This window comes from Synergistaceae bacterium DZ-S4, assembly GCA_025943965.1.
GTDB lineage: Bacteria > Synergistota > Synergistia > Synergistales > Synergistaceae > Caenicola > Caenicola nitritireducens.
In genome coordinates this window covers 115343-173013 of sequence record JAPCWD010000001.1, presented here as the reverse complement: position 1 = coordinate 173013, position 57671 = coordinate 115343, and the positions used below count along the sequence as shown (strand labels likewise).

Here is a 57671-nt window from a genome sequence, read left to right as displayed (position 1 = left end):
GTGCCTCCCTTGGGGCTTTTGATTATGAATGCAGGGCTCGTGGGATCCCATGCGCTGTAACCCCTGGCTTCAAACGTGCTCCTGGTCCCGCCGGAGGGGAAGGACGACGCGTCAGGCTCGCTCTGCATCAGGTCTTCGCCCCTGAATGACTCAAGCGGGAAACCATTCTCATCTGCCGTCACGAAAGCAGTGTGTTTTTCGGCGGTCAGTTCAGTCAGCGGATGGAACCAGTGCGCCCAGTGGCTTGCTCCCTTGCTCACTGCCCAGTCCTTCATTGCGAGGGCCACAGTATCTGCTATGCCCGAATCGAGCTTCTGGCGGCCTTCGATGGCACCGACCAGGTTTTCGTATACATCCCTGGGAAGGCGCTGCTTCATGGCCTTCTGATCGAAGACAAGCGATCCGTAGATCTCTCTCATTTTGGGAAATTCTTTAGCCTCCTGCATCCGACACACCTCCAAAATATTGAATATATAAAAAATCACTGCCGTTTTATATCACTTTTTAAACAACACTACAAGCGTATTTTTGTGCTTAAATTTAATTGGTAGGCTGCAAAAATAAAAAATTCGTCATCTTATGCAAATTTTTACATATCAGGTGTTGCCTAAAACAAGAAAAGGAGACGAAACTCAGGCTGATTTTTTTGATACCTATATAATATGCAGGTAAGAAAGGGGGAGGATCAAATGAAAGAGATGATCTCAAGGATAACTGTCGTCAAAGGTGACATTACGAAGGAAGAGACGGATGCTATAGTCAACGCGGCCAACAGTTCCCTGCTTGGAGGGGGAGGAGTCGACGGAGCCATACACAGGGCAGCGGGCCCTGATCTTCTGACTGAGTGCGCGGGACTTGGCGGCTGTCCGCCCGGAGAGGCGAAGACAACCAAAGGATACAGACTGCCGGCCAAATTCGTCATCCATACCGTAGGTCCTATATGGCGGGGCGGAAACTCCGGCGAGGAGAAAACGCTTGAAAATGCCTACAGGAACAGCCTGAAGGAGGCAGTCAGCATCGGGGCGAAAAGTGTCGCATTCCCCGCCATCTCAACAGGCATCTACCGCTTTCCCCCGGACCTTGCCGCCGATATCGCTGTCAGGACTATAATCTCGTTCCTGAAGGAGGAAGATTCGATAGATGAAGTCAGACTGGTCTGCTTTTCAGACAAATCAGCAGAGTACCACAAAGAGGCTCTCGATAAACATTTATCCTGATAATTTCTTCAGGGATCGATTATTACTATATAATATCCGGTGTTCGCTTATCATCCGGGAGGTAGCAGAAACTGATAGAGATAAAAGAACTGCAGGTAAATTTCAAAGATAATAAAGTCCTGGACAGGATCAGCTGGTTCATAACCCCAAAGAGCAGGGTCGGACTTGTAGGAGACAACGGAGCGGGAAAGACGACGCTGCTCCGGGTCATTGCAGGTAAGGCAGAACATGACGGTGGAAGCATCACCATACCCAGGGACCATAAGATCGGCTACCTGCCGCAGGACCTGGTCGAGATAGACGAAATGCCTCTCCTTGACTACCTCAAAAGGCGAGCAGGACTTGAGGATCTTGCCGCAAGGCTCTCCGAAACAGAGCATATTATGGCCTCCCTTGATGAAAATTCGCAGGAACTGCGGTCTATGCTTGCCGTTCATGAACGTCTGCAGAGAGAGTTCGAGGCAAATGGAGGCTTCGGCTTTGATGTTGAGGCAAAACAAGTCCTGAAGGGGCTGGGATTCCGCCCCGAAGAGGATGCCGGGCGCATGACCTCAGAGTTTTCCGGAGGCTGGAAGATGCGTGTGGCTCTTGCCGCTCTGCTTCTCTCCCGGCCTGATATCCTACTGCTCGACGAGCCCACCAACCACCTTGACACAGAGAGCATGGAGTGGCTGGAAAACTGGCTGAAAGATTTCAGGGGCACGATCATCGCTGTCTCCCACGACCGCAGGTTTCTGGATAAGATGGTCACCTCCGTCGCTGAACTTGCCGGGGGAAGGATCAACCTTTATTCCTGCGGCTACGATAAGTTCCTTAAGGAGCGCGAAGAACGCCGGGAGAGGCTTGAAGCAGAATGGGAACAGCAGAAGGAAAAGATCGAAAACATACAGCGTTTTGTTGAGAGGTTCAGGTATAAGGCGACCAAAGCCACCCAGGTCCAGAGCAGGATAAGGCAGCTCGAAAAGATGGAGATAACAGAACTGGAGGGACCCTCAAAAAGCGTCCAATTCAAGTTTCCGGATTCTCCAAGAAGCGGCTACGAGGTCATGTCATGCAAAAACCTTACTAAAAAATACGGCAGGAAGACTGTTTTTGAGGATCTTGAGCTGACTGTCCACAGAGGAGAAAGATTGGCCCTGGTGGGCATAAACGGAGCAGGGAAATCCACCCTGCTCCGGCTTCTGAACCTTTCTGAAGGGCCTACAACCGGGACAGTCACTTACGGACTGAACGTAAAAAAGGCGTATTTTTCGCAGGAAAGCGCACAGAACCTTGATTACACCAACACCATTTGGCAGGAGATCAATAATACCGGCTCAAAGATGCTGGAGGGTGCAAAGCGCAATCTTCTGGGAGCATTCCTTTTTTCAGGGGAAGATATACACAAGCCCATATCCGTCCTTTCGGGAGGAGAAAAATCCAGGGTCGGACTACTGAAGATGCTCCTTTCGGAATCGAACCTCCTGATCCTTGACGAGCCTACCAACCACCTTGACTATGCCACAAAAGAACTGTTCCAGAGAGCGCTCCTTGAGTACGGCGGAACGATAATCATCGTCTCCCACGACCGCGCATTCCTTGATGACCTCGTGGAAAGAGTTATAGAGATCCGGGACGGCACTCTGTACGACTATCCGGGGAACTACTCCTGGTTTATCGAAAAAAGATCTATGCAGTCAGCCCCGGAGAGTGTCAGCAGAGAAAATGAAAAGACCGATCAATCTCAGGCGGATAGGTCAAAAGAACAAAAAAGGATCGAAGCAGAGGAACGTAACAGGATATACCGTGAGAGGAAAGCTCTGGAAGACAGACTTTCGCCAATTGAGAAAATGATAGAAAAAGATGAGACGCGCAAAGAGGAGATATCCGTGCTTTTGTGCGATCCGGAAGTACTTGGTGATTCGAACAAAATCCAGGAACTGATGATAGAGCTGAAAGATACCGAGAAGCGCCTTGAGGAAAACTATCCCCTCTGGGAGGAACTGGCGGCAAAAATCGAATCAATAAAATAGCTGATACAAGTCAGGAGGCTGCTCCAAATGATTTATGACAGTATAGACAATTTCCTCAGTTATGCCCCGAAAATAATGCCGGGTTCAGAAATACTCCTACCCTTTCTTGAGGCTGTCAGATCCAGGTCGTTCGAGAATATTAAGAATATGGATCCAGGTGTTCTGGACCTTCGGTTGGGTGAGTACGAGACCCGAAACGCAGAGGAAGTCCCCTTTGAATCACACAGAAAATTCTGGGATCTGCAGATAGTAATGGAGGGCGAAGAGCTGGTGGGGTATTCCACGCTTGAAGCTCTCAGGGAGACATCCGAATACGATCCCGTATGTGATATTACCTTCTACTCCGGCAAAGGCCAGATGCTCAGTCTGGGGAAAGGCATGATGATGCTTCTCTCTCCCTTTGACGGACACCAGCCAGGCGTTATATCAGGCAATGGTCCCTCCCGGATACGCAAGATCGTTGTTAAGCTTCCCTGGTAAATAAGTAACGGGAACCCTGTTCCGGCTCCCGTTACTTTCTTTTTAATTTATGTTGCTCGTTTAAAAACCTCTCATCAGGTTGATAGGCAGACGGATCTCAGAGCAAGTATTGCCCCGGCTATTTTCCTGCCAGGCCCCGCTGCATTACTGCCAGCGCAGCACCCGGTTCTGCCTCGAGCCCGCATGAAATGGCCGCTCTCTCTATTGCCGCCACTCCCGATATGAGCATGTGTTTGTCAAGATTGCCCATATGCCCCATCCTGAAGCCCTTTCCAGCGTAATCGCCCAGGCACGCCGCGACGAGAGCTCCCTCTGCGGCACAGGCGGCGCGGAAGCCGGCATCGTCAACGGGCATTTTTTCGGGATAGAGGAAGATCGAAAGGGTCGGAGAGCGGTACCCCTCCTTTGCAAGGGTCCTGAAGCCCAGAGCTGACATCGCTTCCGCTATCAGGCAGGCATGCTCCCTGTGGCGGCGGTATCTCTCATCAAGCCCCTCTTCCAGCATTATCCTTACAGATTCTTTGAGCGCGGAGATGTTGTTGACAGCAGGGGTCCCCCAGTACTTCTTTGTATCTGTCATTACCGGGATCCAGCGTGCGTAGTCGACATAAGACTCACGTATCGACCCCATCTCCTCGCGTTTTTTCAGTGCCCTTTTTCCGGTCCAGACGACAGACATCCCCGGGACACAGCAAAGAGCTTTCTGGGAACAGGTGAAATAGACATCTATCCCCCAGGCCATATCCACCTCGACACCTCCCCCTGCAGCGACTCCATCGACGACAAAGAGTACTTCGGGGTGCTTCTCTTTCATCATGCAGGCCATCTCTTTAAGGGGAAGCTCAACACCCGTGGATGTCTCCACATGGGTGACCACCGCAACAGTATAGCCCCCTTCCGAGAGTTTCCTGTCCACTTCCTCCGGAGTAACAGACATGCCCCATTCTGCTTCAATGGTTGATATATCAAGACCCCTGTTTTTGCATATGGAGATGTAACGATCTCCGAAATGTCCGTTTGAACAGACCAGCACTTTGTCCTTCTCATTTGCGATATTTGCGATCGCCATCTCCATGCCCATTGTTCCCGAGCCGGCAACCAGGAAGGCTATTCCTTCACAGTTAGTTATTGATCTCAGCTCTGCCAGAAGCTCCTGGAACTCTGCCACAAAATCCGGGTCAGTGTGTGCCTTGACCTCGCTTCCAAGCTTGCTCAGCACGCTTGCGGAAACAGGCACGGGACCCGGGATCATTACCAGTTTTTTTGTCGGAATCATTGTTTTGACCTCCTGTCGAAATTTCTTGATCCTCTCTGGTTTTCAGAAAATATCAAGGATATTATATGATATCCATGCGATCATTGCATAATGACGGACACTCAATGATAAATATGGCTTTCTTTCTGCTAAAATACTCCTGCCTTTAGAAAGAGGAAAGGACGTATGAGAAAATGAGAACCAACAGTGAAGAGCTAAAGGGAGGCCTCCTTGTCGTTGCCGCGGGAATGTGCTGGGGAATGACGGGGACTGTCCAGGCCCTCGCACCTGAAAAGGCGACTTCTCTTACGATCGGCTCCGCAAGGGTATTCGGAGCCGGGCTGCTGTTGCTGATATGGATCCTCTTCCGCCGCAGAAAGATACTCAGCGAAAAAAAGTGGGACCGGGCCGGGCTACTTCTTGCGGCATTCGGATTGACAGCATATCAGTTTGCCTTCTTTTCCGCGGTAAGGCTTACCGGGGTCGCGATCGGAACGATGGTGGCCATCGGATCGGCTCCTGTGCTTGCAGGAATACTGGGCAGGGTTTTTTTCAAAGAATGCCTCTCCCCCAGATGGTTCATATCCACACTGCTGGCGATAACCGGATGTTTTCTTCTTGTCGCGGCGGGAAACAGCGATTTCAGCTCCGTTAGCATCCCGGGCGCCCTGCTCGCTTTCGGAGCCGCCCTCTCCTACGCGCTCGAGGGAGCTGGACTCAGGCTGATCGGAACAAAGGATCCCGTCGAAACTGTCTCCCTCATCTCGATATTAAGCGCGCTGATGGCGCTGCCCTGGCTGATAACTGGAGACATATCATGGATATTCAGCCTTCGCGGGATGATATGCATATTCTTCCTCTCAGTCCTTACAACGATACTTCCCTTCTCCCTTTTCGCAAAAGGCATAGGAAAAATTACCCTCGGTAAGGCTTACACTCTCTCCCTTTCGGAACCTATGACCGCGTGGGTCCTCTCCACCTTCCTTCTGGGAGAGAAACTCTCCCTTCTCGGATCTGCCGGGGTCTTCATCCTTTTCAGCGGGATAATCGCTCTTGCCTGTGACAGAAATAAATAAAACGGTCTTCTTTTTTTAATTTTCTAACCCTTTAATTCTGTATATTCGATAAATTATACGTGTGTCAATATCTAATTTATTTAATTTCTTTTGATATGTTAGAAAATCGCTTGACTTCTCTGACCTCTCGGTTATTATATTCGGTGCGCAAAGAGTCCCTGTTTGGGTGAATATTCAGAAATTTTTTACCCTTACAGTCCCCGAAACGCAAGGAGGTCATCATGCGAAAGATATGGAAAATGCGGAAGATTTTTGTTCCGCAGGCCGCAGCGCTGCTAGCAGTCCTCACTATAGTAGCACTTTCTCCCAATAGGGGGGCATGCAGCGTGCAGGCAAACAAAACACTAAGCAACACCTCTGCTGAAGGAACGATCATCACCACGACCTATGAAACAAAGGATGATGAGGGAAAGCTCGTAGTAAAAACTACATCTTCGGTAAAAAAGAAAGAGACCGCTAATCCCCGTGCCGCCTCAGGCAAAGATCCCCAAACCGAGATATCCCATGGAGGACTGGACGTGTCCGTCGTAAGCGCCCTGGACAGGATGGGCCTTACCCGGGAACATATCGACAAATGGGTCGGCAGCCATCCGAACTCAACTTTGAAAGAACTGGCAAAAATGAGTGCCGGCAGACAGCGCAAGGTGGCAAACATAGCCACCTTCATAAGGTCGATCAACAAAAAGATCTCTCCCATGATAGCATGGAGGGAGGCGTCGGCCCTCGTTTACTACAGTTCGAAATACAACGTCCCGACAGACCTGTCGGTAGGCATAGCGAAAACGGAGAGCCTTTTCAACCCGAGTGCTGTGAGCAGCAGGGGAGCCATGGGAGTAATGCAGGTAATGTGGAAAGTACACCACGGAATGCTTAGCGCGAGAGGAATAGCTACTACCAGGGACCATATGTTTGACCCGGAACGCGGAGTGGAGGCCGGAGTCCTTCTGCTCTCCCGCTACATCAACGCATACGGGACGGTCCAGAAGGCACTCAACAGGTACTACGGGGGGATCTCCGTATCTTACCTGAAAAAGGTCAACAACAATATGGCTATGCTCCAGCGCCACTCTGAAAAAACGGGGTTCTGATCCTGACAACATTCAACTTTTATGCGCAGGTCAGAGGCCGTACCCGTCAAGGTACGGCCTCTGACCTGTTTTAGAACAGTTTACTTCGTTCAGATCTCGAAGGAACCCACGACCGCAGTGTGATCTGAGGGCCGCTCCATAGCCCTCAGCGATCTTTCGACCCGGACCTTCCTGCTTGCCCCGGCCATAAACTCCGTTCCGATTATGTGGTCTATCCTCCAGCCTATATTCCGTGAAAGTGAATCCTTTATCCTGTAATCCCAGAAAGAGTATTCTCCATCCCCCGGGAGATGTTTCCTGAAGATGTCGACGAAGCCCCATGACATAACATCCGCAAATGCCTTTTTGACATCGCTGTGGAAACAGACGTGGTTCGTCTTGTTTTTAGGGTTTGCCACATCAAGATCTGTCGGCGCCACGTTCAGGTCGCCGAGCCACAAAAGCCTGTCCTTCGGGGTGAACTTCCTTTCAAAAAGGCCCCTCACCCTCCGGAAAAATTTGAGCTTATAGGCGTAGTCCGGGTTGTCGATCTCTTTTCCCTGGGGGATGTATGTGTTCAGGATATTCAGTTCCCCATACCTTGCAAGTATAACCCTGGACAGCTCCGATTCCTCCCTTTCAGGCTCCGCCAAGCCGTCACCAAGGCCGAATGCCGCCTCATCGGGTTCGATCCTCGAGATCACCGCGACGCCGTTGTACGATTTCATACCCCTGAAAAGGCAATGGTAACCAAGATCTTCAAAAAATTCTTTTGGAAACTCCTCGTCACGGCATTTGGTTTCCTGAAGACAGAGGATATCCGGAGCCTCTTCCGAGGCGAGGAAGCTTTCAAGTACGGGGATCCTGCTTTTTACGGAATTCACGTTGAAAGTACCTATTCTGACCAGAGACATTCCATTACCTCCCTGCAAATTCTTATCAGATAATAATGTATAAAGTATACATGCAATTTACAGAGTAGATACCGGGCTGCCGGGACCCGGATCTGTTATTTTTACCCTTTCTTCGAGCCCCGGGCGGAAACTGCCCGAAATGAGCCGTCTCACACCGTTTCCCTAAGGAACACTACAAGAGTCAAACGACCGAAAGATTCCATAAATATTGCTTTTATAACCTATCCCTGCTAGAATATCTGCCATGATGAAAATTACGTCTTCCCACTTTACCTCTGTATGCTGCTGTTGTATGGAAGGTCCCGGAGATTGATCCGCGACGCCTCGATCCGGCTGTTGCGGTCATAGGCTAAACAGCAGGCAGAATAATTTATCAGAAAACAAAAGACCTGCTTCGGCAGGTCTTTCTTATTAGATAAAACATCGGACAAACCGATTTGAAAAGGGTGATTTGGATGTCAGCTTGGGAATATATAAAAAGTGATTTTGAAGCAGCCATGCGCAACGACCCTGCGATACCGAAGGGAATAAGGGGAGTTCTTGAAGTCGTGCTCTGTACTCCGGGATTTCTGGCGATAACATTCCACAGGGCATTCCACTTCATGCATTCGACTCTTCACATACCGGTGCTGCCACGTTTCCTCTCACTGATCGTGAGGTGGTGGACAGGGATCGAGATCCACCCGGGGGCAAAGATCGGCAAGGGCTTCTTTATCGACCACGGAGCAGGGGTAGTCATAGGAGAGACAGCCGAGGTCGGGGACAACGTGACCCTCTACCAGGGAGTGACACTTGGCGGGACCGGAAACGAGAAGGGTGCAAAGAGGCATCCAACCCTCGAATCAAACGTCTTCGTGGGAAGCGGCGCAAAAATTTTAGGACCAATAACGGTCGGGGCAAACTCCAGGATCGGGGCAAACAGCGCAGTACTCAAAGATGTCCCCAAAAACGCAACTGTTACCGGGATGAGAGCAAGGATCATCAAGATCGACGGCAAAAGGGTGAGCGAATGCTCGGCCTGCATGAACCCCGAAGAGCTGTGGGCCAAACTTCTGAGGGTGGAAGAAGAGATGGCTCTGCTGAAGAAGGAGATCAGGCACCTGAAAGGAGAAAAGGAAAACCATGTCTCCCCCTCGCATGTGGAGGTCGAGATCCTGCACAAAGGTAAGGAATGAACGGTCAATAAGGTTTAGCTCAGATGTTCTCGGCCGGCTCAAGATGCTCCGGATCCTTCCCGGGGTCCGGGACTCTTTTTTGTGAAAGGTAGACACCGAGAAGTATGAGCAGACCGCCGCCGGCGGCCAGCAGGGTGATCTTCTCATTCAGTATCACCGCGGCCGATGCCATGGACATCGGAGGCAGCAGATAGATAAGATTATTGGCCCTCACTGCGCCAAGTGCCCATATGACCTTGTTCCAGAACAGAAAACAAAGGGCGGACGCGAAAAGTCCCAGGAAGAAAAGGTGTCCCATTACTTCTCCCCTCATAAGGACCTCCGGTTCCCAATCGAACAGCGGGGTAAAGAGCAGCGGGATAAGTGTGACGAGCGAGTAAAAAAAAGTCTTCCTCGTTATCACTGCCGCTGAGTAAGAAGAATAATTGAAATCCCTTATAATTATCGAGTAGAAGGCAAATGAAAGCGCTGCGATCATCGCCAGGAGATCTCCGACGGGATTAAGTTCAAGCAAAAAATGACCATTGAAGACTATCAAAAATACTCCCGCAAGTCCGAAGACACAGCCATATATAAAATTAGCCGTTATCTTTTCATTCTTTGTCATAAAGTGGGCGACCAACCCTGTCAACATAGGAGCTGTCGAGACAAGAAGCGAGACGTTCGATGCCGTACTGTACAAAAGGGCGAAATTCTCACACAGGAAGTAGAGTGTGACGCCCAGAAAACCCGCGAGGGCAAACTTGGCCTCATCACGGAAACTCCGAGGCCACAAGACCTTGGGGCTTGCCGCAAAAAAGAGAAGATAGGCGATGACATACCTGTAAAAGAGTATCTCCGTGGGAGACAAATACTCGAGAAGTATTTTTGTCGAAACGAAAGTAACGCTCCATATAAATACCACGGAGAGAGCCAAAGCATAACTCAGCATCATATTTTTTCGCATGTTCCTACATTTCCTTTTTTAATTATATGGCTGTTAAAGCCAGATATTGCTTCTTATGATCGATCGGCCGGACCGTCCGGGATATTGTATACCGTTTTTTATCCGGCGTCTTGATATTTTGCATTTTTATTCTCAAATTGCTAGAATCAGCAGGTTATGTGACGCATTCAAAACGGGGGCAGAGAGATGGAAGATAAAAAATACCCGCTCGTAAGGATGAATAATATCGATAAGATCTTCTACGGCTCATACGCAAACAGAGATGTTGACTTTGAGCTCTTAAGCGGAGAGGTCCACAGCATCCTCGGGGAAAACGGAGCAGGAAAGACAACTCTGATGAACTGCCTCGCGGGCATCTATCTGCCTGACGCAGGGACCATTGAGATCGAGGGCCGGCCGGTGATGCTTACTAACCCGCGTCTGGCGATAGAGAACGGCATAGGTATGGTCCACCAGCATTTTATGCTTGTACCGGTCTTCACTGTATGGGAAAACATGGTCCTCGGCCTCAAAGACGAACCCCTGAACCTGAACAAGAGCGGGATCATAGAAAAGATCCGCGGACTCTCCGATAAATACGGACTTAAAGTAGATCCGGAATCTAAGATATGGCAGCTTTCCATAGGCGAGCAGCAGCGGGTCGAAATACTGAAGATGCTTTACAGGGGAACAAAGGTCCTGATACTGGACGAACCCACCTCGGTCCTTACGCCCCAGGAGACGAGAGAACTTTTCCGTACCGTCAGAAACATGGTCAGCAACGGCCATGGGATCGTCCTCATCTCGCATAAAATCGAAGAGATAATGGAGGTATCGGACAGGCTCACGATCCTCAGAAAAGGGGTAAAGGTAGCTACAGTTCCCGCAAAGGGCATCTCGAAAGAGGAGATCGCAGAAATGATGGTAGGTCATCAGCTTGAAGGGATCGTCATCCCTGAGGACAGGCCCGAGCCCGGTGATACCATCCTCGAGTGCAGGGGGGTCTGCGTGAAAAATGACCGAAACATCCAGGCCCTGACGGACCTGACTCTTTCACTCAGAGCGGGCGAAGTCCTCGGAGTTGCCGGCGTTGACGGCAACGGTCAGGAAGAACTCTGCGAGGTGCTTGCGGGGCTCAGGATCCCCGAAAACGGTGTGATAGTCATAGGAGGTAAAGATATCACAGGATCCTGCGCAAGGGACTTCATAAATTCAGGTGTAAGCTACATCCCTGCCGACAGAAAGGGAGTGGGGCTCATTCCCAACATGAACCTCGAAGAGAACATGCCCCTCAAACATTACTGGGAGCCTCCCATTGAGACTAAGAAGTATTTTATGGACTGGAAGTACATTTCCAAATTTGCATCAGAAAGGGTCAAAAAATATGACGTGCTGGCCCCGTCAATGCGCGCGCCCGTAAGGATCCTGTCGGGCGGAAATCTCCAGAAACTTATGCTTTCCAGGGAGATCTCGGACGAGACAAAGGTGATAATTGCGATGCAGCCGACCTGGGGACTTGATGTAGGGGCGGCTGAGTTCGTGCATCAGAGACTGATGGAGGCAAGGGATAAAGGGGTCGCAATACTGCTCATCTCCAAGGACCTTCAGGAACTCATGTCGATATCCGACAGGCTGGCCGTCATATACAGCGGTTCGATAGTCGGGATGATAGACGATCCGCGCAGTACCGACGCGGAGACCCTCGGGCTGATGATGGCAGGCGTGAAGCCGGGATCATAAAGGATCAAAAGGCATCCCCCATATAGGTGGAAAATTTCCGACTGAGGCCCGGAAATGAAGCCGTATGAAAAATTAAACGAATATTCTGTTTTTGCGTCACTGCTATTTTGAACCGGGTATTTTTCAGCTGAGCCTTTTATTTTTTCATTTAAATGATAGAATCTAACCTGGCGCCGTGTCATGGCGCTATTAATGTTTTGTATTCAAGTTTTTGCCTTATGTACATAGAGGAGGAAAGCCATATGAAACTTCCGTCATTCTGGGGAGGGATACATCCGCCTCAGAAAAAAGATGCGACATCAGACAAGAAGATCGAACAATACCTGCCCAAAGGCGAGCTAGTATTTCCGATGGCCCAGAATCTGGGCGCCCCGTGCCAGCCGGTGGTGAAAAAGGGCGACCGCGTGCTCATGGGACAGAAACTGGGGGACAGCGAGGCCTTTGTTTCGGCTCCCATACTCTCTAGCGTATCCGGAACAGTCAAAGATATCGGACTTAGGATGACATCCGCGGGGATATATGAGAACTGCGTCATCATCGAAAATGACAACAACTACGAAAAAGACCCCTCATGGGCTCCGATCGAAAATTATCCCGAAGCTGACCCAAGGGAGTACCTTAAGCGGATAAGAGAGGCCGGGATAGTAGGTTTCGGAGGAGCGACATTCCCTACCGTAGTCAAGCTTTCCCCGCCGCCTGACAGAGTGATCAAGTGGCTGATAGTCAACGGTGTGGAATGTGAACCCTACATAAACTGCGACAACCGCCTGATGCTTGAAGAACCCGAAAAGATCGCGGAGGGGCTGAACCTCTTGCTGAGGCTCTTCCCGGAAGCGGAGGGCGTGATAGGGATCGAGAACAACAAACCCGATGCGATAAAGACAATGGAGTCTGAGATCTCAAAGCAGGGCAGCAATAAGATCTCTGTCGTCCCCCTTGAGGTAAAGTACCCCCAGGGAGCGGAAAAGATGCTGATCGAGGCCGTCACTAAACAGGAATATGTTATGACAGCCCTTCCCGCAGATGTGGGATGCATCATCCTGAACGTACGGACCATACATCAGATAAGGGAGGCCATAGCAGCGGGAGAACCTGCCCTGACAAGAATAATCACCGTCACGGGCGAAGCCGTGGCAGAACCCAAAAATCTCCTGGTCCCCCTTGGCACTTCGATGCGCGAAATGATTGAATTCTGCGGCGGATTTAAGGAACAGCCTGTCAAGGTGATTTCAGGCGGCCCCATGATGGGAGTCTCCCTCCGTTCGATCGACATCCCTGTAGTCAAAAGCACATCAGGGATCCTTGCCCTTACAGCCTCGGTGGCACATCTCGCCGCTGAATCGGCGTGCATCAGGTGCGGACGCTGCATAGAAGGATGCCCGATGGGACTGATGCCCAGCGTACTGAATCCGCTGGTCCTTATGAGGGACTACAAAGCTTTTGAGGAGACCGGAGGCATGAACTGCATCGAATGCGGATCATGCTCCTATGTCTGTCCGGCAAACAGGCATCTTACCCAGTCCTTCAGGGACGGAAAATCAACTGTCATGGCAATGCGCAGAAAGGCGGCGGTCAAATAATGGAAAGGCTGCTTGCAGTATCAAGCTCACCTCATATACATGCCCCGCAGGACACAAGGACAATAATGGCATGGGTTCTTGCCGCTCTTGCTCCGGCAGGGCTGGCGGGGATATATTTCTTCGGATTCAGGGCCGCGGCCGTCATGGCGGTCTGCGTAGCAAGCTGCAAGATATCCGAGTATGTCTGGCAGAAGCTGGCAAAGCAGGCCATGACCGTCGGAGACCTCTCCGCTGCTGTGACGGGACTGCTCCTTGCATACAACCTTCCGCCCTCCATCCCTTTCTGGATGGCGGCGGCAGGAAGCGTATTCGCGATAATCGTTGTCAAGCAGTTTTTCGGAGGCATCGGATGCAACATCGTCAACCCTGCTCTTGCCGGAAGGGCCTTCATGATATCAAGCTGGCCCGTACCTATGACATTCTGGACTCTTGACGGCGTCTCCGGCGCTACTCCCCTTGCCATGATCAAAGAGGGTTCTATGGAGAACCTCCCGGGGATGTATGATCTGTTTATCGGACATGTAGGAGGCTGCATAGGCGAAACTTCAGCGGCAGCCCTTCTTGTCGGTTTCGCCATACTGCTCTATAAGGGCATAATCGGCTGGTATATCCCTGCAGTCTATATCGGAACAGTAGCCGCCCTGACCGCTGTTATGGGAAGACCTGCAGGACCTCTCTACGAGGTGATGGCCGGAGGGCTTTTCCTCGGCGCGATCTTTATGGCAACGGACTACACTACCTCACCGATGACAAAAAGGGGACAGGTGATATTTGCATTCGGGTGCGGGCTCCTTACCTCTCTGATCAGGGTCTTCGGAGGCTACCCCGAGGGAGTCTCTTATTCGATACTTATCATGAACCTTACAGTACCTCTGATAGACAAATTTACAAAGCCCCGCATATTCGGGGAGGTGAAGAAACATGGCTAAGATACTGAAACTCGGCGCTGTGCTCTTTGTAATAACAGCCATAACAGGCCTTGTCCTGGGCGGAGTATACACAATGACACTGGAGCCTATAAAAACCGCAAAGGAAAAGGAGAAAATGGAGGCACTGGCCCAGACGCTCCCGGAAGCCTCTGACTTTGAGGCAGTTGAATGCCCGCAGGGCCAGAGTGTGATCAAGGAAGTAAACAGGGGCTCGGCAAACGGTGAAACTGTCGGATACAACATAACCGTAACTCCAAAAGGATACGGGGGGCTGATAGAGATGGTTGTCGGGATCAGTGACGAAGGCAGGCTGACCGACATCAAGATCCTTAGCCATACGGAAACTCCCGGATTGGGTGCAAAGGCGGCTGATCCTGCATTTTCAGGTCAGTTCCACGAAAAAATCGTTGAAAAAATAGTAGTGACAACTACGCCTCCGGCTGCAGACAATGAGATCCAGGCCATTTCCGGCGCGACGATAACATCGGAGGCTGTCGCTTCGGGCGTGAATGCAGCCCTTGGATACTGGGCAAAAAATCTGAAAGGGGAGGTGAATTAGCCATGATGAGTCCTCTCAGGCTGCTTAAAAACGGAATACTTACAGAGAACCCGACCTTCGTGCTCGTACTTGGTCTCTGCCCTACGCTTGCCGTGACTTCGAGCGCTTCGAACGGTTTCGGCATGGGGCTGGCTGCAACAGCTGTGCTGATGGGTTCGAACGTGATGATATCCATGATAAGAAAGTTCATCCCTGACGAGATACGCATTCCGGCTTTTATCGTAGTCATTGCCGGATTTGTAACAATAATCCAGCTTCTGATATCGGCATATGCGCCTGCTCTCGACAAGTCCCTTGGGATATTCATACCGCTGATAGTAGTCAACTGCATAATACTTGCGCGGGCTGAGGCCTTCGCCTTCAAAAACGGCGTGATCGGATCCCTTTTCGACGGGATAGGGATGGGGCTCGGATTCACCTTCGCCCTGACATTCATTGGCAGCATAAGAGAACTTCTGGGAAACGGCACTGTATTCAATTTCAGTCTGATCCCTTCGTTTTATCAGCCTGCGCTTTTGGTCATACTCGCTCCCGGCGGATTCATTACACTGGGCATCCTGATAGCACTTTTCAGGAACTTGCAGCTCCGGAAAGAGGAGGCGTCTGCCGGTTTCAAACCGGATTTCGACGGCTGGAAAAAGCTGGATGCATGTGAGGGCTGTGCGCTGAAAAAATACTGCGGGGGCGGCGGCCTGAGCGTTCCCTGTGCTAAAGAAGAAAAGGAGGGTGACTCATAATGTCCCTGTTGGCGCTCTTCTTCGGAGCCATCTTTGTAAACAACATCCTTCTTGCCAGATTCCTTGGCTGTTGCCCCTTCCTCGGGGTCTCAAGCAAACTGGATACGGCAAAGGGGATGGGAATTGCTGTCATTTTCGTCACAGTGCTGGCTGCGACAATGACATGGCTTGCCTACACATTCATCCTTGTGCCGCTGAACCTGCAGTACCTCTACACTCTCTCGTTCATCCTGATCATCGCAGCATTGGTCCAGTTTGTTGAGATAGTGCTCAAAAAAGTACAGCCCGGGCTATATAAGTCACTCGGCATATTCCTGCCCCTGATAACTACCAACTGCGCAGTCCTCGGAGTAGCGGTCATCAACATGAACGAAAAATATACCTTCCTTGAATCCGTCGTCCATGCCTTGGGGGCTTCTGCCGGATTTCTGCTGGCGATAGTTCTTATGGCCGGAATAAGGGAAAGAATAGAGATAAGCCAGAACATGCCCAGGTGCCTGAGGGGGCTTCCAATCGCGCTTGTGACTGCGGGACTGATGTCGATAGCCTTCATGGGCTTCAGCGGGCTTATCAAATAGGGGGAAAATGATATGACTGGAATGATATATCCGGCAATAATAATGGGAGGCCTGGGACTTATATTCGGAGCCCTTCTTGCTTTCGCCTCAAAAAAATTCCATGTTGAAACAGACCCCCGCCAGGCTGATATCCGCACGATACTCCCCGGAGCGAACTGCGGCGGATGCGGTTATCCCGGCTGCGACGGATTTGCTGAGGCACTGGCAAACGGCACAGGAAAGATCACAGGCTGCGCTGCGGGAGGTTCCGCACTTGCAGAGAGCATTGCGGCGATACTCGGAGTCGAGGCCGTGACTGAGGAACCTAAGATAGCCTTCCTGAAGTGCGGGGGATCTAATGACAAAACAGTGAAGAACTGCGTCTATTACGGAGAGTATGACTGCAGGGCAGCATCCGTCATACCCGGCAAAGGACCTTCATCGTGCGCCTATGGGTGTATGGGACTTGGGACATGTGTCAGCGTATGCGCGTTTAACGCGATGACGATCAAAAACGGCCTTGCCGTGGTCGATCCCGAAAAATGCGTCGGATGCGGAGCATGTGTGGAGAACTGTCCCAGAAATGTCCTGGTCCTGGCACCCAGAAAATCAAAGGTAAACGTATCGTGCAACTCCCCGCTTAAGGGGCCCGACGTCAAGAAAGTCTGCTCTGTTGGATGCATAGGATGCACACTGTGCGTCAAGAGCTGTCCCGTCCAGGCAATAGAGATGAAGGGCGCCCTAGCGGAGATCGATCCCGCCAAGTGCATCAACTGCGGCGTCTGCGCTACAAAATGTCCCACGAAAATTATCACCGACAGAAGGACTGCCCAGGAGAGAGCCTCAGCAGAAACAGCCTCTGTCTAGAAATTTCAGAAAGAAATATTGAGAGGGCCCGGCCAATTTCGGACCCCCTCTTTTTTTACTAAGGTCACCTTAGAATTATTTTTTGTACTCTTCAGCAAGCTTTTCAAATGCGGGCAGGGATGCCTCTATCTGATCCGTCCTGACACAGTATGAGATGCGGACATACCCCGGACATCCGAAACCGTCCCCGGGAACAAGCAGGAGCTCATGTTTCTTTGCCCTGTCGCAAAACGCTTCGGCATCAGGTTCAAGCGCTTTTACAAACAGATAGAATGCCCCGTCCGGTTTGGCGCATTCGTAACCCATGCCTGTAAGACCGCTGTAAAGTATATCCCTGTTCTTTTTATATATTGAAATATCCGCAGTTCGGCCAATGCATCTTGCTATGAGATGCTGAAAGAGGCTCGGCGCGCACACATATCCCAGTGCCCTTCCCGCTCCGCAGACAGCTGCGTAAACATCTTCCCCGTCTTTCATCCTGTTGGAGACGAGTACATAGCCTATCCTCTCCCCCGGCAGGGAGAGCGACTTGCTGTATGAATAGCAGACAAAGGTGTTGTCGTAATGGCTGAGGAGGAAGGGAACCTCAACATCCCCGTACACCAGCTCCCTGTATGGTTCGTCCGATATCAGGTATATGGGATGTCCGTACAGTTTTGATCTCTCTTCCATTATCAGGCACATTTTTCTGATCGTCTCGAGCGAATAGACGACCCCGGAGGGATTATTAGGGGAATTGATGATGACTGCCTTGGTCTTCTCGTTTATCGCTTGCGCGAACTTTTCCATGTCGATCTGAAAGTTGGCAGTATCGGCCGGTATTACCGAAAGCGCTCCTCCTGCAGACTCGACATATATTTTGTATTCCGGAAAATATGGGGCAAAGGTCAAAAATTCGTCGCCCGGCAGTGCCAGTGCCTTGCAGCATATCGAAAGTGACGCTGCAGCTCCCGCGGTCAGATAAAAATGATCAGCCGTGATCTCTGTCCCGTATTTGCTGTTTATGTGGTCTGCCAGGATCTTTCTTACACCGAAGTCTCCCTGTGCGGATGTGTATCCGTGGATCTTGACAGGGTCTTCGTTGTTTACAAGATCAGTTATCGTCTCTCTGATGAAGGCGGGAGCGGGAACATTGGGATTCCCTATGCTGAAGTCGAATACTTTGTCCGCTCCGATCTCACCTGCCCTTTTCCTCCCGTATTCAAATATTTCACGGATCTGCGAACGTTTCTTGCCCAGTTCAAGCATCTTTTCTGAAATCATTTAAAAATCACTTTCCTCTCGTCTCAAAAGACAAATATTTTTTAAATATATTAAGCATCTCGGAAGCATTTTCCGGCAAGGATCTTTGTCGGCAGGTCTGATAAAATTATATTCTATACTGCCGTAAAAACAAAATATTTATGTCTCACCAATATTTTTCATCTTTCGGCATCATCGACCAATTCAAACATATCTGCAAAATAGTTGATTTATGTAAAGGAATTCCATGGCAAAAAAATAATTGTTATGATATTCTTACAATGCAGTTGAGAGGTAAAGAGACTGGGCATAAACCATCAAATCTCTGATGTCGGAGATCAAATCAAGGGGAGGATCTTTCAATATGAAAAAACGCGGTATTATTGCATTTTTACTTGTTCTTTGCTTTGCTGCGGCAGCATTCGCAGCTTTGGGACCCATCAAGATAAGCGACCAGAAACCGACCTTTGTCTATGTAGGACCTGTGGGCGACGGCGGATACAACTTCATGCACGACCAAGGCCGCAAAATGATGGAAAAGCTTAACCCCGGTATCAAAAGCTCGATAGTGGAATCCGTGCCCGAAGGCCCCGATGCAGAAAGAGTCATGGAGACGGCTGTACGCAACGGATCTAAGGTCATTTTTGCAAACTCCTTCGGTTACATGGATCACGTCATCAACGTAGCCAAGAAATATCCCGACGTCTATTTCATGCACTGCTCGGGCTACAAAGTGGCCCCGAACGTGAGCACATACTTCGGCCGCATGTATCAGCCCCGTTACCTTTCAGGACTGGTTGCCGGCAAAGCAACGAAATCCAACCTTATCGGTTATGTCGCAGCCTATCCGATCCCCGAAGTAATCCGCGGCATAAATGCATTCACCCTTGGAGTCCGCAAGGCCAACCCCAATGCAAAGGTAAAAGTCGTCTGGATATTCTCATGGCATGATCCGGCAAAGGAAAAAGAGGCAACAAAGGCTCTCTTCGATGCAAAATGCGACACAATAGCGATGCACGCCGACACCGGCGGTGCGCCTCAGGCTGCTGAAGAGCTCGGCATGTGGGTCATCGGATACAACAACCCGATGGATAAGTATGCTCCCACACGCCACCTCGTGACGCCTATCTGGAACTGGGGCAAGTACTACGACTACGCAGTCAAGAACATTGAGAAGGGCACCTGGAAATCCGAGCAGATCTGGTGGAGCATGAAGGACGGAATGGTCGACCTTTCTGCGTACGGAAAGGCTGTTTCCGAAGATACAAAGAAACTTGTCGCTGCCGAAAAGAAGAAGATCCTTGACGGCAAGTGGGATGTCTTCCACGGACCGATCAAAGGCCAGGACGGCAAGATAGTTGTCCAGCAGGGCAAAAAGCTCACCGATGGCGAGATGCTCAGTATGAGCTGGTTCGTTGAAGGCGTCGAGGGAACCATTCCCAAATAAAGAGAGCGTAAAATAATAGGGCTGGCTTGTCTTTTAGGCACGCCAGCCCTTTGTTTTTTCTCGGCATTATTTTTCCCAGATAAACTGGGATCATCGTCTCCCTTTCTTAGCTGCTCAGAATGAGACATACAGAATTATTTTTCTGTGAAAAGTTTCAATCCTCGGAGAAGATGGCGTTTCTGTAAAGTAATATACAATACTACGAAATAATTTCAGTTTTTGCGGGGGTCATGGTTTTGCGAAAAAAAATTACCTTGCTTATTTCATTATTTTTTATTTTAATTTCCAAATATACCGGCAGCGCGTACGCAGAAGAGCGGCTCTACGATGTAGCGGTGATAGGCGCGGGCTCAGGCGGATGCTCGGCAGCCATTCAGGCAGCAAGAATGGGGATGTCAGTCGCCCTTATAGAGGAATCTGACTGGATAGGCGGACAGATGACGGGAGCCGCCGTTTCGACGATGGATGACAAGACAAAGACCCGTACCGGAATATACCTTGAGTTCATAACAAAGGTCCGTGAATATTACTCCGCAAGAAATACAAATTACAATATCTGCTACTGGGGAAGCGACACCATTGCATTTGAGCCATGGGTCGGCCAGATGATTTTAAAGGAGATGCTCGGACAGGCCGGACTGATCGACATAATACTGAAAGCCAGACCTCTCTCCGCAAAAGTGACGGATAACAGGATCCGTTCCGTCGATGTACAGGTCGACGGGAAAAATATTAACATCTCAGCTAAGGTCTTTATTGACGCTACGGAATGCGGAGATCTTATCGCCCTTTCCGGTGCCAGGTACCGGGCCGGAAACTCTCTGTCGCCCAAGATAGACAAAAATGCGATCATCCAGGACATCACTTATCCCGCAGTAATTAAACAGTACAAAGAGGGACTGCCTCCCGAGCTTAGGGTACAGGGCCCGCCTCCCGGATACACGGACCACCTTTTCAAATTCAGGATGACCATCAGGAAAAACGGAAGCACATGGCCGGGAGAGTACCCTTTCAGCCCGGTCGTACACAATGCTTACCGGGCAATACCCGACCCTTCGAACAGCACTTTCATTGACGGAGGAAAGCCCGAAACATGGCCAAAGATCTCAAAGACTGCCATTAACTGGGCGAATGACTATCCGGGGCAGAACGGAAGCACTCCGGGCCTTTCAGTGGAATTCCTTGAGAGTCCCAGCTTCAGGGTCCTTGCCACCAGAGAGGCGATGCTCAAGACCCTCGCGTTCCTATACTATATCCAGACGGAGCTGGGCATGTCTGACTGGTCTGTTGACAACAGGCAGGGGTACGGAGGCTGGTTCAGCACAGATTGGGCAAACTGGGCAGAACTCCCGGAAAAATACCGCCCTATCCTCTCCCATTTTCCCCCCTTTCCCTATGTCAGAGAGAGCCGAAGGATCGTGGGGATAAAAACCATGACAGTGGACGACATCTTAAGGGATGAAACGCTGGGCAGGGCCCTTTTTTCAAAACCGCACAGCCTTGCCCTTGGCGAATATCCGATAGACATACACGGAAAAAACGACAGCATTTACCTGGAGGCAGACCTGGGCGAGACTAAGGAAAAGATCCCAAATGACTGGAACGGCGACGGGGGGCTCTTCCAGATACCGTTTGAGGTCTTTGTCCCGGAAAAACTGGACGGCCTTGTGGCTGCAGAGAAAAATATATCCGTTTCAAGGGTCGTTAACGGTTCGACAAGGCTTCAGCCCGTAACGATGCTGACAGGACAGGCCGCCGGTGCTATCGCCGCTCTTGCTGTAATGGAAAAAGTCCAGCCCAGAAAGCTCCGGCCTATCGCTATCCAGACTGAGCTTTGGAGAGCGAAGAGCCGGCTTTCCCTCTTTGATTTTGAGGATGTCCCGAACTACTCTCCGTCATGGGCCGGAGTCGAGGCAGCAATGCTCTACGGTTATATGGATCCACTCTCGGAAAGGTTCTTTGGTGTCTACGATGAAATGCACTGGGTGGAAGTGAGGGACGTCTTCAGAAAGGCTCTCGGCATTGATAAGTTCCCAAAGAGAGAGCTTCAGGGACTCGTTACTCAGGATAATTTATCCGGATGGATCGGAGAACTTTTCAAAAAGGATCTTACAAGATACCGCGGAGTTATTGACGGCCTGGCAGGCGACAAGCCACTTACGAAGGGAAAACTTGCAACTACGGTACTTGCTTTGATGAAAGCGGCTCCTGAACGAAATGACAAAAAGAAATAAGCTGACGATAGCTCTTTGGTACGCGGGCGGCCTTCCCTATGACAAATATGAGAGGGGCCGCCTTTTTTGATCTTTGCGCCCAATGTACGGATGATCCGTATTGAACTTAGTTTTCTACTTGATGTATGATTGGCGGGAACGCAGGATCGATATGGAGGGTCTTGCTGCTAAAAGAGGGAGGCCGATCGGTGTATGAAAAGTTCCATAAAGATCGCTTTGATCTCTGCAGCCCTCCTGATATGCACTCTGACATCCTCTTCGGAGGCTCTTTCCATATCTATTCTGTCTCCCTCTCCGGAAGAGCAGGTCCTTGAATCAGGGAGGGACTTTTACGTTATAGGCAGGATCGACCGGGACGGCATCACCCCCGAAGAGCTGCCCTTTGACATAAAAGTAGATGTTGCAGAGACGGGCCTTGTAAGGGACGGGAAGATCATCCCGGTAAGGACCGTCAGCAGCTGCGTTGACCCTCTTACAGGGCTGACACCTGAAAAAGACATTTACTACAGATATGAAGGAAAGGCACCCTGGGTGGACATTAGCCGTGATACATTATACAAATTTCCTCCACCTGACCTCGTTTACAGGCACGGTGACCCTGAAAGTTTCTATGACCCCTCACTGAAAGCCATAGTGACGGAAGACCGCTTTGCAGTCCTGATCCAGGGCGGCGCGACCAAAGATTTTGATACAGGGTATGCATACCCAGAAGAACTCGGATGGAAGCTCTACAGAGTTCTTGTCACAGCTGAAGCAGATGGGCAGGTCCTCGCCCGAACGGAGGCAGATGTCATGTTCGGAACAGTCCAGGAGAAGGTCCTCGCAAGGTTTTCACCTGATGAACACATGAAGGCTGTCCTCTCTTTCGCCGAAGAAAATGGGTTTCGCATATACAGGGACCTTTTTCCCGGATACTGGCGATGCGCAGACGGCTCAGTATACGAGATCCCGCGCAGATGGAGGGCAAACGATGCCCTTGAGTACGTCGGAGGTAAAGTGCATGCGGTCATTTACAACATAAAGGAAAAAAGGTGCGCGGCCCAGGAGGTCGAGTTAGGGCGTATGGCTTTCGAGGGATGGCTCGACTCGGAAGATGTGACCTACTATCACTACAGTATAGGCGAACCCTCCCTGAGATTCTGCACATGGTACGGGACAGAGACGAAGAAAGGAAAACTTGTCGCGTTTAAAAACGGGGACCGGCTTGAAATTGTACGTGCCGAGACAGGCAGCCTAAGGGACCGCTATTACCCCGAAGATACCGTCGAAAAGGTCGACTGGAACGTACACGATTCTGTCTCCGCCGATCCTGGAGCAGCCCTCGCGATTTGCGGGGCGGTAACTCCCATCCAGCCGATGCTCTCCGAGGTCATTCCGAACGATGACGGGACTTTTGTGGTAGGAAACCGGATAAGCAGGATAAGGTACAGGTTCGTCGACATGATCGACGGCGTTATTCACGAGGAATCAAAAGCTGTCTTCCTCCAAAGGAATTACAGGAGCTCCGATGAAGAATGGTCCCTTGATTCTATATATGAATTCCGCCACCTATTTCTTCTCCCCGAGCCCCTTAACGGAAGGATCCTGACTGTATTCGTCGAGGCCTACGATAATAAGGGCGAGGAGATAGACGGGACTTCTGAAGCCTTTTACCTCCATATCAGGTAATCCAAAGCAAGATCCTAAAGAAAGCATCATCGTTGTATAATGTCCCGGTCTGCTTCTCATGAATGAAAGGATTGATAGTAAATCACCCAGCCTGCTGATCCGGCAAAAAGACAAATGCTGATAGATCAGGAGAAGATACCAAAGCTCCTGATCCATTTTGCGTTCCCTGCCATGATCGGAATGATAGCCGGAGCTATCTACAACATCGTTGACCGCATCTTCGTGGGAAGATACGTGGGAACCGATGGACTTGCAGCCATCACCCTCTCTTTTCCGGTAATGCTGCTCATGTTCTCTTTCTCTCTCCTCATAGGAGTAGGCGGATCGTCAAGGGTGGCCATCTTGAGAGGAGCAAGGAAACAGCGGCCCGCTGAACAGGCCCTCGCACACACACTGACGCTTCTTGCTGCAGTGGGCTTTGCGGGGATGGGACTCAGCATATTCGGTGTCGACTTTCTCCTGAGGCTTTCGGGTGCCGGTGAAGAAATATTGCCCCTCGCAAGGAATTATCTTCGTATCATCCTCATTGGAGGCCCTATGGCCCTTATGGGGCATGGCATAAATTCCCTCATCAGGGCATGCGGGGATCCACGATATGCAATGGGGACACAGATACTCGGTGCTTTCTCGAATATTCTGCTTGATGCGCTTTTCATAGTGAAAATGGGGATGGGCGTAGAAGGTGCGGCTTTGGGTACAGTGCTTGCACAGGGCGCGGCCGCCGTCTGCGGCATCTGGTTTTTCTATTCCGGCTCAAGCCCGGTCAGGATAAGGCTCAGTTTCCTGTTCAGGCTGAGGACGAAGGTAATCAAAAAGATCTGTGCCGTAGGGAGCTCTCCCTTCATTACGGAACTCTCCTTCGTGTTCTACATGACGCTGATGAACAATATGGTGAGGAAATACGGCGGAGATATCGGGCTTTCAGCAATGGGCGTCTTTCTGAGCCTTGACTCTATTCTTTTCCTCCCGGCTCTTGCTATCGGAGAAGCTGTACAGCCGGTCATAGGGTACAATTACGGGGCAGGAAAGCCGGACAGGGTCATCGGCGCCATAAAATATGCAGTCTACATGGTCACATCCTTATATCTTCTGAGTTTTGTCGTTGCTGAGACCTTTGCCCGGGAGATGATCCTGCTCTTCAATAATGATCCGGAGCTGCTGGCTATTGGAGTCCCGGGAATGAGGATAGGCTATATAGGCATTGTATTCATGGGTGTGACCATAGTGACCAATTCGGCTCTTCTCGGCCTGGGCAGGGCGAAGGAGGCAATAACCCTGTCCGTATTTCGGCATGCCGTCTTCCTCTTCCTTCCCCTTATCATCCTGCCCAGGTACTTTGGCCTTTGGGGGGTGTGGATGTCTTTTCCTGTAGGCGACATCTTTGGCTGCTTCATCGCAGCGTTCTTTCTGAAAAGGCTGTTCAAATGGCTTGGGGGAGATTCAGCCCTCTTTATCGAATAAAGTTTTCGGCTGACTTTTTTCCTGCGCCCTTTTAAGCGTCAGGGGGGATATCCCCGTCGCAATGAACGATACCCTCTCTGCAAGGTTCAGCACGTGATCGGAGATACGGGAGAGATGTCTCAATGTCAGTATCACGGTGCAGAAAAGTCTCATCCTGTCGTTTTCGCAGGCCTTTTCAGAGGCAATGATCTTGTCAAGCATCGAAACAGCGTTGCTCCTCGTCTCCTTTATCAACTTTCTTCTCTCTCTTGCGGTACATATGACTGTTTCGTCCTCTCCGGCGAAGGCTTGCATGACTTCCCCGATCATTTTTATATTTTCTTCTGCCATTTTTTCAACAAAAGGTATCATCTCTTCGGGAAAAGTTATGCCTTCAGGGAGATCCCTTACGTTCATCGCGATATTGACCGACTGGTCTCCTATCCTTTCAAGGTCTACTATGATCTTCATGACAGAATAGACGAAACGAAGATCCTCGCGCATCGGCTGCCTCATCGCAATCGAATAGAGGCATTCCTGATCGATCTGCTCTTCTTTTTCATCTATCAGGTCGTCTCCCTCAATAACTTTTTCAGCCAGTACGGCATCTCCCGACCTAAGCGCGCCGACCGCCGTTTCAATTGAGGCTGCAGCGATCTGTGACATCTCTTCAAGAAGAGTCCGAAGTCTCTCTTTATCCGCGGCGTATAGATATCTTTGGAGACTGCTCTGCTTTTTATCTTCTCCGTTGTTTTCCGACATCCATCTCATCCCCTTCATAAGTGTACTCTCAGCAGGGACCTTGAGTTTCGGGCATTTTGTATAACTCTTCGTCTTCCGCCAGGATCTTTGACATTCCAAGGAAACCCTGCATCAAAGATATCACCCTTATTGCTTTAGAAATGTTTCTCCCGTAAGAATAATTGCCGGTAAGTCCGTCTCTTATCTTCCTGCATAGTTCTCCGTATTCTTTTTCCAGTTCTCCGGTCTTCTCTATCAGTCCCTTTTCTCCTATCACAAAGGCTCTCAGGCTTGTACGCATTATCTTTCCTGAGAGAGCGGTCCATTCGTTCCAAAGCTTTGCTCCCGCCCTTTCCCTTAGCGTCAAGCATGCGGCTTCATCCGAAAGTATTTCGCTGATCTCCCCGCAAAGAGTCTTCGACATTGAACGAAGTATGGACATCGTTCTGCTCACCGATGCAAATTTTTCCTGAAGTTTCGGCCCTTCTCCGCCGGCCTGTATCCTGTAGGAGTAGTCCTGACATGATCTGCTGAGTTCCTCTATCGCGTTAGGCAGTTTATAAAAAAGTTCCCTGTCCCTCTCTGAGGGTATCATCAGCATCTGCATATATGCTTCAATACAGTTTGAAAGCCTGGCCATCTCTCTAGACAGGAGCAACACCGCGACAGTCGGGACCGAAAGCAGCTCTTCCTCGATATACATAGGCTGCTCCAATTCTCCGGAGGCCGTGACAAGTCGTGTTGACAGAGTGCTGAGCAATGGAGAAAAAGGCAGTATGATCGCTATGTTGAACAGGGCGATCAATATCTGGCCATAAACAAGTTCCTGGACTACATCAAGGCCTGTCCCGCTTAACAGCCTGTGAGCGGAAGGGACCAAAAAAGCAAACGCGGCCGTGCCGGTCAGATAGTAGACGGAAGAACAAAAACCAAGCCTTCTTGCGCTCAGTCTTCCCCCAAATCCTGAGGCAACTGCGATGAGGGACGACCCAAGATGGGCTCCGAGTGCGACCGGCAGGGCTGATGCTGCGGGAAGGGCGTCAGAAAGGGCCATTGCTATCCCAAGTCCGATTATCGCAGATCTGCTTTGAAAGACTGCCGCAAACGTGAAGGCAGCGGTTCCGATGGTTAAAGGAGAAGATGACCACGACAGCACGGTATCCCTGAACATTGCGTCCTCGAAAAGTGATACTGCCCCCATCTTCAGAAACATCATACCGAGGAAAATGATTGTTATGCTCTTCATAACTCCTCCAAAGAGGCGGGCCTTCCTGTTCCTCATTTTGCTGAGGAAAAAGGCCCCTGCAAACAGGATCGGGGCATAGTCAAATATATTGAGGCTGAGAAAGATCGAGACCAGTGTCCCTCCAAGACTTGCCCCCATGACCATCAAAAGCGAACCGGCAAGAGAAAGTATTCCGGCATCGACAAAACCCACCCCGAAAGATATCGCGATGGCGCTGCTTTGCGCCACAGCAGCCAGGAGGACCCCGAGCAAGAAGGAACCGGTCCCGCTCCCGCTCAGCTTCTCTATGCCCTCCCTCAGGCTTCCGCTTATATCATGCTTGAAGAAACGGGCACTTTCCTGTGCTCCATAGAGGAAGAGCGCGAGGCCGCCTATTATGTTCACGATACTGTCGCTAATTTCCGTCTCACTCACCTCCGGCCATAAGACCTGCCTCTTCTGCCCGGCCTTTTTTTACATGCTCAACAAAACACCGTGCCTGAGGCCCCTGTCGCTTACAACTATCTCGCTGCATCCGCAAAACTGGATAGCATATCTGATGATGCATGCTCCGGCCAGTATAATGTCGGCTCTTTCCGGATCTAAGCCTTTTATCTTCCTTCTTTCATCACCGGTCTTGGTCGAGTATTCCCCTATCTGCCTGTTTATCTCTTCCTCTGACAGTATCGTTCCGTGCGCTTCTGTCGGATCATACCTCTCCATTCTCCTGAATACGGAGGCCATGGCGGTCACATTTCCTCCGATGCCTACGGCCATCTCCGCCCTGAATGGGGGTTTCGTTAAGGCGAACAGCTCTTTTAATTCATCCTCCGCATTCATCAGGTCTTCCTGTGACACGATATCTTTTGAGAAATACTTTTCCGTGAGCGTAAGTGCTCCCGTTTTCAGGCTCGACCGGGAGACGATCTGCCCTTCACGCGCAAAGACCAGTTCGGTGCTTCCCCCGCCTGTGTCGATCATACAACAGTTTTTGACATTGCCGGGATCGAAGCCTGAGAGGGCACCCCAAAACGAGAGGGTCGCCTCATCCTCCCCCGAAAGCACCTCTGTCTCAACCCCGGCATGTTCCCAGATCCTGCGCATAAAATCCGCTGCGTTCAAAGCTGTCCGGAGTGCCATCGTTCCGACGATCCGTATTTCTCCGGCTCCGCTCTTTTTTGCGTCCAGGACAAATTCCTCTGCGGTCTCTGCGCTTCTTAGAAGTGCCTGCGGACTGATCCGCCCCGTTTTACTGAGCCCCTCCCCCAGCCTCGTTATCTTTACCATGTCTTTAAGGATTATGGGCTTATCATTGCTACAAACCTCTGCGAGCAGGTACTTGACCGAATTTGTGCCGATATCAATGACCGCTTTGATCATTATATTTCCCCTTCTTGAATTTCACTCTGGCAACACACTAAATTGATTATAACCTCATGCAAATCAAGCCGCAATAAAGCTATTTTATGCCATTTTGTCATCAATGCTGTAGAATTATGTGCGTATCTGCCTCAACGGGGAGGAACTACACATGCAGACAGAAAAGGTTCTACGGATAATAAGCCATACAGACCTGGACGGAGTCGTATCTGCAGCTCTCGCCTGGCATGCCGGAAGGTTGTCGGGGCTGCCTATAAAGGTCTCGCTTATGGGTTACGGTGAGGTGGACAATGCCATTCTTGAATCGCTTGATTCCGGACAAAGGCTGGTCGTTCTGGATCTTTTCTGTCAAAGGGACCGCACAGTCGATGATATTGACAGGCTTTTCCCCGGGGGTGGCTCTCCCTTTATATTCGACCATCACAAAAGCACTTTTGACAGGTACAGCAACAGAAAATGGGCTGTAGTGGACACCGGATGCTGCGCGGCAATGGTCTACCGGAACTGGCTCATCAAGCAGGATCTCGATGCAGGGGCCAGAAAGATCGTTGACGACATGGGACCTCTGGTGAATATTACCAACGACCGGGATCTCTGGCTTGGTGAGATACCCGAAAGCCGTCTCTGGCAGGGACTCGTTACGATTTGCGGACCATGGGGCGTACTGATGAGACTTGTTTCGGATCCTTCTGCCAAACTGACGGAAGGAGAGCGGAACGCCGCTCAGGATTTTGTGGACCGCCAGGAAGCAAGATTTGAACTGGCAAAGACAAAAATATCAAGGATAGGGGACGACCTTTCCTTTGTCGGTGACGGGCTTCTCGAATTCGGCGACGTTTCCGACTTCTGCGGATTGATACTGGACAGAGAACCTAACCCCACAAAAATTGCTGCAGTTTCAGCAAAGAGGATGGGGGGCGACTGGGCTCTTTCTCTTCGAAGCCGTGACGGACTTGCCGGTAAGATCGTTGCCTTGCTTAAGGACGGCAGCAAGATACGGGGAGGCGGCCACGAAGACGCAGCCGCGCTCTATTTCCCCTCCAACTACAGTGAGGATCAGATACGGGAGACGGTACTGGCTGCCATCAGGCAGGAGAGAGAAGGGTCCGAGACCCCAAATGTCACGCTGGGGGACCTGTTCAAAGGGCTGGATAAAATTTGAGATCTATAGCATTCCTCTACGCTTCTGAAGGGACCGGACACAAGGCCGCCGCCGAAAATCTGAGAGAGTGGCACCTTGGGCGGTCACGCGAAAATACGGCGATCTGCATGGATGTGCTTGAAGTGCTGCCTTTTTGGCTGCGAGGTACTGTATCTATGGGATATCTTCTTATAGCGCGGCACGCTCCATCGATCTGGGGCAGATTTTACTGGGGATCGGACAAGCCCTCCTTCCAGGCATCGATTTTCGACCATATACATTCGATTTTATGCAAAATATACCTCCCGGGCATCGAAGAGATTGTATCTTCCTCCGGAGCTGAGGCTGTTGTCTTCACTCATTACTTCGGAGCCTCGGTTTTTGCGGCAAGGAACCGCCTAAAGATACCGGTGTACTACGTAAATACTGACTTTATCACCCACAGGTTCCAGAGAAGCGACCTTTTTTCCGCCTCATTTGCAGCGAGTGAGGCCGCGCTTGAACAGTATCGGGCAGACGGCATAAACAATGTTTTCAACACTGGAATACCGGTCTCAAGAAAATATAGCTCTCCTATATCAAAAATTACTGCGAGGGACCGGCTCGGACTCGATCAATCGAAAAAGACCGTCCTGGTCACTGGAGGGGGGATCGGTGCGGGACCTGTTATCGATGTAACAAGATCACTTGCCGCAGAAAAGGAGCTCCAGACCCTCGTGATATGCGGAAATAATCTTCGTCTGTATAAAAAACTTACTTCAGTGTACAGCGGATGTCAGAACGTCAGGATCGTCCCCTTCGTGGACAACATGCCCGAATACTACCGGGCTTCCGACCTTGCCGTGATGAAACCGGGAGGGCTGTCGCTATCCGAGGCTCTTTCCGCGGAGCTCCCGCTGCTTTTGATGGAGCCTATTCCCGGTCAGGAGCAGCTCAACATGGACCTGCTCTGCGCAGGCAGCGCGGCAAGATGCCTGAAAGACTGCAGCAAGGCGGCAGAAGAGGCACTGGAGATGCTGGAAAACAAGAGTGTTATGGATGGCCTGACCAAAGGTACGAAAAAGTTTTCCAGGCCCCGTGCCGCTGAGGAGATACTTGAGATAATAACGGGGCACTGATGGCGCATCATAAAGGTTTGCTTTAATAATACAGATGGGAGACGGAGCAATAGACATACGCCGCCTCCCATTTTTCATTTATTTTGGAGCTTGTCGTTATTTGCTCTTGGGTGCGAACTGCTTACGGAACTCATCCATAAGATCTTTGCCCATGTTGGCTTCGAGCTTCACCCAGCTTTTTGAAATGGCCGCCTGGATCGGTGCAAGTTCTTTGTCTGTGTATGTGTAGACCTTTATGCCCTTTTTCCTCATCAGATCCATGTAACGTGCGTCGTCTTTCTTCGCCTGATCGATGGACTTTGCCGCTACCTTGGTAACAGCGTCAAAGATGATCTTCTGATCGGCCGGCTTCAGTTTGCCCCATGTCTTCTGGCTCATGAGGTATGATTCGTTTTCAAGCGAGTAGTTCGTCTGGTACCAGTATTTCATAGCATCCTTGAGCACCGTGTATGCAAGTGCCGGCGGTATGGAGGAGACTGCGTCGCAGACTCCGGTCTGCATTGCCTGGAAGATGTCAGCATAGGGAAGCGATATCGTCTTGTATCCCATTGCCTCTACACCGGTCTTGTAAACATCCATGAAAGGCACCCTGGTGAGAACGCCCTTATTGACTGTGGGGTCAAGGGGATCCCTGACAGGTTTCGTGCTTCCTATCCCGATCATGCCTTCAACGTTGAAGCCAAGGAACTTGACTCCGAGTCTTGTATGGAATTCGTCCATTTTCTTTGCCATCCATCCGTTGGGCTTGAAAGCCTTCTTTATGCCGTCGTAGCCTGTTACAAAACCGTTGATGTAGACAAGTTCCATCCTCGGGTCAAACTGGCTGGGTACAGAAATGAGGGCCATGTCGATGGTGCCGCGGATGAGCTCTTCATATACAAGGGTATAGTCTCCGAGCTGGTTTGCGGGGAAAATTTTGATGTCGATGCGTCCGTTGCTCTTCGCGGCAACTTCCTTCGCAACTTCTTTCATGAATCCCGTCGCAGTATGATCGGGCGGGAACTGACCGGCAAAACGCAGGTTCACTTCTGCTGCCGATGCTGCCGATGCCATTGCGACCAGTACCATCATCACTGCTAGTACAAGTGCAAACTTTTTGGTGCTTTTCATGGTATATGCTCTCCTCTCAAGTTTTGGTTCTTTTTTCACAGCCTAGCATGGCTGATATTTTTTATCGTTTGTAAATTAATTCACTTAATTTCAATAATTTGGAGAAATAAAATTATTACTATGTCTTCTTCTGTAAATCAGAAATTTTCTTTTTGACTTTAGTTTTATTGAAACAAAAGATATATCAGTTTGAATGTCTTGTCAAGGTAAGACTATTTATCATAAGGTTTAACACTATGGTTTATTCGATTAATATTTTTGAATACCTGATCCAACATCAGTCCGCAAAACACATTTCTTCGCTCTGTAACAGGATGTAAAGCCGTTCTTGCTTTTGTTTGCAAATTATCCTCAGGTAAAAATAAGCAATTGTTGCAATAAAAATATCACGTCCCAGTATGAGGGGCGTGATATTTCAATTTTAATTATTCTCGTACGCTGCTCTCCGTTTTACTATTCGAGAGGGGGAAGCGGTCCTACCTCATCCTCTTTGGTAAATTCGCTACTGGGATCGAAACGCCTTCTGAAAGACTCGAATTTACTCTTAATATCTTCCATCATAAGCGTCGCCCAGAGGGGATCAGGCCATTTTTTCCTGTGAGCGGTGGTAGAAAGGCATGCGCACATCATCGCGCCAAAATAAAGATAGGCATCGTTGAAGGCCAGTGCCGCACCGAAAAATATGAAACAGAGAGAGGCAAAAAGATCTTTGTAAAAATACACATTATCGCTTCCAATCAAAAAAACTCCGTTTGCTCAACTGTATATTATATCAGATAGACAGGCCTCATATACAAGAATGGATCGATTTCAGTATAAATGCTTAAGTGCTATCAGTATAAAAATCGAAGCTCCCAGCCTCAGGCGGGAGCTTCGATGATTTCTTGCCGATAAACGATTTTTCTTTCTTACCAGGGAAGCCCCAGGATCAGATGGGGCAGTAAGAGCGAGACTTTCGGTATGTACGCCGTTACAGCAAGCACCGGGATCCAGCAGAGAACCATGAAGGTCAGTGCCGGCTTCATGATCTCGTTGATCGATGCCCCACCGACCCTTCCGCTCAGATAGAGCACCGGAGCACAGGGCGGCGTTATGCACCCGAGTGCCGTGTTGACTCCCACTATTGCCGCATAGTGTACAGGATCTACTCCGAGTTTCGCTATTATCGGAAGCAGTATCGGCGTGGTAAGAACAACAACGCTGATGTCGTCCATGAGCATTCCCATGAGGACCAGGAACACGTTTATCATAAACATAATGATATATGGGTTCGATGATATCGTGTAAAAGAGGTCGAGCACCTTACCGGGCAGGTCTTCGAGTATGTACAGCCTCGAGAGCATCGAGACGGAATAGAGCATTACCATGATAACGCCCGTCGTTATCGATCCCTCGACCACTATGTTGAAAAGGGTCTTCCAGTTAAGTCCCTTGTAGATATAAAGACCGATCGGGATGCAGTAGACGACAGCAAGAGCCGAGGCTTCCGTTGTGGTCATTACTCCGCCGTAGATGCCTCCGAGGACCATGACCGGCATGAAGAGTGCCGGAATGGCAAGACGCCCTCTTTTCATGAACATATCGTAACGTTCTTTTGGTGTGCGTTTCTGGCTGACGAGGATCTCCTTATTGTCACGGAGCATCCAGAGATTGACCAGGCCCAGGAGGATTATCGTAACTATTCCGGGGCCAATAGTCGAAAGGAAGCACGCAAGAACAGAGATACCGCTTATCCAGGCAAATATGATCAGGGTCGCGTTAGGCGGGATGAGCAGTCCAAGCAGCGATGCGTTCGCCATAAGGGCGCAGGCGTGTCCCATCGGGTAGCCGCCGGCCTTGAAACGCGGGAACATGATGGCGCCTATGCAGGAAAGGGTCGCACAGGCCGCTCCGCAGATGGATCCGAATACGGCGCAGGAAATTATGCCGACTACTCCAAGTCCGCCCCTGATATGTCCCACAAAGACGTCTACCATGTCGATAAGCTTCTCGGCGATGCGGCCTCTCTCCATGATCCCGCCCGCGAGTATGAACATCGCTATGGCTATCAGGGAGACGGAGTTCATCTGGGTGAAACCGTAGGGCAGAAGCTGTGTTGCCTGGTAACCGACCTGATCCACCCCGCCGAAGAATATCAGCCAGGCGCATGACGCCATGAAGCTTACCGGGACCGGGACTCCTATCGTCAGACATGCCATCAGTATAATAAGTGCTATATAGATCATTCTGTCTTACCTCCAGCGAAAAGAGCTTTTCCGGCCCTGATCATGTCCCACATGAAATAGTAGGACATGAAGAAGAGACCTATGAAGATCGGGAGGTATCCTGTCCACAGAGGTATCCTCCATGCGACTGTCTTGGGTATTGCGACACCTGTGCCAAGCGGGCCGGCAAAACCGAAGTAAAAGAAGTCCCATCCCCACCATGTGAAAAGAAGTGTGACTCCAAGTGTCACGACTGTCTTGGTAAATACCAGCAGCCTTTTAAAAGTACTTTCTTTAACATAAGACTGAACAAGGTCGGCTGAGACATGCGATCCGGCGAAGGCTCCGTATCCCGCCCCCATGAAATAGAGCCAGAAAGCGAATATCTTTATCCATTCCTCGTAGCCGTAGAGGTCCATCTCAAGAACATAGCGCATAACGGTCGCAGCGCTTATTATTATTGCGAGGGTGATCGCCATGACAAAACAGATGATCGCAAATGTCCTGGTCACTATCTTGTCAAAGGGGTTCGTTGCGGGTCTGACCGTTGAGATCGGTTCTTCGTAAACATTTTCTTCCACGTACTTACACTGCGTCTGTGTCATAAATAAGGCTCCTTTCAAAAAAAGGAAATCCGGGGAGGAAAATCCTCCCCGCGGATCTCCCGGATGTTGCTTGGTCTTATTATGATGTTGCTTTATTTATTGTAACGAAAAAATATTACAGATTGCCGAGATGCTGTTTGAACTCCTTCATGAGAGGTTCTGTCATACCGCGCTTGCCAAGCTCTTCCCATGTCGTGATGCATGCTTCTTTGATCGGCTTGAGTTCGGCTTCCGTGTACTTGAAGACCTTTATGCCCTTCTTCTGCATGAGGTCCATGTACTTGTTGTCTTCAGCCTTCGCGTTGTCTATCGAGAGAAGGGTGTATTTTTTCGCTACATCCATGAACACCTTCTGGTCTTCGGCTGAAAGTTTTTTCCATGACTTTTCGCTGACCATGATCGCAAGGTATTCCATTGAGTAGTTGGTGTGGTACCAGTACTTAAGGACGTCGCCGAGGATCGTGTAGGCCGCTGCTACCGGGTAGCCGTCAACCGCGTCGCAGACGCCGGTCTGCATTGACTGGTAGACATCTGAATAGGGGATAGTGATGGGACGGAAGCCCATTGCCTTTGCTCCGAGCGTGTAGACGTCCATGTTCGGGACTCTGCAGAGAACGCCCTTGTCGACCTTCGGGTTGAGGGGTTCTTTGAGGGGCTTCGTTGATCCGATACCGATCATTCCTTCGATGTAGGAACCGATCAGTCTAACTCCGAGGGCTGAAGAAAGTTCATTCAGTTTGTTGGGCAGCCACGCGCCGGGAACGAAGACTTTCTTGGCATCCTCGTAACCGCTTATAAACCCGTTTACGTAAACGAGCTCGAGGCGGGGGTCAAATTCGCTGGCTATCGACATCATGGACATGTCGATCGTACCGCGGATCATCTCTTCCATAACAAGAGAGTAGTTGCCGAGCTGGTTGGCCGGATATACCTTGATCTCTACGCGGCCGTTGGTCTTCTGGTTGATCTCTTTGGCCATTTCGTTCATCGTCTTTGTGGCCATGTGCTCGGGGGGCGACTGTCCTGCGAAGCGGAAAACGATGGGGGCTGCTGTTGCCGGGCCTACTGCTGCTACGAACAGAAACATAACTGCGAGGATAACTGCAAATTTCTTCATCAAAAATACTCTCCCTTCAAGTTTCTATTTCTTGTTGTTCGATGATAACTTTTGATGCGTTGGGTGATCAAAACCCTGAATAAAAACTATACGATAATTTTACTCTTTTACAGCCCTCCCTTCCGTACACTAAGTAAAACTCTAACTGTCTAACTATTTTCAAAATTTCAAAATCTAATATTTCAAATTCGTCCGGCTGTACCATTTGCACGGTTAACTGAAAAACCGGAGAATCACGATAACAAGTTACATCAAACAGGCTTTTTAGTCAATCTCACCTGTCATGATATGAGCAAGACTGATATTTCTGTTTATGTGCCAATCCCGTGTTTTTTTAATGAAAAGGAGCCTTAACAGATAAAATATCACAGTATTTGTGAATTATTATTCATGTAACAGTTTTTGATGCCTGTTTCGCAGCATTTTAATATTTCAGGAAAATAGGAACGCACCAATTACACCAAAAATAACAAGCAGTGCGGGAGGATATTTTTTAAAAAATTCGCAAAAACGGAAGAGGACTATTCCTAAAATGAGCATCGATATCGCCGCAAAACCGTTTTGGGCCGTAGCTGTAAGCGGAGAAACAAGAGAAAGTGCCAGAAGGCCCGCAACTATGGGACGGATAAGGTCTTTAAATATCCTGCCTTTGTCGGCATCGGCTTTATTAAGAAGAAACAGAAGAGCACACAAGATCAGGATGGGTACTGTCACTACGGACAGGGTAGAGACGGCGGACCCTGGGATCCCTGCCTGCTGGTATCCTACGAATGTTGCCGCATTGATCGCGATGGGGCCTGGAGTGACCTGGGAAAGGGCAAGTACCTGGTTGAACTGGGATTCAGTGAGCCATCCTGTAGCCTTTACAAGCTGGTATTCGATCAGGGGGAGCGTCGAAAGCCCACCGCCGAAAGCACCGGCAGCGATCTGCGAAAACGATAAAGCCAGGTCGAGAAGAACTTTCATCTCACTGTCAGCCTCTCCTTCAACAGCTGAAGAGAAAAGGCCGCCAGCATGGAAATAAGGGGATGGGCTCCAAAAAGTCCGATGAGGACAACTACGACGGCAAAAGGAACGAGGTTCCACCAGCCGGATATAAGAGTGGATCTGACATTGTCAGATACTACCATTGTGATGATAGCTCCGGTCCCGGCCAGTACGCCTTTGAAAAAACCCTGGACCCGCGGGTCGTCAGAATACTTCATTATCACCGGAGACAGGGCAAGGACGATAAGAAAGGGCGGAAGGACGGCTCCTGCCACTGCTGCCAAGCTTCCTTTAAGTCCCCTGTAATGCCTGCCCAGCAGCCATGCTATGGATACAGCCAAAGGGCCCGGTACCGAAGCGGCAAGGCTAAGCATGTCAGAGAACTCGCTTTCAGTTATGTCATCCCTGTCTGCCAGGCCCAGCTTGACCATACCCAGAATTACTATTCCGCCACCGAATGTGACCGTGCTGATCTTAAAAAAGAAAAAAAAGAGCTGAAGTGTTGTCATTTTAATTCCTTCCGCCATTGCTTGATCCACGTTATGGCCTTTTAAATAAATCACAGTATATTCAATGATAATTCAAAAAAAAGAAAAAGAAAACATCTTGGATATTGCGTAGACTATTTTGAACTAAAGGCTAGAATCTATAATATCAAATCAATTCTTGTGGGGTGCATCTTATATGAAAAAAACTGTCCTTCCCATTTCGCTCCTCTGTTTTGTCTTTTTGTTCTTTGTCTGTCCAAGCGAGGCATCCGACGAAGCAGCTCTTGCAGCGGCAATGGGCAATTCACTTATTGCAGTCTTCAGGCCTGAAAAAGCCACTGTCCGGATAAGAGAAAAGGCTCCGGAAGCATGGATCGAGATCGACGGAGGGAAGATAGACGGCATAAAGATAGAAAAGATGAGGCTCCTGGCCGAACTGAAACCCGGTCAGGCTGTGACATCCTCCGAAAGCGAAGCGTCCCGGCTGGCGGCAATGATCAGGGATTCGGCCGGAGAGGTGGTCCTCGCTGAAAAAGATATAAATGAATACTTTAAAAAGAATGAGAACCCTGATGGTTTTTCAGATCTGGTCTTTGATTTCGGGAAAGACGGTTTCACGGCAGCAGGAAAATTCCGGACCAGGATCATAGTTGACCTTGATCTCCCGATCTCTGCCAAGGGGATCCTCGCTCTGCGAAGCGAAGCTGTTTATCTCGAAAATACCGTTATTAAAGTTGAAGGGATGAACCAGCCCGAGTTCCTCACGAACATGATACTGTCCAGGATAAATCCTCTGATCGAATTCAAAGACATACCCTTTCCCGTCACATTCGAAAAGGTCATCATGACCGAAAGATCGGTGATCCTGACCGGGAAACCGAAGGAATTCAAAGAAGGAAAGAGCTGGCACTGGGAAAAACCTTAAATAAACAAACTATACAGTCCTAACAACGTATAAGCAAAACAGGATGATCTGCCGCACCGTTGGCAGATCATCCTGTTTTTATGAAATAGTCAAATAAAGTCTAAGTCAATATACTCTATTGAAGCTATTATATTACAAAAACCGGAGACATTTTCCCGGTCTTTCTACGGCTGCCATCTGTATGATCCCCTCTCGGAAAGCAACATGCCGCCCCACAGTACCGACAATATTCTCAGGATTAGCAAGACTGTTTTTGTTTCGTTCGCAAATTGTCTTTTTCTTGATCCATGTTATTATTTTCTGAATTATTGCCAACATACACACATTTTCTGTCCACACTGTGTGGATAATGCAAAAATCTGACCCGTATCTCGGCTTCCCTAACGGTTGTTCGCAGAAATCACAAACTGGGATTTCTGATATATATGTCCCAAAAATTGGCGTTTGTTTACATATTAGTATCATCATATCCACAAAACAGTCTTAATTGGGCAAGGATTATCCACGCCCTAAAAATCTTGATGGTCATTTATGGTCAGTCAATCTTGACTTTGTTATATTTTGCGCTTGAGCTATGGTTCTGAGGTTTTGCTCATTTCACAATACACTGACAGTTGTTTGTGGATATGTGGATATTTAATGTGGATTTAAATGTTTTTTTGATTTTCTCAGAGAGGGATCTTCATGATACAATTGTCCGGACAGACTTCCTTCGCAATAATCTGTCCCCCGGGGTGAATATCGATGACCAAAGATCTGGATATTTTATGGAACGAATTCAAAACTCACTGTGTGGAGGTCATTTCCAGCACTGACAGTGCCATCAAGACATATCTTGACACGTGTCTTCCCGTCTCAATGAAGGATGGGATACTTGTCCTGGATGTTCCTACCCCGTTTGCGAAGGAACAGATCAAATCCCGCTTTCTCGATGACATGAAAAATCTTCTGTCCGAGACAGGATTCGGTTCGGGCATAGAGATAGAGGTCAGCCAGGAAATAAAAGAGGACGTCGGCGCTGCAGGAAGGGCCGTTGCCGCAGCCACACCCGCAAAGCTTTCGCTCAGCAGGAACGGTCTCAACCCGAATTACGTCTTTTCGTCCTTTGTCGTAGGAAAATCAAACAGACTGCCTCACGCTGCGTGTCTTGCCGTGGCAGAATCGCCCGGCATTGCCTACAACCCGCTCTTTATCTGGGGAAAGGTCGGTCTGGGCAAGACGCATTTGATGCATGCGATAGGACACCACACTGAAAAGACCCAGCCGAATACAAAGGTCCTTTATGTGAGTGCTGAAAAATTTACAAACGACCTTATCACATCCATAAGAAATAACACAAACAATGAATTCAGGTCACGCTACAGGGAACTTGATGTCCTGATGATCGACGACATACAGTTCATAGCGGGCAAGGAACAGACCCAGGAGGAAGTATTCCACACATTCAATGCCCTCCACAATTCAAAAAAACAGGTAATTATAAGTTCAGACAGGCCTCCCAGAGATATACAGGGAGTGGAGGACAGACTTGTTTCCCGTTTTGAGTGGGGTCTTGTCACCGACATACAGCCGCCGGATCTTGAGACAAGAGTTGCGATACTCCAGAAGAAGGCAGAAATTAAAAATTATAAGATACCGGATGACATCATTCTTTTTATTGCCCAGAACATCCCCAGCAACATAAGGGAACTTGAAGGCGCACTCAACAGGATAGTCGCTTGTTCTGAGTTCAACTCGGACCCGATGACTATGGAGAACGTATCTGTGTGGCTGAAAGACCTCCTGCATGATACGCGTTCCGGTCCTGTCAATATCGGGCTTATCCAGCAGCTGGTGGCGGAGACCTTCGGCATCTCCACAGACGATCTTCTGTCTCCGAAAAGGACCGCAGATCTTGCCCTGGCTAGGCAGGTGGCAATGTATCTGGCAAGAAACAGGACCGGAGAAAGCCTTCAACAGATAGGCTACGCATTCAACAAGAAGGATCACACGACCGTTATCCACGCATGTAAAAAAGTTGAAGAACTTCTGAAAAATGATCTGCGTGTACGTTCTTTTGTGGATAATGTTGTAAGCAAGCTGTAGATTCAAGTTTTTTTTCGTGTATATTTTTGCGATTAAAATATAATTTTGCTCTTGCTGTCGCTTTTTTGTGTATAGTGTGGATGGATCAAGTTTCTGCCTCAATTTTTGTCCACAGAATTAAATCAATGACTGCAAGCGTTTTACGGCATTTTCAACAAATCCACAGCCTCTACTACGCCTATTACTTTTTTTGATATTATATAGATAAGAGCAGGAGGTCATCCTAATGAAACTTTTGATAAACAAAAAATTATTCCTCCAGAGCTGGGTACTTGCTGAAAGAAGTACTTCTAGTTCCAGCTCAATGAGTATCCTTTCATCTGTTCTTGTAAAAGCGGATAGGGATAAGGTAACGCTTCAGGCAACAGATATAAGAACTTCTATAATTTGCTCTGCATCCGGTGTTAACGTCCTTGAACCGGGAGAAGCGGTATTTCCTGTAAAAATAGTCAGTGAGCTCTTTAAGAAATCGCCCGGAGAGGAATTTAACCTTACTGTATCCGACGGTAAGGTAATACTTAAGGCCGGCAGGAGCAAATATAACTTCAGCACATATCCGGTAAGGGAATTTCCTTCGTTGCCTACATCTGCAGGTGCGGAACTTTTTTGTAAGCTTTCTGTCGGAGAACTCGCGGAGGTAATTGAAGAGGGTACACTGGCAGCTTCGTCAGGAGAGGAATTTCCTCTTTATCTTTCTTCGGCTAATTTCCAGATATCCAGCGGACGTCTGAATATAGTTTCTACCGATACAAGGAGGCTTGCCCTCTCCGGTTCGGCTGTAAGCGAAAGTGTGGACTCCGACAGCGCCCTTCTGCCTATGAAGGGTATCAAGGAGATACAGAGGATCCTTGCTTCCCTGAACCCGGAGTATATGGTGGAGATACTTTATGATGACGCTCAGTTTTATTTCAGGGCTGACAATGTTGAATTTACAGTGAGAAGGGTCGAATCGCACTTCCCTGCTTACGAAAAGATCCTCCCCAAAAACCATCTGACGACTGCAGTCCTTGACAGGGGAGATCTAATCTCTGCACTGGAAAGGGTCGACGTGATAGTAAAAGATTACAACAGGATGGTCATTCTCGACATTGCGAGGGAAAATTCGTTCGTAATGCGCGGAAGGGCCCCAGACTTCGGAAATGCGAAAGAAGAGATATATGCGGATATTTCCGGAGAAAACCTCAAGATAGCCGTAAATTCTAAATTTTTCATGGAAGCGCTCAAAGTTCTCAGGGATCCCCAGGTAAGGCTATCCTTCAACGGCTCGTCCGGACATATGGTGGTCAAAAGGGCCGACAGTGAAAAGTTCATCTGTCTGATAGCACCCATCAACCTTACCGAAGATGAGTTGAACATGGGCGATACAGAGCCGGATTCCGGAGATGGGATATAGCCGGGTAAGGTTCAATAACTTCAGAAATATTGAACCCCGGGAGATTAAGTGGTCCCCGGGGTTGAATTTACTTACGGGTCCGAACGGCTCGGGCAAAACTAACATACTTGAGGGCATAAACATCGTTTCCGGGTGGGGCCCGCTCGAACGGGGCACAAGATCATCCTCTCTCCCGACATGGAACAGCGGCTCTTCGGAGGTACAGTTAACGGGTCAGCTTGACGATGAAAGCGGAGAGATAATAAAGGTCAAGATCTCATCAAGATATACGGTCAGGATCGACGAAAAGCCTGTCACGGCCACGGAACTCAGGTGGAAGATCCCTGTACTCTCCTTCCTGCCTAATGATATGTCGATAATAGAAGGGCCGGCTTCCTTCAGGAGAAGGTTGATGGATATGGTCCTTGCACTCATAGTCCCGGTTTATGCATCAAGGCTAAATGATTATAGGAGAGGGATCAGGCAGAAGACGGCGATCCTCAGGAACGGAGGGCGGACAGAACTTATAGACAGAGCGCTCCTTCCTCTCGCGTCATGGGTGTGGAAGATGCGGGAAGAGGCTCTCACAATGATCTCAGAGTCAATGAATGATATGTGCGGACTCCTGCCCTGTCCTACCGATATAAGCCTTTTGAGGGGGGGAGCGGGTACTTTGCCAGTTCCCGAAGAGGATTTCAGATCTTCTCTGAGACTAAACAAATCAAGGGAAGAGGCCATGAAAGTTCCTATGGTCGGACCTCACAGGGACGATATCTTGATAAGGGCCAACGGCGCGCCTGCTGCGCTTTCCTTGAGCAGAGGCTTCAGAAGGCGCACAGCGATAGCACTGATACTGGCAGCAGCCGAAGGGGTCAGGAGGAAGCTTGGCAAAAACCCGGTGCTCCTTCTTGACGAGATAACAGCGGAACTTGATTCAGACGGCAGGAACATCCTGTTTTGTGCTCTGACAGAGAAAAATACGCAGGTTTTTGCCTCCACTGCGGAGCCCTTTGCTGAAAGTTTTCCGGGCAGGATTTACGGTATAGACTCAGGGAGAGTTGAAACTATCAATGAAAATTGAAGATGTGTATGACGTAATAGTTGTCGGAGGAGGTCACGCAGGCTGCGAGGCAGCGCTTTCAGCCGCACGTATGGGATCCAGGGTGCTCATGCTTAACCTCTATCTGGACAACACAGCCATGATGCCGTGCAACCCTTCGATAGGCGGCCCCGCAAAAGGCCATCTGGTCAGAGAGATAGACGCGCTGGGCGGTGAGATGGCCAAAGCAGCCGACAGCTCCACTCACCATCTCAGATGGCTTAATACCTCCAAAGGACCGGCGGTAAGGACCTTAAGGGCACAATGTGACCCGGTAAAATATGGTAACCATTACAGGAAGGCTATTCTGACCTGCCCAAACCTTGAAGTCCATCAGGCAATGGCCACTGACCTTCTGGCCGAAAATGGAAAAATCACCGGTGTCAGGATAAGAACAGGGCAGACGTTTCTTTCAAAGACAGTCATTATAGCGACAGGAACATATCTTGCCGCCAGGATACATATAGGGCTCACCTCTTATAAATCGGGGCCCCTGGGTATGGTCTCTGCCTCCGGTCTCTCAAAGAGCATAAGAATGAACGGCCTGAAGACAGGCAGGCTCAGGACGGATACTACCCCGAGACTGCTTGCGGATTCCGTAGACTGGGATATGCTTGACCGACAGGAGAGCATTCGGGAGCCGGAATCATTTTCTCATTTCGGACCGAAAAGGATCTACCGGGGCATTATTTGCGCTCTTACGAGGACCAATGCGGATACGCATGAGGTAATGAGAAAGTACTTTGATCTCTCTCCCCTTGTACAAGGCACCCTAGACTCAGAAGGGCCGAGATATTGCCCTTCTATAGACGACAAGGTCATCAGGTTCCCGGAAAAGGATACTCATCCCGTTTTTCTTGAACCCATAAATCCTGAAGGCCGTGAGGTCTATATGCAGAATTTTTCTACATCGATGTGCCTTGAGGCCCAGTTTGAATCAGTCAGGACCCTGAGGGGGTGCGGATCTGCCCACATATTGAGGCCCGGATATGCCATAGAGTATGATTTCGTTGATCCCACCCAGCTCTATCCCTGGCTTGAAACCAAAAAGATCTCCGGCCTTTTCCTGGCGGGACAGATAAACGGCACTTCAGGATACGAAGAAGCCGGAGCCCAGGGGCTTATGGCCGGGATCAACGCGGCACTGAAGGTAAAAGGCCTTGGGCCCCTGGTGCTGAGGAGAGATCAGGCCTACATTGGGGTCCTCATTGATGACCTTGTGACCAAGGGAACTAAGGAGCCTTACAGGATGCTGACAAGCAGGTGCGAGTACAGGCTCCTGCTTCGTCACGACAACGCCGACGCCAGGCTCTCTCAGACAGGCAGGGAAATAGGCCTTCTGAAAGATGAAGAGTGGAACATACTTCAGGACAGATGGAAACGTATTGAAGAAGAGACTGAAAGGATACTGAAGACCAGGATCCATGCAACGGAAGAGGTCAACCGGATCCTGCGGGGTGCAGGGTCTTCGCCAATTGACGAAACCATGCCCGCAATAGAACTTCTCAGGAGGCCTGAAATAGGTTGGGAAGTTTTTTCGAATATTGCCTCATCATCGTTTGAAAAGGAACTGGGAGAGAGGATATCCGTCTCCGTCAAGTATGAGGGTTATATCGACAGGCAGATGCGCCAGGTGGAAAAATTCCGACGGATGGAAATTCTCAAATTTCCTGAGAATTTTGATTTTGCACAGGTACACGGCCTCTCTGCCGAAGGGAGGCAGAAGCTGATAAAGTTCATGCCCGGCACCCTGGGACAGGCATCCAGAATATCAGGTATCCCTCCGACGGACATACAGCTTTTGTGGGTAGCTGTCGAGAGCAGGAGAAGGTCCGGGGAGAGTATTTCGAATGGCTGATATAAAAAATACCGAAGAGGCCCTCAAAAACAACGTCCCTTACAGCCTGAAGCTCTGTATGAAACTAGCTGAGCTTGAAAGCCACTGGCATGAAGTCGTTGGGGCGGCTGCTGCGGAAAGAAGCGCTCCGGTATCCTGCGAGTTCTCTGATGAGGGTCCAGTCATCTCTGTACACGTGGATTCCCCCGGCGTCCTGCCGGCCCTGATGTCCAGGAAACCCATTATTTCAAGGTCTGTCAGCAGATATTTGGAGGTAAAGGAGGTCAGGCTGGAGATAAAGGTTGGAAAGGTGAAAAGACTGTCTTCCGCCAAAGACCCACTACCCGACCACCTCAGGCGCCCGCCTGTTCTGATCTCAGAAGCCAGCCTCCAAAAAAACATTCAGGAGATAAGCCCTGAAGTCAAAGACGAAGAACTTGCAGAAAGCCTGGCGAAATTAAAAACGGTGATTGAAAGACGGAATTTGAGGAAGAAATGACCACATCTGTTTTTTGTTGTTTCGGCAGCGATTTGAACAGTCATGCAGAATGCAGTAAAAATGCGGATTGTAGCTGACAATCAACTAAGATATAAAAATATGAAAATATCATCAAAGTAAGTAAAAAAAAGAGAAATGGGGGCGTTTTTAATGAAACTCGGTGATTTGATCCAGAGCGGAGACTTCAAAGGAGAAAAACATGTACCGGTAATAGAGGCTCCGGCAAAAGTTAAAGCGGGCGAGCCATTCAAAGTTTGCGTTTCAGTCGGAAAAGAGATTCCTCATCCGAATAAGCCAGAGCACTTCATAAGCTGGATACAGCTCTTTTACAAACCGGCTGACGGTAAATTTGTGATCGAGCTTGCAAAGTTTGACTATACGGCACACGCAGCAGCAATGGATCCGGCAGCGCCCGGTCCTGCAATGACGGAACCAAGCAGCTGTGCGGTGATCAAGCTTGCGAAGTCGGGGACGCTGATCGTCCAGAGCTACTGCAACATACACGGGCTTTGGGAATCTTCGGCGGATATAGAGGTAGGATAAAAACATTCCCGGCCTGAAGGATAACAGTTACAAAATAGGGAGGGCACACGCCTTCCCTATTTTTATATATTTGGAATAAAATATGTCCGGGAATTGTTCCTGATCCCATAAATACTTACATTTAATGATAATTTACATAAATGTAGATAAATTTTCTTGGGTTGTCCACGTTTTCTATCAAACAAAAAATGAAAATAGGGGCATTATAGGCTGAGAAAACAGAGTTGGTCACAAAAATATCCACAAAAAGTGGATAACATTGTTGTTAAGGAGGTGAAAATGTGGTTCAAAGTCAAATTTCACAGACCACCAAGAACAAATCAGGTATATTTTTCTTTGCTTTGACCTTTATCTTTATTTTGATCAGCTGTGAAATATCCTGGGCCTCAAAACCGCTTGCAGTCATAGATGATCTTCAGAGGAATGTTGAGCTTCCCCGTCCTGCGGTCAGGATAGTGTCATTAAGCGATGCTCATACAGAAAACCTTGTCGCGATCAGGGCGGTTCGCCAGCTTGTCGGAGTTAATTTTTCAGCTGACAGCAGATGGGTCCTCAAAAACATACCAAGACTCTCAAGGATCCCCTCAGCAGAGCAGATCGCGGGTCTGAAACCCGATATAGTGATAGCAGATGCGGATTGGGCAAGGAAAAACATGGACCTTATGAAAGACCTGGATAAGGCCGGAATTAAGTATGCTGCGCTGAACAGGCCCAAATGGGCCGTACTGGCGCAGTACCTTGAAAAGATCGGCGCTCTTTCCGGAAGATCAAAAGAGGCAGCACAGACACTTTTACTGTCGGAAAAGTCCCTGTATAAAAGTGAGATAAGATCCGCTAAGACTAAAAGCATGAAGGTCTTTGTCGTTGCCGGCGCCGACTTTTCAACATGCGCAGCCGATTCATGGGGAGCCAGGCTTATCGGTTCGACCGGAGCCAGGGTCATGACTGACGCAGGAGGAACCAAAATCAAGGATTTTCCGTGGTATATATTTTACGGCCCGCAAAAACTTGCTTCAGAGGGAAAGGACGCAGAAGTCATAATAACCCTCAGGAATATAAGGAGGGGCGTGGTCTCCGTCTCTAAGGAGGAGATCATAAAAGACTTAAGGTTCAAAGATATCCCGGCAGTGAAAAACGGCATGGTATGGGAGATGGACGAATTCGACCTGATGCTGCCTTCAATTGTCAGACTCGATTCCTCTCTCCTGAAATGCTGGCAGCTTATTGGCAATAAAGCCAAATAAAAACGGCCGGGACCAGAGCTTTATTTCGCCCGACAAAGATCCCGGCAGTTCCTTTATTTTATTTGCCGCATTTTGCTATTGCGGCACACAGGACAAGCTTTTCACTGCCCGTGTTCAGTATCCCGTGAGATAGCCCCTCTCTGCATAGAAAGACATCCCCCGGAAAGGCCTGACACGCTTTTCCCTCTTCAGTGTAAAGTCCCTTCCCGGACATGATGAAATATACTTCCTCAGTCCCTTCGTGCCTGTGATAGCCTACAGAAGCTCCGGGGTCGAGCTCCAGTCTCGTTGACATAATAAAAGCACCTTCCTGGTCCGGGATCGCAACGGGGAAAGTATCGGCGGCTCCTGCGCCGCATCCGCCGAGTCTCTCGCGTCTCAGAGGTTCTGCAGTGTTTTTCAAGACCATGGATCTCTGCCTCCTTTATTATCTCTTTGATCTATTCTATATCAATTTTCTCCCTTTTTCTCTGTTAAGATGTCAGAATGGGGGTTTTTAAAATCGGTCGGCTCGTGTTTCCATCATAATGTTGTTAAGGAAGAATTGATGAAAAAAGGACCAGGGGGCTTAAAAATGAGTATATAAGAATAGACTAATTTTGACCAAATAATTCCAATATCTGTCTGATCCATGATCGGGAGCACGGTCGGGTAATCGCGCAAAAAAAGGACCTATGTCTATATATAAATTGGTATACTATGCAATGTCAGACAGACATATGGTATATCCGTCTCTGTCTTCAGCGAGCCGGCAAAATGAAAGACAGAAAGAATCAGAATGGAAAGGAACACTGATAAACATGGAAAGATCGAGGGTCTATTTTACAAATCTCAGAACTACACCAGACAGGAATATCCTTCAAAAACTGGACAAACTTGTCAGATGTGCGGGAATCGGGGATATCGACTTCATAAAGCAGTACGCCGCGATCAAGCTCCACCTTGGTGAACCCGGAAACCTGGCTTATCTGAGGCCCAATTTTTCGAAAGTAGTGGCAGATATGATCAAAGAGTTTGGGGGAAAGCCCTTTCTTACGGACTGCAATACACTATATGCAGGGCGGAGGAAGGATGCTCTTGAACACCTCGATTCTGCTTATGAGAATGGCTACAATCCTTTCTGCACAGGGTGTCAGGTGATAATAGCCGACGGGCTTAAGGGGTCTGACGAATCTATTGTGCCTGTACCGGGCGGGGAATTCGTAAAAGAGGCCAGGATCGGCAGAGCCGTCATGGATGCTGATATCATCATATCAATGACGCACTTCAAGGGACATGAACAGAGCGGCTTCGGAGGGTCTATCAAAAATATCGGCATGGGTTCGGGCTCAAGAGCCGGGAAGATGGAGATGCACAGTACAGGCAAATTGAAAGTCAAGCCATCCAGATGCAGATCATGCAGGAAGTGTATAAGCGGTTGCGCCCACGATGCTATAACCTTTGACGGCAACGGTAAGGCCGTGATAGAAAAGCTGAAATGTGTAGGGTGTGGACGCTGCCTGTCACTTTGCCCTTTTGATGCCATAAGTCCGACAGATTATGAATCAAACGAGACCATGTGCAGAAAGATGGCTGAATATGCAAAGGCCGTGCTTAACGGCAGACCGCAGTTCCATATAAGCTTTGTCATAGATGTCTCTCCTTTCTGCGACTGCCATGTTGAAAACGATCTTCCAGTGGTCTCCGATGTCGGGATATTCGCTTCGAAGGACCCTGTAGCTCTGGACCAGGCCTGTGCTGAAGCTGTTATGAAAGCGCCTGTTGTTTCGGGGAGTATTTTGGAAGAAAAGATCAAAGGGTGCAAAAAAGAGGATCATTTCCATACTATCCATCCCGACACCCACTGGCAGACTACGCTTGAGCACTGTGAGAAGCTTGGGATAGGCACAAGGATCTACGAGCTTATAGAAGTATAAGCCGTTCTCCGTTCTTAGCCTTTGAAAAGGATGTTTATGGCTACGAGGATAAGCACGGCACCGCCGGAATATTCGGCGTAGGAGCCGATTTTTTCACCGAGTTTTTTCCCTCCGAGCGCTCCGTAGAAGGAGAGCAGGAAAGTTATGGCTCCGGCAGCGACGGCAAGAAGCAGCGCCGACCCGCCGGAGCTTTTTATCGAGAATCCAACTATCAGTGCATCGATGGAGGTGGCGAACGCCAGGATAAGGACGTTGGCCGGTGTTATGTTCATGCAGGATTTTGTCCTGTCCTTACCGAGGTATGCCTCCCTTATCATGTTCAATGCGACCCATACTATAAGTGCCGCTCCTATCCACGGTGCCCAGCTGTTGAGAAGTCCCGTAATGTTGGCTGCGATCAGGGCGCCAAGCAGCGGCATCCCAAACTGCGAGATCCCGAAAGCTCCCCCGAGGGTAAGTGCGTCACGCCTGTCCAGTTTTCCGTGGCATATGCCCATGCATACTGAGACGGAGAAGGCATCCATGGCAATGGAAGCGGCGGTTGCCAAAGTGCTGATATCTGTGGTCATGACAGGGTATCCTCACTTTTTTTCAGGCAGCAGCGAGATCGGTATAGATCAAAGATCAGGATAAAGAGCACTAATATAAGCGGTCCGAGAAAGATCCCCAGAAACCCCCACTTGATGACTCCTCCGAAGAGCCCAAGTATGACCAGCAGTGTCGGGATCTCCTCGCCTTTCCCCTTGCCTCCGCTTATCAGGAAAGGACGGAGCAGGTTGTCCACCGTTCCGACCACTGCGGCTCCCCATGCCAGAAGGGCGATGCCTCCCTTAACGTCGCCTGAAAGGATCAGGTATATCCCTCCGGGTATCCAGACCACTGAGGTCCCGGCAGGAAACATACCGAAAAAAAACATCAGCATGCCGAAGAAGGCCGGGCTGCCCAGCCCTACGAACCACCATCCGATGCCCCCAAGCACCGCCTGGATGGCTACTGTCAGCAATATGCCGAAGATGACCGAATTGAGAAGCTTTTTCGTCCGGGAGAAGAACATGGTCCTCTCATCTTCAGAAAGGGGCGTTACACTTTTTATGTATTCAACGATGCCGGCCCCGTCCCTGATGAAGAAGAAGGAGACCATCATGACCAGCAGCATTTCTATAAGGATCGAAGAGGCACCGTGGATCAGCTTTTTTGAAATGTTGGTAAGATATCCGCCCACCCACTGTGCCGTTTTCTGAACAAAATCCCTTACAGAGCCTGAATCAAGAAGAAAATCTTTGAGGTAGTCCTTTAACCAGTCGGGGAACCACTCCGGGATAAGTTCAACAAGATCCCTTGTCTGGCTGATCTCGTTTCTGGACATGAAGTCCGTCATTGTCCCTATGATTTTTGAGATCTCGGCTCCAAGGGAGGCAATTATATATATCAGCGGTATTATGAAGAGGACTGCTATCAGGCAGAGTGCCGCAGCGGCAGAAATGTTCCTGAATTGCCCGTCTGAAAGGTCTGTTAAATAGCGGTAGACCGGTTGAACGATGAAGGAGAGCATTCCCGCCCATATAAGTGTCATCATCATCGGATGGGTGACCTGCCATGCAAGGAAAGCAAAAACCGCCATGAAAAAAATAAAAGCTGCACGGTCGCCCTGAATGATATCCTTTCTTTTAGATTTTCCTTCGTTTAATTCCAACCGTCCCTCCCTCCTCTGTTGTATAATGGTGTTGGAAATGTTCTGATTATACATCAACAATAAACGGGAGTGGTGGACAATTGAGTATACCTGCAAAAGAGCTTTGCTATCCGTATCCCGATGAATCCGAAGGGACATCGAAGACTAATGCTCCTTCTGCACAAAATAGATCTGAACCTGCCCGCAGAGAATCCATAAAGGTCATAGCTGTAGGAGGAGGGGGAGGAAACGCCCTCAACCACATTATAAGCAAGGGAATAGAAGGTGTGGATATCCTTGCTGTCAACACGGACATCAGAAGTCTTGACATGTCCCTCAGCCAAAACAAGATAGTTCTCGGCGAGAGGGTCACAAAGGGACTGGGAGCGGGCGCCCTGCCCCAAATAGGCGAACAGGCGGCAAAGGAGTCACTCGCTGAGATCAGGGAGTATCTCAGAGGCTCTGACATGGTATACCTGACTGCCGGCATGGGAGGAGGCACTGGTACAGGAGCCATTCCGATAATTGCCCAGACAGCGAAGGAAATGGGCATTCTTACCGTAGCAGTGGTCACCAAGCCCTTTATGTTTGAGGGAGCCAGGAGGATGCGATACGCAGAAGAGGGTATAGCCAAACTCCGCAAGTGTGTCGACGCACTCATAGTAGTGCCCAACGACAGGCTTCTCCAGATCTGCCGTAAAGAGACTCCGCTGAGCGAATCCTTCTCCATGGTAGACGAAGTTCTGAGACAGGCGGTGCAGGGTGTCACAGACCTTGTTACAAGGCCAGGGATGGTCAATGTGGATTTTGCAGACCTAAAGGCCGTAATGAAGCACGCCGGCATAGCCGTTATGGGTGTGGGGTGTGCGAAGGGCGAAAACAGGATCGAAAACGCCCTCAGGGAAGCCCTGGAGAGCCCGTTGATGGAATGCTCGATGCATGGAGCCAAGGGGGTACTTATGAACATCACATGCGGCGAGGATCTTGGGATATTCGAAATCCAGCAGGCTGCCGCATATATCGAAGAGATCATCTCCGAAGATGCTACCTTTGTCTGGGGATGCGCTGAGGACAGCGACATGGAGGGCAGCGTGGAGATAGTCATCGTTGCAACAGGCTTTGAAGAAGACCACTTTGAAAACAGCAGCTCCCGCGGCGGATCACACTCAACATCCCAGAGACCCATCTTCAAAAATGAACAGCAAAGGCCTGTCCGGCAAGGATCCGTTACAAATGCTGCAGAAGAAAAAAAAGAAACTGAAACAGCTCCAGCGGCTGAGATAAGAAGAGGCCCCTCATGGCTGGAACAGAAGGAAGATGTGGTGCAGGAAACAGAAGCTTTTTCCAGGGCAGCCGCGGATGAGCTCGACGAACCTACCTTCCTGAGGAAGGGTAAGGCTCAAAGCAGGCCTGACACAGACTGAACCTTATTGTCTGCTGCATAAGGAAAGATGCGCGGGACGCTTACCCCTTACGGAGGTAAGCGTCCCGTTCTTTTTGCGGGCTGATTTTTCAGAAGTTATAAATGGGAGACGACAGGATCCTTAAGCCTTGCAAAAGATCCCGAAAATATTATAGGTCAAATTTAGTCAATTACTTAAAACACATTTTTAATACAAATCAATTCCCAAATCGGCTTTTTTAGGATGATCTTAAATTATCAGGTGATATAATTTGACGGGTTTTATTTTTTCAGCCGGACTATGGTCCGATACAGGAGGAGTTTAAATGACGGAAAAAGCCGGTCCAGAGTTTGATTACGAAATATGCAACAACAGGATCAGACCTATAGCAGAAGCTCTCATAGCAAAATATGAGGAATTGCGCCATATAGATCCGGATAAGATACTTTTCTTAGTGAACCACAAAAGCTCGGGGAGCAAAAAGCAAATGGTCCTTGCCAGGACCGGCAGGATATCGCCAAAGTGGACGGAGATACTTTACCAGCTTGGAGCATGCTCGTACTTCTATACGATCGAGTTCTACGCCAAGACGACTGCCGCGATGGATGAAAGCCAAATAGTGGCGCTTGTCTACCGTGAACTGAGAAGGATAGGGCCTGAAGGAGAGATCCTGATACCCGATGTGCACGACTGGTGGCAGATCCTTATGGGACTGGGCAGGAAATGGTTTTACCCGGACAGCACATGTCCGAACCTGCTCGACGAAGACGTTGACTGGAAAAAGCTGATGGGGCAGTACTATGAAAAAGCCGGATCCGCAGAGTAAGGACCCGGTATGTGTCTTTCTGATCTGCAAATGAAGAAAGATGAAGCCCCGCGCCGCGGGGCTTTTTTGCTATCAGGCACCGAGTTTTATTCGCTCGTAAGCCGGTTCTCCATTATTCTTGTGAGTTATCTCAAATATCTCAAGTATCGGGAGTTTTTTCCATATCCTCTCTTTGCCCGAGGAGTATATTATCTTAATGTCCGTTAGTCCGAGGATATTCTCTCTTCTGATGTAAAGGCTCGTATCTTCTCCGTTTTTGAGAGGAGTATCCTTCAGGAGATTTTGGGACCAGGCATTTCTTGCGGTTTCAGATATGAAGATCTCTTTTATCTCAGCCCCTGAGTTGTTTCTGAATTCAAGGGGAATGCCATTTTCCTCCTTCTGCTCTTCTGCCGGAGGTGTGGCGGCGCAGACCTCCGCAAAAGCCGGCAGGGCAAGAAAAAGCGATATGATCACCGCAATGGCCGGTATCTTTTTCATGTGATCACTCCTTTCATCATTATCAGTTATTCTGTTATCCGGAACGCTCGGTTTCAATGGTAAAATTGCCTGTTTAAGTAGAAAGTTTTTTGATCCAGACTATTTTGGATTTGTTTAATAAATATACGGCAGAGGCTTAAAATGCTGCGAGGTAGAGGTCGGAAAGGACATATTCTTCTTTTTGGGATCGCACTGCTTCAATTGTTCAGTTTCTGATCTTATCAGCAGGTTAGATATCTCGTCATACTCTGGGCCGTGGAAAGGGCGCTTTTCCCCACTCAAGCTTCTGAAGCAGGCCCCTTGAAAGCATCTCTTCAAGAGAGGGTGCGATATCTGCTTTCGATGAGCATGGAACATAGAGGCTCATTTCAACATTTTCCCCGTACAGGGCAGAGACCCGGTCTTCCCCAAAACCCCATTTCTTCAGTGATGAGATGAGAGTTTTTGAGTGTTCATAGGTGCAGGAAAGGTCAAGCGAAAGACTGAATTCCATCTCAACGGTTCCGGCCTCTTTTATCGCAAGTTCGGCAGTCTCTCCGTAAGCGTCGATCAGTCCCCTCACCCCGAGTTTGACCCCCCCGAAGTATCGGGTCACAACAAGCAAGGTATTCCGGAGAGAATGTCTCTTTAACATGCCTAAAATCGGGCGCCCCGCAGTGCCGGCAGGTTCTCCTGCATCCGAGCAGTGTTCCAGGATGTTTTCTGTCCCGATCCTGTAAGCCCAGCAATGGTGGTTTGCCCTGGGAAATATTTCCGGAAATCTCTTTATCATTTCTGAAGCCCCGTCCGGGTCTAAAGCGATACGCACAGATCCGATAAAACGGGATCTTTTGACCGTCATCTCAACGTCGACCTCCTTTGCGGGAGCTACGAAGATGAGGTTCTGATCTACTTCGGCCACTTTTCCTTCAGCCTTTTCCATGTTGAGTTGAGAGCCTCGGATACGACCCTGACTTCTCCAAGTACGGGCATGAAGTTGGTGTCGCCGTTCCAGCGGGGCACGACATGCATGTGAAGGTGCTGATCTATCCCGGCACCAGCAACTTTTCCGAGGTTCATACCAAGGTTGAACCCATGAGGATTCATCACCTCTGTCAGTACTCTGTGCGATGTCTGGCAAAGCGACATCATCTCTGCCAGTTCGATTGCTGTCAGGCCCGGCATGTCTGCGGTGTGGCGGTAGGGTACGACCATCAAGTGTCCCGGGTTGTAGGGGAAGGCATTCAATATGACAAAACATTCTTTTCCACGGTGGATGATAAGGTTCTTTTCGTCGTCGTTCATTCTTGGAAATTCACAGAAGATGCATCCGGGTTCCTTTTGTTCGTTGTCGTCCGAGTTTGAGAGGATATATGCCATCCTCCAGGGAGCGAATATCTTGTTCTCCATAATTGAGCCACCGCCTTGTCTCCGCTGATCTTCTCATATTATAGTGCTTTTTACATAGCAAATGCCATTACTTGTGGTATAAAAGTAAGTGTCTCTATGGAAAACTATGAACAGGGGGAATATATATGGTGAAAATTCCAAGATCTCAAATGGTTATACTTATCCTGGCAGCAGCAGTCATCTTTTCTTCAGGCATATCCGCCTTTGCGGAAGAGAAAGCCCATGAGAGAAGGATCAGGCTCTCTGCCGAACTTGTGCGGGAGATGACGGCGCAGGATGACTCATCCAGCATGGCAGATGTGATCAAATCAGGAAAGGGTGTCGCCATTTTCCCTGCCGTCACAAAGGCTGGCCTCATGATAGGCGGTCAGGTGGGGGAGGGCCTGGTCCTTCTCAGGAACCCAAACGGCACCTGGAACGGACCCTCCTTCATGAGTCTGTCGGGCGCATCGATAGGTATACAGATCGGTGCACAGTCTGTAGGCCTTGTTCTTGTCATAACCAATGAGGATGGCCTCAGGGCTTTCACAGGGGGAAACAGCTTCAAACTTGGAGCTGACGTTGCGATAGCCGCAGGCCCTGTCGGGAGGGATGCATCCGCTGCTACAGACACGCGTGCCAAAGCCTCGATCTACAGCTACTCGATGTCCAAGGGGCTCTTTGCCGGAATGTCGTTTGAGGGATCCGTTCTCAACCAGAACAGGGATGCCAACAGGGCATACTGGGGCAGGGATATGTCTGCGGCATCGGCACTTAAGAAACCGGCTAATGATAAGAGGATAAAAAACCTTATTGACAGCCTTAATGCTTTGGTCAAGAAGGCTCCCAAGTAGCGGCAATTGGGATTTATAGCAGCGCTAACTTAGCAACATGCGATGATCCTTCACCTCAACGTATCAATATACGCCTCGGTTCGGAACATCACATGTTGCGTCGTTATCACTCGCTCTAAATCGCAATTGCTATATTGCCGTTGGCTATCGCTAAAAACTAAAAGCACGGCGCTAACTTAGCAAGGCTTGCGGGCACTCGCTTCGACGTATTGGAATACGCCTTCACGAGTGCCCGCTTCGCATTGCGTCATCATCATCCGTTCTCTGCCCCAATTGCGGCAATTGGGGCATATCGGAGCGCTAGCTTAGCAACATTTGCGGTCCTGCGCGTCAACGTATTAAAGAACGATGTCGCAGCTTCACCATAGTTGTGCTAAGCCAGCGCTCCTAGATGCTCCAATTTCATGCAAATAATGAGTGGGACTCTCTTACGAGAACCCCACTCTTCCTATCTTATAACGCCCCGCTCCGGTCCCTGCAGATGATCCGGACTTACGCCGCCTTGTAACTGAAACTGCGATACGGGAATCTGGAACTTGTTGCCTTGTACCTTGATTTCTGTAGATCGTATAATCAATTGCTATAGCGGACGGGGCGTTTTCTGATTATCAGAATACACAGAAAATTAAAATCTGTCATCAGTAACGAGACCCGGGCTACTGAATGCAATGCTGTCCGGGTGTAATATTTATGTTTACATCATCATATTACCTAGATATCGAGATAAATTGGAAAACCGCAAATTTTAAATTGATCCTTGACGTATCCCAAATAGAAGAATATATTTTCCAAGTGTGCATATGCACACAAAGGGAGGATCAAATTGCCCAGAGAGACAAAAAGCAGGAGAGTGTGCTCGATACCCGAAAACCTGCGCTTCATCCCCGAAGGCAGCGCAGAGGATGTGATCGTCCTGACGGTCGAGGAAGTGGAATCATTGCGTCTCTGTGACCTGGAGTCTATGGAACAGGACATGGCGGCGGAGCTGATGAACATATCAAGGGGAACGTTCCAGAGGATACTCTACTCTGCACACAAAAAGGCAGCGGAAGCTCTCTGCCTGGGCAGGGAGATCCATATAGACGGGGGACATTTCGAATTGTCTGAGGCGCGCTGCAAGGGTAAAAAGGGATGCAGCCGCTGCCGCTTCAGGCATGGAGAGACCGATCCGAAATAAGGAGATGCAGAATATGACCGGATATGAGAATTGCACGCATGAATGCGGAAGCTGTGGAGAAGACTGTGCGTCAAGGACAGAGTCGATGGACTTCAGGGCTAAACCCAACCCTCTCAGCAGTGTTGACAAAGTTATCGGGATCGTGAGCGGGAAGGGAGGGGTCGGCAAGTCTCTTGTAACTTCCCTTCTGGCAGTGCAGATGCAAAAGATGGGCCGTCAGTCTGCCATACTTGATGCTGACATAACGGGTCCTTCAATACCGAAGATGTTCGGACTCTCCTCAATGGCTAAGGCCAACGAATCAGGGATCCTCCCGGTTACTACAAAGACCGGCATAGACATAATGTCGATAAACCTTCTGGTCGAGGACAAGACTACGCCGGTCATATGGAGAGGACCGGCGGTCGCTGAAGTGGTAAAGCAGTTCTGGAGCGATGTTATCTGGACGGGAGTCGATTATATGTTCGTCGACATGCCTCCCGGAACCGGGGACGTACCCCTGACGGTATTCCAGTCCCTTCCGGTGGACGGCATAATAATCGTCTCCTCACCGCAGGAACTCGTCTCGATGATAGTTGAGAAGGCTGTACGCATGGCAGAGCAGATGAATGTACCGATTCTTGGCATAGTTGAGAACATGAGCTCGGTGATATGTCCTGACTGCGGAAAAGAGATAAAGATCTTCGGAAACAGCTGTGTAAAAGAGACCGCAGAGAGGCACGGCATAGACTTCCTGGCAAGCATACCCATTGATCCTGTGATAGCTTCCCTTTGTGATGCGGGAGAGATAGAGAACGAAAGATCGGGATGGCTTAAAGAGGCCGCCGAAAAAATAGAGAAGCTTTAAACCGGATGGGGCCGCTTAAGGGCAGCCCCATCATCTTTATCTTAAGGTTAAGGCGGATTATCGGCTTACTCGCAGAGTTTGCAGCTGCCGCAGCTGCCGGAAGACTTGCTGCCGCAGTCTGAGCCATGGTCGTGAGAGTGCCCCTCCTTCATGAGCTCAAATATCGGCGCATAAATGGAGAGAAGGACCTCTGCATTTTCAGAGCATCCCCTGCCTGAAGGATTTTTTGCGGAGCAGGAATCATCCCGGCAGAGATGGACAGCCTTCCTGAGTGCATCGAGGTCCTT

Annotated in this window: 55 protein-coding genes (2 of these 55 running past the window's edge); 33 read left to right on the top strand and 22 right to left on the bottom strand. The window is 49.4% G+C overall.

Features of this window, described 5'->3' with window-relative positions:
- A protein-coding gene (locus OLM33_00845) for a glutamine synthetase III (GenBank protein MCW1712221.1) crosses the window boundary here: on the bottom strand, positions 1-446 show its 5' end (the start). 1687 nt of this gene lie to the left of the window's left edge; only the first 446 of its 2133 coding nucleotides appear in the window; it begins with the start codon at positions 444-446; its stop codon lies beyond the left edge, outside the window.
- A gap of 243 nt (positions 447-689) precedes the next feature.
- Here OLM33_00845 and OLM33_00840 point away from each other — a divergent pair, with 243 nt between their 5' ends.
- From OLM33_00840 to OLM33_00830, 3 genes are all read left to right on the top strand, one after another.
- Positions 690-1217, top strand: a complete 528-nt coding sequence (locus tag OLM33_00840) for an O-acetyl-ADP-ribose deacetylase (GenBank protein ID MCW1712220.1) — start codon at positions 690-692, stop codon at positions 1215-1217.
- A gap of 71 nt (positions 1218-1288) precedes the next feature.
- Positions 1289-3229: an ABC-F family ATP-binding cassette domain-containing protein gene (locus OLM33_00835; GenBank protein ID MCW1712219.1), complete on the top strand. Its 1941-nt coding sequence runs from the start codon at positions 1289-1291 to the stop codon at positions 3227-3229.
- Between the two features lie 27 nt (positions 3230-3256).
- Positions 3257-3709, top strand: coding sequence for a YhcH/YjgK/YiaL family protein (locus OLM33_00830; protein ID MCW1712218.1), 453 nt, complete (start codon positions 3257-3259; stop codon positions 3707-3709).
- A gap of 118 nt (positions 3710-3827) precedes the next feature.
- Here the strand turns inward: OLM33_00830 and OLM33_00825 are convergent, their stop codons facing one another.
- Positions 3828-4985: an alanine--glyoxylate aminotransferase family protein gene (locus OLM33_00825; GenBank protein ID MCW1712217.1), complete on the bottom strand. Its 1158-nt coding sequence runs from the start codon at positions 4983-4985 to the stop codon at positions 3828-3830.
- A gap of 173 nt (positions 4986-5158) precedes the next feature.
- Here OLM33_00825 and OLM33_00820 point away from each other — a divergent pair, with 173 nt between their 5' ends.
- Both OLM33_00820 and OLM33_00815 read left to right on the top strand, forming a co-directional pair.
- Positions 5159-6040 carry a DMT family transporter gene (locus tag OLM33_00820; protein MCW1712216.1) on the top strand — a complete coding sequence of 294 codons (882 nt, stop codon included), beginning with the start codon at positions 5159-5161 and terminating at the stop codon, positions 6038-6040.
- 239 nt (positions 6041-6279) lie between these two features.
- Positions 6280-7128 (top strand): lytic transglycosylase domain-containing protein, encoded by an 849-nt coding sequence (locus OLM33_00815; GenBank protein MCW1712215.1) that lies wholly within the window; start codon positions 6280-6282, stop codon positions 7126-7128.
- 89 nt (positions 7129-7217) lie between these two features.
- Here OLM33_00815 and xth read toward each other — a convergent pair whose 3' ends face one another.
- Positions 7218-8021 carry an exodeoxyribonuclease III gene (gene xth, locus OLM33_00810; protein MCW1712214.1) on the bottom strand — a complete coding sequence of 268 codons (804 nt, stop codon included), beginning with the start codon at positions 8019-8021 and terminating at the stop codon, positions 7218-7220.
- 455 nt (positions 8022-8476) lie between these two features.
- Between xth and OLM33_00805 the strand changes: the two genes are divergently transcribed.
- Positions 8477-9196, top strand: a complete 720-nt coding sequence (locus OLM33_00805) for a serine O-acetyltransferase (GenBank protein ID MCW1712213.1) — start codon at positions 8477-8479, stop codon at positions 9194-9196.
- A gap of 19 nt (positions 9197-9215) precedes the next feature.
- Here OLM33_00805 and OLM33_00800 read toward each other — a convergent pair whose 3' ends face one another.
- Entirely contained in the window at positions 9216-10130 is a 915-nt protein-coding gene (locus OLM33_00800) for a DMT family transporter (protein ID MCW1712212.1), read from the bottom strand.
- 198 nt (positions 10131-10328) lie between these two features.
- On the opposite strand from OLM33_00800, the gene OLM33_00795 reads away from it, so the two are divergent.
- The 7 genes from OLM33_00795 (at position 10329) to OLM33_00765 (ending at position 17090) form a co-directional block, all read left to right on the top strand.
- A complete protein-coding gene (locus OLM33_00795) occupies positions 10329-11861 on the top strand; it encodes an ABC transporter ATP-binding protein (GenBank protein ID MCW1712211.1) in 1533 nt (510 codons plus the stop codon).
- 242 nt (positions 11862-12103) lie between these two features.
- Positions 12104-13441, top strand: coding sequence for an electron transport complex subunit RsxC (gene rsxC, locus OLM33_00790; protein ID MCW1712210.1), 1338 nt, complete (start codon positions 12104-12106; stop codon positions 13439-13441).
- Positions 13441-14370 (top strand): RnfABCDGE type electron transport complex subunit D, encoded by a 930-nt coding sequence (locus OLM33_00785; protein ID MCW1712209.1) that lies wholly within the window; start codon positions 13441-13443, stop codon positions 14368-14370. Before rsxC ends, OLM33_00785 begins: the two co-directional genes overlap by 1 nt.
- The gene (locus OLM33_00780; protein ID MCW1712208.1) at positions 14363-14929 is read left to right on the top strand and encodes an RnfABCDGE type electron transport complex subunit G; all 567 of its coding nucleotides are present in this window, start codon (positions 14363-14365) and stop codon (positions 14927-14929) included. Before OLM33_00785 ends, OLM33_00780 begins: the two co-directional genes overlap by 8 nt.
- 2 nt (positions 14930-14931) lie before the next feature.
- Positions 14932-15666 (top strand): electron transport complex subunit E, encoded by a 735-nt coding sequence (locus tag OLM33_00775; GenBank protein MCW1712207.1) that lies wholly within the window; start codon positions 14932-14934, stop codon positions 15664-15666.
- The gene (rsxA, locus tag OLM33_00770; protein ID MCW1712206.1) at positions 15666-16244 is read left to right on the top strand and encodes an electron transport complex subunit RsxA; all 579 of its coding nucleotides are present in this window, start codon (positions 15666-15668) and stop codon (positions 16242-16244) included. The genes OLM33_00775 and rsxA overlap by 1 nt, the downstream gene beginning before the upstream one ends.
- 12 nt (positions 16245-16256) lie before the next feature.
- Positions 16257-17090: an RnfABCDGE type electron transport complex subunit B gene (locus tag OLM33_00765; GenBank protein ID MCW1712205.1), complete on the top strand. Its 834-nt coding sequence runs from the start codon at positions 16257-16259 to the stop codon at positions 17088-17090.
- A gap of 75 nt (positions 17091-17165) precedes the next feature.
- On the opposite strand, the gene OLM33_00760 is transcribed toward OLM33_00765, so the two are convergent.
- Positions 17166-18353, bottom strand: a complete 1188-nt coding sequence (locus OLM33_00760; GenBank protein ID MCW1712204.1) for a pyridoxal phosphate-dependent aminotransferase — start codon at positions 18351-18353, stop codon at positions 17166-17168.
- A gap of 343 nt (positions 18354-18696) precedes the next feature.
- Here OLM33_00760 and OLM33_00755 point away from each other — a divergent pair, with 343 nt between their 5' ends.
- From OLM33_00755 to OLM33_00740, 4 genes are all read left to right on the top strand, one after another.
- On the top strand, positions 18697-19779 hold the full coding sequence (locus tag OLM33_00755) for a BMP family ABC transporter substrate-binding protein (protein MCW1712203.1): 1083 nt from the start codon (positions 18697-18699) through the stop codon (positions 19777-19779).
- Positions 19780-20015: 236 nt separating this feature from the next.
- Positions 20016-22013, top strand: a complete 1998-nt coding sequence (locus OLM33_00750) for an FAD-dependent oxidoreductase (GenBank protein ID MCW1712202.1) — start codon at positions 20016-20018, stop codon at positions 22011-22013.
- Between the two features lie 192 nt (positions 22014-22205).
- A complete protein-coding gene (locus tag OLM33_00745; GenBank protein ID MCW1712201.1) occupies positions 22206-23681 on the top strand; it encodes a hypothetical protein in 1476 nt (491 codons plus the stop codon).
- Between the two features lie 114 nt (positions 23682-23795).
- The gene (locus OLM33_00740) at positions 23796-25142 is read left to right on the top strand and encodes an MATE family efflux transporter (protein MCW1712200.1); all 1347 of its coding nucleotides are present in this window, start codon (positions 23796-23798) and stop codon (positions 25140-25142) included.
- Here OLM33_00740 and phoU read toward each other — a convergent pair.
- The 3 genes from phoU to OLM33_00725 form a co-directional block, all read right to left on the bottom strand.
- Positions 25122-25883, bottom strand: a complete 762-nt coding sequence (phoU, locus tag OLM33_00735) for a phosphate signaling complex protein PhoU (protein ID MCW1712199.1) — start codon at positions 25881-25883, stop codon at positions 25122-25124. The genes OLM33_00740 and phoU overlap by 21 nt on opposite strands.
- A 28-nt stretch (positions 25884-25911) precedes the next feature.
- Positions 25912-27492, bottom strand: coding sequence for a Na/Pi symporter (locus OLM33_00730; protein MCW1712198.1), 1581 nt, complete (start codon positions 27490-27492; stop codon positions 25912-25914).
- Positions 27493-27561: 69 nt separating this feature from the next.
- The gene (locus tag OLM33_00725) at positions 27562-28467 is read right to left on the bottom strand and encodes a Ppx/GppA family phosphatase (GenBank protein MCW1712197.1); all 906 of its coding nucleotides are present in this window, start codon (positions 28465-28467) and stop codon (positions 27562-27564) included.
- Between the two features lie 151 nt (positions 28468-28618).
- On the opposite strand from OLM33_00725, the gene OLM33_00720 reads away from it, so the two are divergent.
- Both OLM33_00720 and OLM33_00715 read left to right on the top strand, forming a co-directional pair.
- Entirely contained in the window at positions 28619-29629 is a 1011-nt protein-coding gene (locus OLM33_00720) for a phosphohydrolase (protein ID MCW1712196.1), read from the top strand.
- Positions 29626-30726 carry a glycosyltransferase gene (locus OLM33_00715; GenBank protein ID MCW1712195.1) on the top strand — a complete coding sequence of 367 codons (1101 nt, stop codon included), beginning with the start codon at positions 29626-29628 and terminating at the stop codon, positions 30724-30726. The genes OLM33_00720 and OLM33_00715 overlap by 4 nt, the downstream gene beginning before the upstream one ends.
- A 96-nt stretch (positions 30727-30822) precedes the next feature.
- Here OLM33_00715 and dctP (OLM33_00710) read toward each other — a convergent pair whose 3' ends face one another.
- The 7 genes from dctP (OLM33_00710) to OLM33_00680 all read right to left on the bottom strand — a co-directional run bounded on the left by dctP (OLM33_00710) (position 30823) and on the right by OLM33_00680 (position 37258).
- On the bottom strand, positions 30823-31836 hold the full coding sequence (dctP, locus tag OLM33_00710; GenBank protein MCW1712194.1) for a TRAP transporter substrate-binding protein DctP: 1014 nt from the start codon (positions 31834-31836) through the stop codon (positions 30823-30825).
- Positions 31837-32289: 453 nt separating this feature from the next.
- Positions 32290-32559, bottom strand: coding sequence for a hypothetical protein (locus tag OLM33_00705; GenBank protein MCW1712193.1), 270 nt, complete (start codon positions 32557-32559; stop codon positions 32290-32292).
- A 185-nt stretch (positions 32560-32744) separates the two neighbouring features.
- Positions 32745-34061: a TRAP transporter large permease gene (locus tag OLM33_00700; protein MCW1712192.1), complete on the bottom strand. Its 1317-nt coding sequence runs from the start codon at positions 34059-34061 to the stop codon at positions 32745-32747.
- A complete protein-coding gene (locus OLM33_00695; protein ID MCW1712191.1) occupies positions 34058-34645 on the bottom strand; it encodes a TRAP transporter small permease in 588 nt (195 codons plus the stop codon). The genes OLM33_00700 and OLM33_00695 overlap by 4 nt, the downstream gene beginning before the upstream one ends.
- A gap of 115 nt (positions 34646-34760) precedes the next feature.
- The gene (dctP, locus tag OLM33_00690) at positions 34761-35762 is read right to left on the bottom strand and encodes a TRAP transporter substrate-binding protein DctP (protein MCW1712190.1); all 1002 of its coding nucleotides are present in this window, start codon (positions 35760-35762) and stop codon (positions 34761-34763) included.
- A 432-nt stretch (positions 35763-36194) separates the two neighbouring features.
- The gene (locus OLM33_00685) at positions 36195-36728 is read right to left on the bottom strand and encodes a chromate transporter (protein MCW1712189.1); all 534 of its coding nucleotides are present in this window, start codon (positions 36726-36728) and stop codon (positions 36195-36197) included.
- Positions 36725-37258, bottom strand: a complete 534-nt coding sequence (locus tag OLM33_00680; GenBank protein MCW1712188.1) for a chromate transporter — start codon at positions 37256-37258, stop codon at positions 36725-36727. Before OLM33_00680 ends, OLM33_00685 begins: the two co-directional genes overlap by 4 nt.
- Positions 37259-37433: 175 nt before the next feature.
- On the opposite strand from OLM33_00680, the gene OLM33_00675 reads away from it, so the two are divergent.
- From OLM33_00675 to OLM33_00640, 8 genes are all read left to right on the top strand, one after another.
- Positions 37434-38162, top strand: a complete 729-nt coding sequence (locus OLM33_00675; GenBank protein MCW1712187.1) for a DUF2993 domain-containing protein — start codon at positions 37434-37436, stop codon at positions 38160-38162.
- 744 nt (positions 38163-38906) lie between these two features.
- Positions 38907-40247, top strand: coding sequence for a chromosomal replication initiator protein DnaA (gene dnaA, locus OLM33_00670; GenBank protein ID MCW1712186.1), 1341 nt, complete (start codon positions 38907-38909; stop codon positions 40245-40247).
- Between the two features lie 226 nt (positions 40248-40473).
- Entirely contained in the window at positions 40474-41640 is a 1167-nt protein-coding gene (dnaN, locus tag OLM33_00665; GenBank protein MCW1712185.1) for a DNA polymerase III subunit beta, read from the top strand.
- Positions 41630-42700 (top strand): DNA replication and repair protein RecF, encoded by a 1071-nt coding sequence (gene recF, locus OLM33_00660; GenBank protein ID MCW1712184.1) that lies wholly within the window; start codon positions 41630-41632, stop codon positions 42698-42700. Before dnaN ends, recF begins: the two co-directional genes overlap by 11 nt.
- Complete coding sequence (mnmG, locus tag OLM33_00655) at positions 42690-44576, top strand: tRNA uridine-5-carboxymethylaminomethyl(34) synthesis enzyme MnmG (GenBank protein ID MCW1712183.1); 1887 nt, start codon at positions 42690-42692, stop codon at positions 44574-44576. The genes recF and mnmG overlap by 11 nt, the downstream gene beginning before the upstream one ends.
- The gene (locus tag OLM33_00650) at positions 44569-45054 is read left to right on the top strand and encodes a DUF721 domain-containing protein (GenBank protein ID MCW1712182.1); all 486 of its coding nucleotides are present in this window, start codon (positions 44569-44571) and stop codon (positions 45052-45054) included. The genes mnmG and OLM33_00650 overlap by 8 nt, the downstream gene beginning before the upstream one ends.
- Before the next feature lie 150 nt (positions 45055-45204).
- Positions 45205-45597 (top strand): class II SORL domain-containing protein, encoded by a 393-nt coding sequence (locus tag OLM33_00645; protein ID MCW1712181.1) that lies wholly within the window; start codon positions 45205-45207, stop codon positions 45595-45597.
- Positions 45598-45956: 359 nt separating this feature from the next.
- Positions 45957-46841 carry an ABC transporter substrate-binding protein gene (locus OLM33_00640; protein ID MCW1712180.1) on the top strand — a complete coding sequence of 295 codons (885 nt, stop codon included), beginning with the start codon at positions 45957-45959 and terminating at the stop codon, positions 46839-46841.
- A 58-nt stretch (positions 46842-46899) separates the two neighbouring features.
- Here OLM33_00640 and OLM33_00635 read toward each other — a convergent pair whose 3' ends face one another.
- A complete protein-coding gene (locus tag OLM33_00635) occupies positions 46900-47250 on the bottom strand; it encodes a cupin domain-containing protein (GenBank protein MCW1712179.1) in 351 nt (116 codons plus the stop codon).
- A gap of 265 nt (positions 47251-47515) precedes the next feature.
- On the opposite strand from OLM33_00635, the gene OLM33_00630 reads away from it, so the two are divergent.
- The gene (locus OLM33_00630) at positions 47516-48757 is read left to right on the top strand and encodes a DUF362 domain-containing protein (GenBank protein ID MCW1712178.1); all 1242 of its coding nucleotides are present in this window, start codon (positions 47516-47518) and stop codon (positions 48755-48757) included.
- A 14-nt stretch (positions 48758-48771) separates the two neighbouring features.
- Here OLM33_00630 and OLM33_00625 read toward each other — a convergent pair whose 3' ends face one another.
- Together OLM33_00625 and OLM33_00620 are read right to left on the bottom strand one after the other, a co-directional pair.
- Positions 48772-49326, bottom strand: a complete 555-nt coding sequence (locus OLM33_00625) for a manganese efflux pump MntP family protein (protein MCW1712177.1) — start codon at positions 49324-49326, stop codon at positions 48772-48774.
- A complete protein-coding gene (locus OLM33_00620; protein MCW1712176.1) occupies positions 49323-50450 on the bottom strand; it encodes an AI-2E family transporter in 1128 nt (375 codons plus the stop codon). The genes OLM33_00625 and OLM33_00620 overlap by 4 nt, the downstream gene beginning before the upstream one ends.
- Positions 50451-50530: 80 nt before the next feature.
- Between OLM33_00620 and ftsZ the strand changes: the two genes are divergently transcribed.
- Together ftsZ and OLM33_00610 are read left to right on the top strand one after the other, a co-directional pair.
- Positions 50531-51853: a cell division protein FtsZ gene (gene ftsZ, locus OLM33_00615; GenBank protein ID MCW1712175.1), complete on the top strand. Its 1323-nt coding sequence runs from the start codon at positions 50531-50533 to the stop codon at positions 51851-51853.
- 304 nt (positions 51854-52157) lie between these two features.
- Complete coding sequence (locus OLM33_00610; protein MCW1712174.1) at positions 52158-52658, top strand: putative metallopeptidase; 501 nt, start codon at positions 52158-52160, stop codon at positions 52656-52658.
- A 72-nt stretch (positions 52659-52730) separates the two neighbouring features.
- Here OLM33_00610 and OLM33_00605 read toward each other — a convergent pair whose 3' ends face one another.
- The 3 genes from OLM33_00605 to OLM33_00595 all read right to left on the bottom strand — a co-directional run bounded on the left by OLM33_00605 (position 52731) and on the right by OLM33_00595 (position 54527).
- Positions 52731-53138 (bottom strand): hypothetical protein, encoded by a 408-nt coding sequence (locus tag OLM33_00605; protein ID MCW1712173.1) that lies wholly within the window; start codon positions 53136-53138, stop codon positions 52731-52733.
- Between the two features lie 241 nt (positions 53139-53379).
- Positions 53380-54060: an IMPACT family protein gene (locus tag OLM33_00600; GenBank protein ID MCW1712172.1), complete on the bottom strand. Its 681-nt coding sequence runs from the start codon at positions 54058-54060 to the stop codon at positions 53380-53382.
- Positions 54027-54527 (bottom strand): HIT domain-containing protein, encoded by a 501-nt coding sequence (locus OLM33_00595; protein ID MCW1712171.1) that lies wholly within the window; start codon positions 54525-54527, stop codon positions 54027-54029. The genes OLM33_00600 and OLM33_00595 overlap by 34 nt, the downstream gene beginning before the upstream one ends.
- A gap of 125 nt (positions 54528-54652) precedes the next feature.
- Here OLM33_00595 and OLM33_00590 point away from each other — a divergent pair, with 125 nt between their 5' ends.
- The 3 genes from OLM33_00590 (at position 54653) to OLM33_00580 (ending at position 57384) form a co-directional block, all read left to right on the top strand.
- Positions 54653-55360: a lipid-binding SYLF domain-containing protein gene (locus tag OLM33_00590; protein MCW1712170.1), complete on the top strand. Its 708-nt coding sequence runs from the start codon at positions 54653-54655 to the stop codon at positions 55358-55360.
- Positions 55361-56183: 823 nt separating this feature from the next.
- A complete protein-coding gene (locus tag OLM33_00585) occupies positions 56184-56537 on the top strand; it encodes a DUF134 domain-containing protein (protein MCW1712169.1) in 354 nt (117 codons plus the stop codon).
- A 13-nt stretch (positions 56538-56550) separates the two neighbouring features.
- A complete protein-coding gene (locus tag OLM33_00580; GenBank protein ID MCW1712168.1) occupies positions 56551-57384 on the top strand; it encodes an Mrp/NBP35 family ATP-binding protein in 834 nt (277 codons plus the stop codon).
- A 65-nt stretch (positions 57385-57449) separates the two neighbouring features.
- Here OLM33_00580 and OLM33_00575 read toward each other — a convergent pair whose 3' ends face one another.
- A protein-coding gene (locus tag OLM33_00575) for a hypothetical protein (GenBank protein ID MCW1712167.1) crosses the window boundary here: on the bottom strand, positions 57450-57671 show its 3' portion. It continues 108 nt past the right edge of the window; 222 of the gene's 330 nt are visible here — the last part of the coding sequence; the start codon falls outside the window, past its right edge — the gene reads right to left on this strand; its stop codon occupies positions 57450-57452.

What these genes read in the sequence shown, in the direction of transcription:
- OLM33_00840 (MCW1712220.1), top strand. Translation starts at nt 690, where the DNA reads ATGAAAGAGATGATCTCAAGGATAACTGTCGTCAAAGGTGACATTACG.
- OLM33_00830 (MCW1712218.1), top strand. Translation starts at nt 3,257, where the DNA reads ATGATTTATGACAGTATAGACAATTTCCTCAGTTATGCCCCGAAAATA.
- OLM33_00825 (MCW1712217.1), bottom strand. Translation starts at nt 4,985, where the DNA reads ATGATTCCGACAAAAAAACTGGTAATGATCCCGGGTCCCGTGCCTGTT.
- OLM33_00820 (MCW1712216.1), top strand. Translation starts at nt 5,159, where the DNA reads ATGAGAACCAACAGTGAAGAGCTAAAGGGAGGCCTCCTTGTCGTTGCC.
- OLM33_00815 (MCW1712215.1), top strand. Translation starts at nt 6,280, where the DNA reads ATGCGGAAGATTTTTGTTCCGCAGGCCGCAGCGCTGCTAGCAGTCCTC.
- xth (MCW1712214.1), bottom strand. Translation starts at nt 8,021, where the DNA reads ATGTCTCTGGTCAGAATAGGTACTTTCAACGTGAATTCCGTAAAAAGC.
- OLM33_00805 (MCW1712213.1), top strand. Translation starts at nt 8,477, where the DNA reads ATGTCAGCTTGGGAATATATAAAAAGTGATTTTGAAGCAGCCATGCGC.
- OLM33_00800 (MCW1712212.1), bottom strand. Translation starts at nt 10,130, where the DNA reads ATGATGCTGAGTTATGCTTTGGCTCTCTCCGTGGTATTTATATGGAGC.
- OLM33_00795 (MCW1712211.1), top strand. Translation starts at nt 10,329, where the DNA reads ATGGAAGATAAAAAATACCCGCTCGTAAGGATGAATAATATCGATAAG.
- rsxC (MCW1712210.1), top strand. Translation starts at nt 12,104, where the DNA reads ATGAAACTTCCGTCATTCTGGGGAGGGATACATCCGCCTCAGAAAAAA.
- OLM33_00785 (MCW1712209.1), top strand. Translation starts at nt 13,441, where the DNA reads ATGGAAAGGCTGCTTGCAGTATCAAGCTCACCTCATATACATGCCCCG.
- OLM33_00780 (MCW1712208.1), top strand. Translation starts at nt 14,363, where the DNA reads ATGGCTAAGATACTGAAACTCGGCGCTGTGCTCTTTGTAATAACAGCC.
- OLM33_00775 (MCW1712207.1), top strand. Translation starts at nt 14,932, where the DNA reads ATGATGAGTCCTCTCAGGCTGCTTAAAAACGGAATACTTACAGAGAAC.
- rsxA (MCW1712206.1), top strand. Translation starts at nt 15,666, where the DNA reads ATGTCCCTGTTGGCGCTCTTCTTCGGAGCCATCTTTGTAAACAACATC.
- OLM33_00765 (MCW1712205.1), top strand. Translation starts at nt 16,257, where the DNA reads ATGACTGGAATGATATATCCGGCAATAATAATGGGAGGCCTGGGACTT.
- OLM33_00760 (MCW1712204.1), bottom strand. Translation starts at nt 18,353, where the DNA reads ATGATTTCAGAAAAGATGCTTGAACTGGGCAAGAAACGTTCGCAGATC.
- OLM33_00755 (MCW1712203.1), top strand. Translation starts at nt 18,697, where the DNA reads ATGAAAAAACGCGGTATTATTGCATTTTTACTTGTTCTTTGCTTTGCT.
- OLM33_00745 (MCW1712201.1), top strand. Translation starts at nt 22,206, where the DNA reads ATGAAAAGTTCCATAAAGATCGCTTTGATCTCTGCAGCCCTCCTGATA.
- OLM33_00740 (MCW1712200.1), top strand. Translation starts at nt 23,796, where the DNA reads ATGCTGATAGATCAGGAGAAGATACCAAAGCTCCTGATCCATTTTGCG.
- phoU (MCW1712199.1), bottom strand. Translation starts at nt 25,883, where the DNA reads ATGTCGGAAAACAACGGAGAAGATAAAAAGCAGAGCAGTCTCCAAAGA.
- OLM33_00725 (MCW1712197.1), bottom strand. Translation starts at nt 28,467, where the DNA reads ATGATCAAAGCGGTCATTGATATCGGCACAAATTCGGTCAAGTACCTG.
- OLM33_00720 (MCW1712196.1), top strand. Translation starts at nt 28,619, where the DNA reads ATGCAGACAGAAAAGGTTCTACGGATAATAAGCCATACAGACCTGGAC.
- dctP (MCW1712194.1), bottom strand. Translation starts at nt 31,836, where the DNA reads ATGAAAAGCACCAAAAAGTTTGCACTTGTACTAGCAGTGATGATGGTA.
- OLM33_00700 (MCW1712192.1), bottom strand. Translation starts at nt 34,061, where the DNA reads ATGATCTATATAGCACTTATTATACTGATGGCATGTCTGACGATAGGA.
- OLM33_00695 (MCW1712191.1), bottom strand. Translation starts at nt 34,645, where the DNA reads ATGACACAGACGCAGTGTAAGTACGTGGAAGAAAATGTTTACGAAGAA.
- dctP (MCW1712190.1), bottom strand. Translation starts at nt 35,762, where the DNA reads ATGAAGAAATTTGCAGTTATCCTCGCAGTTATGTTTCTGTTCGTAGCA.
- OLM33_00685 (MCW1712189.1), bottom strand. Translation starts at nt 36,728, where the DNA reads ATGAAAGTTCTTCTCGACCTGGCTTTATCGTTTTCGCAGATCGCTGCC.
- OLM33_00680 (MCW1712188.1), bottom strand. Translation starts at nt 37,258, where the DNA reads ATGACAACACTTCAGCTCTTTTTTTTCTTTTTTAAGATCAGCACGGTC.
- OLM33_00675 (MCW1712187.1), top strand. Translation starts at nt 37,434, where the DNA reads ATGAAAAAAACTGTCCTTCCCATTTCGCTCCTCTGTTTTGTCTTTTTG.
- dnaA (MCW1712186.1), top strand. Translation starts at nt 38,907, where the DNA reads ATGACCAAAGATCTGGATATTTTATGGAACGAATTCAAAACTCACTGT.
- dnaN (MCW1712185.1), top strand. Translation starts at nt 40,474, where the DNA reads ATGAAACTTTTGATAAACAAAAAATTATTCCTCCAGAGCTGGGTACTT.
- recF (MCW1712184.1), top strand. Translation starts at nt 41,630, where the DNA reads ATGGGATATAGCCGGGTAAGGTTCAATAACTTCAGAAATATTGAACCC.
- mnmG (MCW1712183.1), top strand. Translation starts at nt 42,690, where the DNA reads ATGAAAATTGAAGATGTGTATGACGTAATAGTTGTCGGAGGAGGTCAC.
- OLM33_00650 (MCW1712182.1), top strand. Translation starts at nt 44,569, where the DNA reads ATGGCTGATATAAAAAATACCGAAGAGGCCCTCAAAAACAACGTCCCT.
- OLM33_00645 (MCW1712181.1), top strand. Translation starts at nt 45,205, where the DNA reads ATGAAACTCGGTGATTTGATCCAGAGCGGAGACTTCAAAGGAGAAAAA.
- OLM33_00635 (MCW1712179.1), bottom strand. Translation starts at nt 47,250, where the DNA reads ATGGTCTTGAAAAACACTGCAGAACCTCTGAGACGCGAGAGACTCGGC.
- OLM33_00630 (MCW1712178.1), top strand. Translation starts at nt 47,516, where the DNA reads ATGTCTATATATAAATTGGTATACTATGCAATGTCAGACAGACATATG.
- OLM33_00625 (MCW1712177.1), bottom strand. Translation starts at nt 49,326, where the DNA reads ATGACCACAGATATCAGCACTTTGGCAACCGCCGCTTCCATTGCCATG.
- OLM33_00610 (MCW1712174.1), top strand. Translation starts at nt 52,158, where the DNA reads ATGACGGAAAAAGCCGGTCCAGAGTTTGATTACGAAATATGCAACAAC.
- OLM33_00605 (MCW1712173.1), bottom strand. Translation starts at nt 53,138, where the DNA reads ATGAAAAAGATACCGGCCATTGCGGTGATCATATCGCTTTTTCTTGCC.
- OLM33_00600 (MCW1712172.1), bottom strand. Translation starts at nt 54,060, where the DNA reads ATGGAAAAGGCTGAAGGAAAAGTGGCCGAAGTAGATCAGAACCTCATC.
- OLM33_00595 (MCW1712171.1), bottom strand. Translation starts at nt 54,527, where the DNA reads ATGGAGAACAAGATATTCGCTCCCTGGAGGATGGCATATATCCTCTCA.
- OLM33_00590 (MCW1712170.1), top strand. Translation starts at nt 54,653, where the DNA reads ATGGTGAAAATTCCAAGATCTCAAATGGTTATACTTATCCTGGCAGCA.
- OLM33_00580 (MCW1712168.1), top strand. Translation starts at nt 56,551, where the DNA reads ATGACCGGATATGAGAATTGCACGCATGAATGCGGAAGCTGTGGAGAA.